Here is a 55,420-nt window from a genome sequence, read left to right on the forward strand (position 1 = left end):
GCTCGCCGACCGCCTGCACAATATGCGCACCATGGAATACATGCCGGCCGACAAGCGCAGCCGCATTTCCGAAGAGACCATGGAAATCTATGCGCCGCTCGCCGGCCGCATGGGCATGCAGGACATGCGCGACGAGCTGGAGGACCTGTCCTTCCGTTATCTCAACCCGGAAGCCTATGAGACGGTGACCAACCGCCTGCAGGAACTGGAAACGCGCAATGAAGGCCTGATCAAGAAGATCGAGGACGAATTGCGCGAGCTTCTCGTGGCGAACGGCCTGATCGGGGCCAACGTAAAAGGGCGGCAGAAAAAGCCCCATTCGGTTTTCCGCAAGATGCAGGCGAAGTCGCTTTCCTTCGAGCAGCTTTCGGATGTTTACGGTTTCCGCATTCTGGTTGACGATATTCCCGCCTGCTACCGGGCGCTGGGCATCGTGCACACCCGCTGGCGCGTGGTGCCGGGTCGCTTCAAGGATTACATCTCCACGCCGAAGCAGAACGACTATCGCTCCATTCACACCACCATCGTCGGACCCTCGCGCCAGCGTATCGAGCTGCAGATCCGCACCAAGCGCATGCACGAGATCGCCGAATTTGGCATTGCCGCGCATGCGCTCTATAAGGACGGGGAAAACGGGGAGGGCGACCTGCTCTCCCGGGAAAGCAACGCCTATTCCTGGCTGCGCCACACCATCGAATCGCTCGCCGAAGGCGACAGCCCGGAAGAATTCCTCGAACATACCAAGCTGGAACTGTTCCAGGATCAGGTGTTCTGCTTCACGCCCAAGGGCAAGCTGATTGCGCTGCCGCGCGGTGCGACCCCCATCGATTTCGCCTATGCGGTGCACACCAATATCGGCGACACAACGGTTGGCGCCAAGATCAACGGGCGGATCATGCCGCTCGTGACCCGGCTCAACAATGGCGACGAGGTGGAGATCATCCGCTCGGGCGTGCAGGTGCCGCCTGCCGCATGGGAAGAGGTGGTGGTGACGGGCAAGGCCCGTTCGGCCATTCGTCGCGCCACCCGCATGGCGATCCGCAAGCAATATTCCGGCCTCGGTTATCGCATTCTGGAGCGCACCTTCGAGCGCGCCGGCAAGGCCTTCTCCCGGGAAGCGCTGAAGCCCGTGCTGCATCGTCTGGCGCAGAAGGATGTGGAAGACGCGATCGCTGCCGTCGGGCGCGGCGAGGTTTCCTCGCTGGATGTGCTGCGCGCGGTCTATCCGGATTATCAGGATGAGCGCGTTACGGTGAAGATGACCGGTGACGACGGCTGGTTCAACATGCGCAGCGCCTCCGGCATGGTCTTCAAGATCCCCGGAAAGTCGCGCTCCGTTCTGGAAGATGACGGCGCGGCCGAAATGCTGGATGGACCCGACCCGCTGCCCATCCGTGGCCTTTCCGGCAATGTCGACGTGCATTTCGGAGCGGCGGGCGCCGTTCCGGGTGACCGCATCGTCGGCATCATGGAAAAAGGCAAGGGCATCACCATCTATCCCATTCAGGCGCCGGCGCTGCAGCGTTTCGACGATGAGCCGGAGCGCTGGATCGATGTCCGCTGGGATCTCGATGAGGCGAACAAGTCGCGCTTCATGGCGCGGGTGATGATCAATGCGCTAAACGAGCCGGGCACGCTCGCCTCCGTGGCGCAGTCCATCGCCACGCTCGATGTCAATATTCGCGGCTTGAACATGGTCCGCATCGGCACGGATTTCTCCGAGCTGGCGCTGGATGTCGAAGTCTGGGATCTCAGGCAGCTGAACCAGCTTCTGTCGCAGCTCAAGGATCTCGACTGCGTCTCGACGGTGACGCGTGCCTTCGATTGAGGCATTTTTGATCCTTTGAAGATACCGAAAGGCCGTTGTTATGCGTTCAACGCATGGCAGCGGCCTTTTCCTGTCTCTGGTCGTGGAAGTGGTTTACGACTATTTTCTCCTCAGAAATTGAAGAGAAGGAAACGCGGCGTGCCGGTGGATAAACACCGATGAGAAACGCCAGTTCCAAACCGAAAGGACCGAAAATCATGTTTACTCCGCTTCGCAAGATCGCCCGCGCCGTTCGTGGCAAGACCACCCAGGAACGCGAATTCGAATATCTCAGCGGCTCGGTATCGAATGTCGACCTGGAATTCCGCCAGCGCGAAATCGACCGCGGCCTGTTCCGCCGGTAATGCACTCAGCGCATGGCAGCCCATCGCCATGCGTATGAGACTCGGAGGGTGCATGGTCGTTGTTGGCACGCTCGCCCCTGTATCCTGCAAAACTATGTGAATGCGCGCTTCAAGCGGGCGTCCACCGGTGCCCGGTCTAAATGACAGGACACTTTGCTTTTGAAGCGAAGTTGAAGGCGAGAGGGTGCGTATTTCCCCGACGTCATCCTTGGGCTTGTCCCAAGGATCTAATCACGTCGAATTAAATCAATCGGTTGCAGATCCTCGGGACAAGCCCGAGGATGACGTCAGAGTGTCCGGCAAGGTTCGTACTCATCTGGTGAAGCCGCGCGGCATTGCCGCCAGCTCAAGGCCGAAATGACGGAAGAAATACGCCTGCAAAAGATCTCCGTGCCGTCTATGATGCTCTTGGCGCGGCCGGGGCGATGAAATAGACTGCCCCCATGCCGTTTCGCCGCCGTGAACCCGTTGGTTTTTCAGAGAAGATTCGCGACCTCTTCTGGCCGCGCACGGGTTTTTCCCGTTCGTTGCGCTATATGAAGCTGCGCCTTCTGCGGCTTTCCGCCTCTCCGCATTCGGTTGCCGCCGGTGTCGCTCTCGGTGTCGGCGTGGCGTGGACGCCGTTTCTCGGCGTTCATATCATCATCGCCATGGCGCTCGGTTTTCTCATGCGCGTCAATCTCGTGGCGGCGGCGCTCGGCACCACCTTTGCCAATCCACTGACATTTCCCTTCATCTGGGCATCCACCTGGGAGCTGGGGCACTTCATCCTCGGCCGGCAGAAGACGGAAAGCGCTGCGCATGTGGATTTCGTGGCGCTGTTCAGCCATCTAGAATTCCGGCAGATATGGACGCCGGTGCTGGAGCCCATGACCATCGGCGCGCTGCTTCCTGCCGTTATCAGCGCGGTCATCGCCTATATCGCCGTCTATGGTCTCATCAGCGGTTTCCAGCGCCGCAAGATGGAAAATCTCGCGCATCGCGCCGCCAACAAGAATGCTTCTCTGGAGATGTTGAAATGATCATTGGATTGGGTAGCGACCTGATCGACATCCGCCGCGTTGAAAAATCGATCGAACGTTTCGGCGAGCGCTTCACTCATCGCTGTTTCACCGATATCGAGCGCGCCAAATCCGATGGCCGCAAGAACCGCGCCGCTTCCTATGCCAAGCGTTTCGCCGCCAAGGAAGCCTGTTCCAAGGCGCTGGGGACCGGCCTTGCGAACGGCGTTTTCTGGAAGGATATGGGCGTCGTCAATCTGCCGGGCGGCAAGCCGACCATGGTGTTGACCAATGGGGCAGGGGAAAGGCTGGCGGCGCTGCTGCCTGCCGGCCACCGCGCCAATATTCACCTGACGATCACGGACGATTTTCCTTACGCTCAGGCATTTGTGATTATCGAGGCGCTTCCCGTGAACGGGTAAGACCCGGTGAAGCCGCATTGGCGTCCTATTTGCGGACGTGTCACAGAAGCGCTTCCCTTCGGGCTGGAAAGGTTCTAGAGAAGTCGCAGAAATATGAAAGCGTTGCCGGCTGCGTGAAACCGCTTCACCCGCCGCAGGCGCGACAAACAACGGCCCGGAAGCCTTCGTGAAGCCGAAGAAGCTGGGAAACAATCAGGCAGGTCTTTAAGTGTCGGAAAAAGCTGAAAAGAAGCAGAACGCCCTCTGGGAGAACGTCAAGGTCATCATTCAGGCGCTGCTGCTGGCCATGGTCATCCGCACCGTGCTGTTTCAGCCCTTCACCATCCCCTCCGGCTCGATGATGCCGACGCTTCTGGTCGGCGACTATCTTTTCGTCAACAAGTTCTCCTACGGCTATTCGAAATATTCGCTGCCCTTTTCGCCGAACCTGTTTTCGGGCCGCATTCTCGAATTCAGCAAGCCGAAGCGCGGCGATGTCGTGGTCTTCCGCCTGCCGCCCAATCCTGAGGTCGATTATATCAAGCGTCTCGTCGGCTTGCCCGGTGACCGTATCCAGGTGACGAACGGCGTGCTGTTCATCAACGGCCAGCCGGTGCCGAAGCAGCCCGATGGCACCTTCACCTCCGATTACCGCGCCGATCCGGGCGCTAACGTGCCTGTCTTCCGCGAAACGCTGGATAATGGCGTCACCTACGACACGCTCGATCAATCGCCCGACTCGCGCGGCGACAACACCCGCGAATTCGTGGTGCCGGAAGGCCATTATTTCATGATGGGCGACAATCGCGACAATTCGCTCGATAGCCGTTTCGATGTCGGTTTCGTACCGGAAGAAAACCTGATCGGCCGCGCCAGCGTTATCTTCTTCTCGCTGGGCAATGACACGCCGTTCAGCCGCATTTGGGAATGGCCGGCCAACATGCGTTGGGACCGCCTCTTCAAGGTTGTGGAATGAGCAAGACCAAGCCGCTTTCGGCGGACGAGATTTCCCGTCTGGAAGCGTTGATCGGATATGAGTTCAAGGAAAAGGCCCGGCTCGACCGGGCCTTGACCCATGCCAGCGCCCGCTCGGCGGCGGCCGGCAATTACGAGCGGCTGGAATTTCTTGGCGACCGTGTTCTCGGTCTCTGCGTCGCCGAATTGCTGTTCTCCACCTTCCGCAACGCCACCGAAGGCGAGCTTTCGGTTCGTCTGAACCAGCTCGTCAGCGCCGAATCCTGCGCCGCGATCGGCGACGAGATGGGCCTGCATAATTTCATCCGCACCGGCTCGGATGTGAAGAAGCTGACCGGCAAGGCGATGCTGAACGTCCGCGCCGATGTGGTCGAAAGCCTGATCGCCACCATCTATCTGGATGGCGGGCTGGAAGCATCGCGCAAATTCATTCTGAAATACTGGCAGGGCCGCGCCACCAGCGTGGATGCCGGGCGGCGCGACGCCAAGACCGAGTTGCAGGAATGGGCGCATGCCAGATTTGCGACCACGCCCTCTTACCGGGTTGACGATCGCTCCGGACCGGATCACGATCCCCGCTTTACGGTGACTGTCGAAATTCCCGGCGTGAAGCCGGAAACCGGCGTCGAGCGCTCCAAGCGCGCGGCCGAGCAGGTGGCGGCAACAAGATTGCTGGAACGCGAAGGCGTCTGGCAGAAGACCTCCACCCGGAACTGAGCGCCCGGCGAACCGGGTGCTGAACATCGAGCGCATGGCGGACCCTTTGGCCGCATGTTGAATACCTCTGACCTTGAATGGATATCATGACCGATCACGAAAACCCCGCCATGACTGGCGAAGATGCAACCCTTCCGACCCGCTCCGGCTTTGTCGCCCTCATCGGCCCCACAAATGCCGGCAAGTCGACGCTGGTGAACCGTCTGGTGGGCGCCAAGGTTTCGATCGTCAGCCACAAGGTGCAGACGACGCGCGCTGTGATGCGCGGCATCGCCATTCACGACAATGCCCAGATCGTTTTCATGGACACGCCCGGCATCTTCAAGCCGCGCCGCCGGCTGGACCGCGCCATGGTCACCTCCGCCTGGGGCGGCGCGAAGGACGCAGACCTCATCCTGCTGCTGATCGACAGCGAACGCGGCCTGAAGGGCGATGCGGAAACCATCCTCGAAGGTCTGAAGGATGTTCCGCAGAAGAAAATCCTCTGCCTCAACAAGATCGATCAGGTAAAGCGCGAAGACCTGCTGAAGCTCGCCGCCGCCGCCAATGAGACGGTCGCCTTCGACCGCACCTTCATGATCTCGGCGACCAACGGTTCGGGCTGCGAGGACCTGATGAACTATCTGGCTGCCGAGCTGCCGGAAGGCCCGTGGTATTATCCGGAAGACCAGATTTCCGATCTGCCGATGCGCCAGCTCGCCGCCGAAATCACCCGCGAAAAACTGTTCCTGCGCTTGCATCAGGAGCTTCCCTACGCCTCACACGTCGAAACCGAAAAGTGGGAAGAACGCAAGGACGGCTCCGTGCGCATCGAGCAGGTGATCTATGTCGAGCGCGACAGCCAGAAGAAGATCGCGCTCGGCAAGAACGGCGATGCGATCAAGGCCATCTCCACCGCCTCGCGCAAGGAGCTGTCGGAAATCCTCGAGCAGCCGGTGCATCTCTTCCTGTTCGTCAAGGTGCGCGAGAACTGGGGCGACGACCCCGAGCGCTTCCGTGAAATGGGACTGGAGTTCCCGCGGGGCTAGTTACCAGGCATCCTACCTCATCCCTGTGCCTGTCACAGGGATCCAGCCAACCCAAGTCCTTGGGCTGGAAAGACTCTCTCGCCGCGCAGACGCGCGTCGGCTGGATTCCTGTGATGAGCACAGGAATGAGGGAGAGTGGGGGAAACGGAGCGACGCACAAAGCACGAACTGAATATCTTCACTCACCATCGGGAACCGAATACGTTCGGGCGGGTTGTTCCAAAACAATTGGGCGCAACCTTTTTCGATGACGGATATTCATGTCGCCAAAAAAACCGAACGGAATTTCCACCACCCCGTGCCAGCAATGTCCCCTGCGCGACCTGCCGCATTTCCGGGATTTTTCCTCTTCCGAACTGGATTTCGTCTCGCGTTTCAAGACGGGGGAACTTGCGGTGGAAAGCGGCTCCGTCATCCTGATGGAAGGCTCGCACAGCGCCCATCTTTACACCGTTTTGCAGGGCTGGGCTTTTCGTTACAAGACGCTGGAGGACGGCCGGCGGCAAATCCTCAACTATGTCATGCCCGGCGATCTCGTCGGTCTGCAGGGCACGGTGATGGGGGAAATGCAGCATTCGGTGGAGGCGCTGTCGCCGGTGACGCTCTGCGTCTTCGAGCGGTCGCGCCTCAACAACCTCTTCACCGATCATCCGACGCTTGCCTATGACCTGACCTGGATCGCGGCGAGCGAGGAACGCATGCTGGACAGCCACCTCCTCAGTATCGGCCGGCGCACCGCGCTGGAACGCGCCGCCTATCTGATCGCGTTTCTTTACCGCAAGGCGAAAGCGGTCAATCTCATCCCCGGCGAAACACCGATCCCGGTCACCCAGCAACACGTTGCCGATACGCTCGGCCTGTCCATCGTTCACACCAACAAGACCTTGAGAAAGCTCGTCGATCGCGGTCTCATCCGGTGGACGGACAAGGGCTGTCTGGTGCTGGACGATGCCGGCTTGACCAACGTGGCGGGTTGGGAAAGCGATGAAAAGCGGCAAAGACCCTTCATCTGATCTTCCTTTGACATGTCTTTTTTAAATGACGGTGGAGCCGTAATTTGCGACTCCTGTCGTGATATCTCACGGGAGAATCATGTCGGAGACCGCAGCTTCGAGCCGTGCGGTCGTCTTTTTTTGGGAAGAAGAAAACATATGGTGCCACAACGGGTTATCATCGTTGAGGATGAATATCTGGTGGCGCTCGATGTCGAAGCGGTTCTCCAGTCCATGGGGGTGGAATCCGTCGCCATCGCCACCACGCTTGCGCAAGCGAGGCAGGCCGTCGAAGAGGACGGCGCCGATTGTGTGCTTCTCGATGTCAGCCTCACCGACGGCAAGAGCTACGATTTCGCGCGGGGGCTGCGCGATGCGGGCATTCCCTTCGGTTTCGTCAGCGGTTATGGCGACACGACCGGTTTTCCGGAAGATCTCATGCACGCGCCGTTGCTCGGCAAACCCTTCGGGGAAAACGAAATTATCGATTTCGTTCTCAACCTCGTCGGCACGGCCGACGATGCCGTAAAAGAATAACGTTTTGCCGCCAGATCGGGTATGATCGGGCCTGAATCGAAATCCTGAATCGAAATTCGGACGCGTTTCATGCAGTGGCAGGAAGAGGCAATCATTCTCGGCGTCAAACGCCATGGCGAGACGAGTGTCATCGCAGAGGTGATGACGCCTTCGCGTGGCCGCCATCTGGGGCTGGTGCGTTCCGGCCGTTCTCGCAGCATGCAGCCCGTGCTACAGGCGGGCAACCGGGTGGATGTCATCTGGCGGGCGCGCCTTCACGATCATCTGGGTGAATTCCGCATCGAGCCGCTGCAATTGCGCGCTGCGCAGTTGATGGAAACGGCGACCGCCGTTTATGGCGTACAGGCCATGGGCGCTCTGCTCAGGCTTCTGCCGGAGCGCGATCCGCACCCGCATCTCTATCAGGCGCTCGATATCATTCTCGACAATCTGCATGACCCCGTCGATGCCGGGGAGTTATTCGTGCGCTTCGAACTGGCGGTGCTGAACGAACTCGGTTTCGGGCTCGATCTTACCGAATGTGCGGCGACGGGGCTGCGCACCGACCTCATCTATGTATCGCCGAAAACGGGCAGGGCGGTTTGCCGCACGGCAGGTGCGCCCTATGCGGAGCGGATGCTGTCGCTTCCGGCTTTCTTGAGCGAAGGCCAGTCGAAGGCCGCCGATCCTGACAGTCTTGCGGCTGCTTTCCGCCTCACCGCTCATTTCCTCAATCGGCATGTCTACGATCCGCGTGGCTTCAACGAAAACGCCGCCCGCGACGGTTTCGTGCAGGCGGCGCTGAAGGCGCTTGAGCGCAGGGCAACGGAGGGCAGGGCGATGCCGCCCGCCCTCGATAAGGCTGTCTGACTAGGCCATTGCAGGCCTCGGAGCCGGTCGCTCCTGAATGGGCCAATGCACGATGGCCGCGAAAATCCCCATGCCGACGCCCAGCCACCAGACGAGATCATAGGAACCCAGCCTGTCGTAAAGGAAGCCGCCGAGCCAGACGCCGAGGAACGAGCCGATCTGGTGCGACAGGAACACGACGCCGCCGAGCATGCCGAGATGGCGCGTGCCGAACATGATCGCCACCAGCGCATTGGTCGGCGGCACGGTGGAAAGCCAGAGAATGCCCATCACGGCTGCAAAGATGATGACCGAAAGCGGCGATTGCGGCAGAAGCAGAAAAGCGGTGACGGCAACCGAACGGGCGAGATAAATATAGGCCAGCAGATAGGGCTTCGAATAACGCTGGGCGATGACGCCGGCGGCAAGCGACCCGATGATGTTGAAGAAGCCGATCAGCGCCATGGCGATGACGGCGTAGCGCGGTTCGATGCCGATATCGCCGAGATAGGCCGGGAAATGCGCGGTGATGAAGGCCACCTGAAAACCGCAGACGAAAAAGCCCGTGGTCAAAAGCAGGTAGCTTTTATGGCCGAGCGCTTCTTTCAGCGCTTCGCCCGCCGTCTGCTGGAACTGCGCCTGCGACTGGCTGCCGGAAGAGGAATTGCCGCGCATCGGAAAGGCGAGCAGCGGCACGAGCATCATCATCGCGGCAAGCCAGACGAGGCTGTCCGACCAGCCATAGGTGGAAATCAGGCCCTGGCTGATCGGCGCGAACAGGAACATGCCGGCTGAGCCCGCCGCGGTGCCGATGCCGAAGGCGAGCGAACGCTGCTGCGGCGTGACATGGCGCGCAAAGGCCGAAAGGATGACGCTGAAGGAGCCGGCGGCAATGCCGAGCCCGACGAGAACGCCGCCGCCGAAATGCAGCCAGAAGGGCGAGGTGCCGAAGGACATGCAGATGAGGCCGGCAGCATAAAGCAGGCCGGAAAGCACGAGCACGCGGCCCGTGCCGTATTTATCGGCGATGGCGCCGAAGAAGGGCTGGCCGAGCCCCCAGAAGAGGTTCTGCAGGGCCATGGCGAGACCGAAGGTGGAGCGGTCCCAGCCGGTATCGGCGAGCATCGGCAGCTGGAAAAAGCCCATGGCCGAACGGGGGCCGAAGGTCATGACCGCGATCAGCGACCCGGCGGCGATAATCAGCCAGGGCATGGTCTGGCGTGTGGCTTGCGACATGAATATTCCCCCATCGCGGCGCCCCGCCCCCCAAAAGAGGGACATGGCTTGCCGCGGATTCCGCTACGGTGAGATGAATATTATCTTTTGTCAGCCGGTCCCACTAGCGACTTTTCTTGACGGCCACTATTCATGGGATTGATAAGACGCTGTCAGCGCATCTTGCCTATCAGAGCCTCGTTTTTGCCGAGAATATCCTCAACGCTCTGCTGCCGCTGCTGAATATCGCCCAGGAGCGAGTCTGATTTGTCTATCGACGAGCTCAGATTCTTCTGGATTTGAAGCCAATTTATCTTTGGCGTAAAGGAATTATCCGACCCGGCGGCAGGCGTGCTGGCAAATGTTTGCACCACGGTGTTGAGTGCTGCCAGCCCCTGTTTCACTTCCTCGATGGCTTGCGTTTGTTTGGCTACGGTCGTCGCCAGTTCAATATTGGCCTTCTGGCTATTGGTCAAAATCTCCAATCCGTCCCTATTGACCTTCATGCTGGTGATGAAGGGCAGAGCGGTAAAAACGGCGCCGACAAGAGCAAGCAGGAGCCCATGTGTTTTGCCACCGGAAAAGAAGCACAGAAGCAAACCCGACACGCACATCAATATGCCTATCGTTGCTACGACGGATATATGATTATTTGAAATGACATTGAAAAAATCGACCATGGAACATCTCCTGAAAATAAACCCATGATTGATTTTTGTTATTCGAAAATCAACTTAAAACTACAGTCTCCAACTAACGCCGCTTGATCGCCCAGCCTTCCGGCCTTTCCTCGATCACCTTCGCCACATCGCCAACCGACAGCCTGCCTTCACCACGCGGCGTCACGTTCCAGCCGAACAGCGGGCCGGGCACGCGCCGGTCGCCGGACATGCGGATGCGGCCCATGGCTTTCATGGGGGAGGGCACATCGCGGGAGCCGGTCGTCTGGTCCTGCGTGGTCATGATGCAACGGGCGCAGGGTTTGACGAGATCGAAGCGAATGCCGCCGATCTCGATGGCCGCCCAGCGGTCCTCGGCCCATGGCTCGTCCGTATCGAGCACGATATTGGGCCGGAAGCGCTCCATGCCGACCGCGTCCTCGCCATTGGCGCGCATATTGTCGTTCAGCGCGGCAAGCGAGGCGGTGGTGGTGACGAGGATCTGGTAACCGTCCGCAAAGGTGACGGGCGTTTCGTTGCCGGTCCATTCGAGGCTTGCAATGCGTTTGGAGGCGTCGTCGAAGAACACCAGCTTCACCTCGCGCCCCAGCCATGCCGAGAGCGTATCGTTGGTCTCACCATCGGCGATATTGGCGCTGACGATCGATTTCCACACCGCCACATCCATGCGCTCCCCGGAAGGCCTTGCGAGAACCTCGCCGCCCTTTTCCCGAGAAAGCGCCGTGCCGCCATCCTCGTGCCGGGCCAGAACCGTGGCGATGGCCGGCAATTCGCGCTGGGTGATGAAATGGCCGGTGGGGTCGATGAGCATGGCGCGACGGTCGCCCGGCAGACCTTCGGCCGAAACAGTGCTTTCGGAGAGGGGAATGCCGCGCGCGCTTTTCAGCGGATAGATGTTGAGTTCGGTCACACGCATCTCGGGTCTCCTCAAATCTCGTCGAGAAACAGGTCCAGCACCTGCTTCAGCCGCTCATGGCGGGCCTTGGCCATCTGCCGGCCCGTCTCGGTGCGAAAGCCGTCGGCCAGCTTGAACAGCTTGGTTTCGAAATGGTCGATGGCAAAGGCGCGGTCGTCAAGCGGCCGCTCCTTCGCCAGCGGGTCGGCCGGGTCGTAAAGAGCCGAGCCCATGCGCCCGGCAATATAAAAGCAGCGCGCCGCCCCCACCATACCGATGGCGTCCAGCCGGTCGGCGTCCTGAAGGATTTTTGCCTCCAGCGTCTGCGGCTCGATATTGGCGGAAAAGCTGTGGGTGGTGATGGCATGGGCGGCGGCGTCGATATCCTGCCGTCGCCAGCCGAGAGACTCGAGAATGCCCGAGGCTTTTTCTGCCGCCAGCCGTGAGGCCTGCGCGCGGAGCGGCGAGTTCTTCTCCACCGCCACGCAATCATGCAACAGCACGCTGGCGGCCAGCACGGTGCCATCGCCGCCTTCGCCCGCATGGATGCGCATGGCGTTGCGGAAGACGCGGTGAATATGGGCAAGATCATGCGAGCCGTCGCCCGCATCGGCGGCGTGCGGTATCAGGTCCTGCGCAAGCGCCGCATAGGGCGCGAAAGCCTCGGCCGCGATCATGCCTGCGGCTTCCGGGTGAGGATTTTCTGGTAGAACAGGCCGATGCCGATCAGCACCGCGCCGAGCCCGATGAAGGACAGCGCCCTGAGCACACCTTCGAGGTTGCTCATGTCGATCAGGAAGGCCTTGGCGACGGAGATCAGCACGAAGGCGGCCGATGCAAGACGCAGGCTGCGGGCATTGAAGCGCGAGCCGAGCACGAGCAGCAACACGCCGATCAGCAGCCAGACCACCGAATAGCTGTAGGTCTCTCCCTGCAGGAAACCCTTCCAGTCGGCGATGTTCTCGCCCTGCCAGAAACGGCGCACCGAAAGCGTGGCCCAGGCAAAGCCGAGTGCCGCACCGGCCACCGCCAGCATGCTGATATAGGGCGGCGGACGTTTTCCGCGCGCATAATAGGCAAGGCCGCCATAGGCGAGCGCCGGCAACAGGTAACCGATCAGCAGCAGGTTGAGGAACGGAATGCTGCCGGTATTTTCACCGGTGAAATAGGGGTTGAGCGTGAAGAAATGCATCGTCAGCACGTTGATGACGGCAATCACGCCAGCAATCATCGAGCCATAGCGGAAGACGGGGCTGGGGCTCTTGAGATCGAGCGTCATCAAGACACCCGAGAAGCCGATGGTCAGCAGCGTGTAGATCGACTGTTCGCCAAGCGTCGGCACGCTGTCATCCAGCGTGCCGCCATTCATCGCGTGGCGGATGAGGATGGCGACGGCGAGAAGTCCCATGACGCTGGCAATCGCCTGCAGGAAGTTCTTCGCCCTGACCCCCGGCCAGTCGCGCAGAAGCCACGCCGAGACGACGGCCAGCAGTGCGGGAATGCCGTAACCCGGCAGAAGCGCGTTGAAGACCGGCGTGAGCCCAAGATTTTGCGGCCCGACAATGGTGGGTTCCCAGGCGATGCGGCCGAGAACGGCAACGCTTGCCACGGCCATCACCCATGGCAGCACATCCCAGTTGCGGTAACGTGTCGCGAGCACATAAACGAAACCGATGACGGAGAGCAGAACGGTCGTCGCAAGCCCCTCCGTCAGCGTGTGCAGGCAAAGCGCAAAGGCGGCGAAGGAGCCGAGCACAAGGATGTTCAGCGGCTTGCGATAGGCCTCGTTGTTCTGCCGGTGCAGCCACTCGGCGCCTGCAAGCAACACCAGCCCGAGGCCAAGGCCATAGGCGGCGTGCAGCCAGTCGCGGCCGAGATTGCCGTATTCGACAAAGCTTGCGGTGGCGAGCCAGACCGGGAAAAGTGCTGCGATACCGGCCCAGAGCTGGCCGAAATCCGCATCGTCAGCGCCCTTGCGTTTCAGGAAGGAGAAGGCGCAGAGCACGAAGACGGCCCCAAGGCCGAGCGCCATGGCGATTTCCGCCGTGTAGCCGACCGACACGGGCGGAAGGGACACGGACGTATCGTTGATGAGGCCGATGAAGTCGATGCCCTGCCGCGACATCAGCGACACGGCAGCCTGCGCACCGAGCGCTGCGATGATGGCTGGCCAGACCGCATAGTGGCGGGCGGCGCCAAGGGCCGCAAGGGCGGCGATGAGCGCTGAAACGATGAGCGCCGGATGGGTGTCGATACCGCCATCGGCAAAGAGGAAGCCGATGGCCGGCAGGATCACGGCCATCGACACGGTGAGATTGATGGCGAGCGACGGGCGCAGCAGAAGCCGCATGGCGCGGATGGCGCGTCGCTCGGGAGCGGCGGTTTCGCCGGCCTCGGCAGGCGGCGTGTCGAATGTCTTGCCCGGCCAGAGGAATATGGTTCCCGCCAGCATGACGAGCAGGGCAAGCGTTGGCGGTTCGGCGCTGATCGTTTCGGAAAATCCGATATAGCCGAGCGTCCAGAGGCCGAGGCCGGCATTGGCGAGAGAGGGAACCACGGTCCAGCCCTGCCTGCGCGCCGCGGCCGCTGTTGCCAGCCAGGAGATGGTTAGGAACACAAAGAGCGCCCAGATATTCGGCGTTTCGGTGGAAATCAGCGCCGGCGTCAACATGGAGCCGAGAAGGCCGAGACCGGCCAGCGCTTGCCCGTGCAGCAGCGAAAGCCCGATGGTGGCGAAGGCGACGAGCCCAAGCAGGCCAAAAGCCATGCCGGGGCCGATATAGCCGTAAATGCCATAGGCGGCATAGACGACCCCGAACAGCGTCAAGGCGCCGGCCGCCGTCAGCACGCCCGGTATCATGGCGTTGGAATAGGTGGCGGCGATGCCCGGCACCGCCTTGCGGCGGACAGCCTCGCCTGCAAGTCCGAGGACGAGGCCGAAAATGGCGGCGAGCGACAGCCTGACCGCCGGGCTGAGCAGCCCCGATTCGATCGAATATTTGACGAGGAAAATACCGCCGAGCGCCAGCGCCAGCCCGCCGGCCCAGACGGCCCAACGCGCGCCGAGCAGGCTTTCGAAGCTTTCCTTCGTTGCCGGTGCGGATGCCGTATCGCTCGCAGGAGCGGAAGGTGCTTCCTCGCGGACGGCGTCTTCCGCCTGCGCCATGGCGGCGGCTTGCTGGGGTTCGGAGGCGTATTCAGCCTGGAAGGCTGCGTCTTCCGCAGGCGTCCTGCTTTGCTCTTCCGCCTCGAGATCCGATTTTGCCGTGGATTCCGCGCTCTCCGCCTGCGCCGCCACAGGCGACGTCACGCCCGCAGCCATCAGCCGCTTGAGACTGAGAACTTCCCGTTCCAGCGACTTGATTCGACTTGAATTGCGGATGCTCGCGACCAGCGTGTAGATGAAGGCCGCGACGAGGGCGAGGATAAACAGCGGGATTTCCAAACGGACTCTCCAATTACGAAGCTGTTTTTAAAGCCCTTTTGGTGAATTTATGCAAGGTCCGGTTGATGACGGATGCGGCTGGCGAGGGAGTAAGCCGCTTGTTTCTTCTCCCCACCGGGGAGAGGAAATTGGCGGCACCGGCTCGGCTCATGCGTATCGCTCGAAAATCAGGAAACATCCGCCAGCCAGCGCCGCGCCGCTTCGATATCGGCAAGCCCGAGCTCATGCCCGTCTTCGACCGTTTCCATTTCGGCTCTTGCTCCGCTCGCCGCCAGCCGGCCCTGCAATTCGTGCGCCTTGTCGAGATATTTGTCGCGCTCTCCCGCCACAAGCAGGACATTGCGGCCGGAAAGATCGGTCTGCGGCCATGTTTCCAGAACCGGCATCGGGCGATAGAGCAGGGCGTCTCCGGCAAGTTCGGGATAAAGCGCGGCAAAGGCCGCGTAGAAATTTGCGCCATTGGAATGACCGATAAACTTCAGTTTCGAACGGTCGAGACCATAGGACCGTATCGCCCCCTCCACGAAGGCGGCGAAGGCTTCCGTTTCCGAGGCGATATCCTTCTGGTCGAAGCTGAAATCGGGATTGCGGCGGAACCAGCGGGCGATGTCTTCTTCCGTGCTGCGGCCGCGCACGCCGAGAAGTGTGGCGCGGGGCGCTGCCCGGTGCGCCAGCGGCATCAGGCTGGTTTCGCTGCCGCCGGAACCGTGCAGCAGGATGATGGTGCTGCCATCCGGCTCCTCGGGCGTATAGAAACGGTGCACGAAGGGCAGGTCGCGATAGACGATGCGCTCTTCGCCCGGCATCGCGAATTGCGGCAGGGCGACACGCACATCCGCCTCGTCCTTCATGAAGAGCGGTGGGATGAACAGTTTTTCCCCGAGCGTTTCCAGCGGTTCGTCCACCGTCATGCCCGGCCCGTCGGTCGCCATTTCGATCAGCACGCCGCCCGGTTCGCGGACATAGAGCGAGTGGAAATATTTGCGGTCATGGGCATTGGTGGTGCTGGAATTCAGCGATTTCAGCCCGGTATGAACCGCGTTCAGCTCATCCATGTCCTTTGCTCGGAAGGCGATATGATCGACGGTGCCGGTGCCCGGCGCGCTGGACCAGAAGCCGGTGGCGTCGCGCACATCGATAATGTCGCCGCTGTCGGAAACGAGCCGGCGGATTGCGCCTGCCTGGCTTTCCTGCCGGTAACCGAAATGTTTCTCCAGAAACGCCACGGTTTCTTCCGGCACTTCGCTCAGCACCGTCGCGCCATAGATGCGGCGAATGGCGTCCTCGGCGGAAATATCGTCCGTCACATGCGGCGTCGCATCGGCAAAGGCGTGGGTGCCGACCAGCTTGACGATCAGGCCGTCAGGATCCTTCAGCCGGATGACCGGAGCGCCGAACTCATCGGAGGGGCCTTCGGCGCGGATGCCGAATTTCAGCGCCCGCGTCAGCCAGAAGCCGATGGCGGCGGGATCGATGGCCACGGAAATCTCCAGCGTCTGGCCGTAACCGACACGGCCCTGGCCGCCATCTTCCCAGACGAGAAAGGTGAGAAGGGAGCCGGGCGAGGCGATATCGTCGCCATAAAGCAGGTGCAGCTGCATGGCGTCTTCGAAACCGGCCGTGCGCTTGGCCAGCCTCAGGCCCAGAAAGCCGGCGTAAAAATCCACATTCGCCTGCACCTTCCGGGTAATCATGGTGATGTGGTGTATTCCCAGTGCAGAATTCATCTTGCCGTCCCGCTGTTTCGCCTGCTGTTCGTGGCCCTATTTGTCGCACGCTGCCCCTGATCCGCAACCCCGGCAAATGAGAACGCTGTGTTCTCTGCGTGAACGATCCCGCTTTCGCTTCGTTGCATGCGCGATGGGCAAAATGCCGGCTTTTTGCCTGCCTTGTGCGCGTTTGTGCATATAAAATAAGCATACAAAATAACGGCTATTTTGTATGCAATTTTATCTTGCCTTGAGGGCTGGAATTGGGTCTTATGCAACCAATCCAACAAAACCATCAGGGGGAATAGATGATTTTAACGCGCAGGTTGTTGACCAGGGCTCTGGCCATTGCTGCCATCGGTGTAACCGCTGGTTTTTCGCTGCCGGTCGTCGAGGCGCGGGCCGAAACGCCGGTGAAATTCACGCTCGACTGGAAGTTCGAAGGCCCCGCCGCCGGTTTCCTGCTGGCGCTCGACAAGGGTTACTTCAAGGCTGAAGGCCTCGATGTCACCATCGACAGCGGCAACGGCTCGGTGGAAGCCATTCCGCGCGTGGCGACCGGCGCCTATCAGATGGGTTTCGGCGACATCAACTCGGTGATGAAGTTCCTCGACGAAGATCCGAGCCAGAAGATCAAGGCCGTTTATATGGTCTATGAACGCCCGACTTTTGCCGTGGTCGGCCGCAAGTCGCTCGGTGTCACCGGCGATCCGAAGTCGCTGGAAGGCAAGAAGCTCGGCGCACCGCCGCCGGATGGCGCCTTTGCGCAATGGCCTGCCTTCAAGCAGGTCGCAGGTCTCGATGACAGCAAGATCAAGATCGAATCGATCGGTTTTCCGGTGCGTGAACCGATGCTCGCCAAGGGCGATGTCGACGCCGTTTTCGGCTTTGCCTTTTCGGTGATCCTCAACCTCAAGAAGCAGGGCATCGCCGATGACGATATCTCGACCATCCTGATGGCCGAGCACGGCTTGAATCTCTATGGCAATGCGGTGCTGGTAAACACTGATTTCGCAGAGAAAAACCCGGATGCCGTGAAGGGCTTCCTGAAAGCGCTGGCCAAGGGCTTCGCCGATTCCGTCAAGAACCCCGAAGAGGGCGTGGCGGCCGTGCTCAAGCGCAACGAGACGCTCGACAGCGCCATCGAGCTTGAACGCCTCAACATGGCCAACAGCATGAATATCAAGACGCCCTATGTTGTGGAAAACGGCATGGGCGGCGTCGATCCGGCCCGGCTTTCCGCCTCCATCGAGACGCTGAAAGTTTCCCTCGGCCTGAAGGGCAACGTCAAGGCGGAGCAGGTCTTCGACGCGACCTACCTGCCTGCCAAGGAAGAACGGATGCTTCCGTAATGGACGAAGTGAGCGGGTGCGGCATGCTTCTTCTCCCCGCCGGGGAGAAGTCCGCGGCAGCGGGATGAGGGGGCAAGCTCTCGGTCTATCGCTGGCGCTGCCCCCTCATCCGACCCTTCGGGCCACCTTCTCCCCGGCGGGGAGAAGAAACAAGCCGCAACGCTGCAGGGTTCAGCCGCCCGATCTGCAACTTAAAACAGGAACAGCAATGTCACATCTCGTGGAAATAGACAGTGTGGACATGCGCTATGGCGGCTCCGCCGGCACGCTGGCCGTATCCGGTTTGAACCTGACGGTCGACAAGGGCGAATTCGCGGCCGTGGTCGGACCCTCCGGCTGCGGCAAGTCGACCCTGATGAAGCTGGTGACGGGACTGCACATTCCGCAGAAGGGCAATGTCATCGTTGCCGGGCGGCAGGTCACGGAGCCGGTTTCCATCGTCGGCATGGCGTTTCAGAATCCGACGATGCTGCCCTGGCGCACCACGCTTGAGAACATCCTGCTGCCGCTGGAGATCGTCGAGAAACATCGCCGACGCCTGCGCGCCCATAAAGCGGAATATGTCGCGAAAGCCGAGCGCCTTCTGGAAATCGTCGGCCTGAAGGGTTTTGGCTCGAAGTATCCGTGGCAGCTTTCCGGCGGCATGCAGCAGCGCGCCAATCTTTGCCGGGCCTTGATCCATGAGCCGGAACTGCTGATGCTGGACGAGCCTTTCGGCGCGCTCGATGCCTTCACCCGCGAGGAATTATGGTGCGTCATCCGCGACCTGCACGCCGCGCAGCGCGTCACCATCATCCTCGTGACCCATGATCTGCGCGAGGCGACATTTCTGGCCGACAAGATTTTCGTGATGAGCGCAAGGCCGGGCCGGGTGCTGGCGGAACACCGCGTGCCGTTTGCCCGCCCGCGCCAGCTCGATATCATGTATGACAAGGGTTTCAACGACATGGTGCAGGAACTGCATGGCGAGATCGCGCAGGCGAGGGTGGCGGCATGAGCGCGATCATGGAAGGCACCGTTGCGGCCGAGCCGCGCAAGCCGCTGATTGCCCGCGTCAACTGGGTGAAAGCCGCCCCCTGGCTTTATACGCTGGCGCTTTTCGTGTTGTGGGAACTGTTGGTCTACGCGCTGAAAATGCCGCCGACCATTCTGCCGTCACCGGTAAGGGTCGGACAGGCCATCGTGCAATATTGGTCGCCGATCTGGAAGAATTCGCTGCAGACGCTTTATACCACGACGCTGGGTTTCGCCATTGCGGTGGCCGCCGGTCTCGCCATCGGCCTGTTCATCGGCTGGTCCAAAACCATCTATGCCGGGCTCTATCCGCTGATGATCGGCTTCAACGCCATCCCGAAAGTGGCGCTGGTGCCGATCCTCGTCATCTGGTTCGGCATCGGCACGGTGCCTGCCGTGTTGACCGCCTTCCTGATCTCTTTCTTCCCCATCGTCGTCAACGTCGCGACCGGGCTTGCCACCATAGAGCCGGAAACGGAAGATGTGCTGCGGGCGCTTGGCGCAAAGAAGATGGACATCATGCTGAAGGTCGGCATTCCGCGCTCCATGCCCTATTTTTTCGGCTCGCTGAAAATCGCCATCACGCTCGCCTTTGTCGGCTCGGTCGTGTCGGAAACCGTCGCCTCCAATTACGGCCTCGGCAACATGATGAGTTCGGCGCAGAGCCAGTTCAATGTGCCGCTCGTCTTTGCCGGCCTGCTGATGCTCGCGGTGGAAGGCATCGTCATGTATGCGATCATGGCCTGGCTTGAAAAACGCATGACCGGCTGGGCGCATCGCTCCACCATGGGGCAGTAATGGAGGCCGCCTGGATGCGGCCTCTCTTTGCCAGCGATTCGGTTAATACAGCCTCAGTGAGCGGTGATTCCGACGCTGCGCGAATGGCGTGGTCATTGTTATTTCATTGTATAATATAACTTTTTGCGGCTCGAAAATATTTTTGCCTGATAAAGCAAATCACGATATTGTGTAGTGGTTCGCCTTTATCGCGTGACGCGGACATGTCCCCCCCCCTGAACTAATCAGCTTTGAAAAATCCGTTGACGGGAGACCTGTATGACCAGCGTTTCATCGCTTGGCGCTTACCAATATAGCGCGAAGAATTATAGCAGCCTTGACAGGAATGGTGACGGCATCGTGAGTGCCGACGAAATCCAGGCGTCCGCCAAGTCGGGAAACGGCATTTCCTCGCTGGGGTCAGATCAGGAGGACAGCGGCGCTGCAGGCGGTGCGGTGACGAACCAGCTGCTCACGATGCTCGTGAACATGATCATGAATCTTTCGAGTGGCCAATCATCCGGATCGTCGGATTCATCCGGTGGAAATTCGCCGGGCAGCGCGGATCGGCTTGCTGAGCTGGATACGGATGGCGACGGCTCCCTGTCCGCGAGCGAGTTTCTTGCCGGACGCCCTGAGGATGTTAGCGAGGATATGGCGACGAACCTGTTCACGCAGCTCGATACCGATGGCGATGGTGTTGTCAGCAGCGAGGAGTTTTCCGCAATGGCGCCGCCCAAGGGTCCGCGGCCGGGTTCCGCCGGTGGGCCTGATGCTCGAGACAGTGCGGATATGCTTGCCGACCTGGATACGGACGGCGACGGCTCCCTCTCCGTAAGCGAGTTCCTTGCTGGACGCCCAGAGGATGTCAGCGAGGACATGGCGACGAACCTGTTCACGCAGCTCGATACTGATGGCGATGGTGTTGTTAGCAGTGACGAATTGTCTGCCATAACGCCGCCCAAAGGTCCGCCGCCGCCGGATATTTCGGCTGGTCGGACTGGCGAGGATGATCAATCGACAGAGAGTGCAACTGCTATCGAAGACCTTCTGTCGCGTCTGGAAGAGATCGCCAAGGCGTATATGGCTTTTAATGCGGATGAAGCGGCAACTCAGTCCATTACGGCCTGATGTTGCATTGGGAAAGGGTTGGCTGAGACCGCTCCAGAGCCTGCAAGAGCCTCGCATCCGGCTCTTGCAGTGGCGTTTCTTGCCGAGGTGGGCAGGCGTGGCCTCTGGCTGAATGCGATCGCCCTGCGCAATGGCAGGGCGTCTTTTTCGCATCCGGGCGCTCTCAATGCGCCGCCATTTCTTCCACGATATCGCCGCCGTCCATCAGGAACGGGTAATAGGTCGGCCAATTGGTCACTTCGTCCAGCAATGCCTTGCGGTCGTTGCCCCAGTAGAGATGGTAATGGCCCGCCTTGACCGGGGCGATGGAGTGGTCGCTGAACTGGATGAATTGCGGTGCGGCCTCATCGCCGCCGGTTTTCTTGAAGATGTAGCGGACACCGCGATTGCCCTTCTTGTAGGTCAGGATTTCATGGCCATCGCTGACATAGGTGCCTTCAGCGGGTTTGCCATCCTTATAAAACGCCACGCTGTCGCTCTTGATGACGATGCGGTTCACTTCGGTCTTGTAACCGATCTCGTAATAGGCGCGGTACTCCGCCGCCGTCTTGTCGCCATGCGCCGCCTTTTCGGCCATGACGGAATCGAGCGAGCCGTTCAGCAGGTAGGGATAGACCGACTGCCAGTCGCCCTCCCAGTCGGAAAGCGTGCGCGTCTTCACCTGCGCATCCTCGAAATAACCCTTGTAGATCTGCTTTTCAGCTTCGGTCATCTGGTGGCCGTGATCGTGCCCATGGTCGTGGCTGTGGGCAGCGGATTTGTCGCCACCGGCAGCCATTGCCGCGGTCGCCGCCAGCAGCAGGGAACCAAGTGCGACGGCGCCGGTGACGCGGGTGAGTATCTTCTGCATTGTTTCGGCCCTCTCATATCGATAAAGATAGTTACGTAATAACATTACGTATCATCCTATAGAGGCCGCATCCGCGGGATGCAAGTGCGCGCTCCAACGTGGCGCAACGAAAAAGCGCGATGGCTGTTGCAGCCACCGCGCTTGAAAAAAGGGGAGACGTGAGGTCTCAGGCCGGCTGGGCGCTCAATTCCGCCTTGCGCTCGTCGAAGGCGAGTTTCATGGCTTTCGTCACATCGCGGGTCGTCGCGAAATAAGTGTCGCTGCGCACCCAGTAGCGCAATTTGACGGTGGCGCTGTCGGCGCTGACCGAATCGACGAAGGTGACGGGGGCGGGGTCCAGCAAAACCCGGCTCTCCGAACGCACGACTTTCATCAGCATATCCTGTGCGGCCGCCAGATCCTCATCATTCTTGACCGTCAGGCTGAGTTCGTGACGGCGCGAGGGAAAGCGGCTGTAATTGGTGATCGGCACGTTCCAGAGCGTGGAGTTGGGCGCGAGACGGTAAAGTCCGTCGCTGGTCTTCAGCTCGGTCGCAAACAGTCCGATCTCGATTACCGTGCCGCTGACCGTGCTGGTCTCGATATATTCGCCGACGCGGAAGGGGCGCAGCACCAGAAGCATGATGCCGGCGGCAATATTTTGCAGCGTTCCCTGCAACGCAAGGCCGATGGCCAGACCGGCGGCGCCAAGGGCGGCGAGGATGGAGGCGGTCTGCACCCCGAACTGGCCAAGCACCATGACCAGCACCAGAATGAGAACCACATAGCGGATGGCGCCGGCGAAGAAGCCGGCGAGTGTGGCATCGAAACCGCGAATGCGCGACAGGCCCTGAAAAGCCCAGCGTTGCAGGAAGGTGGCGGCCAGCCAGCCGATGATCAGCAGCAGAAGCGCACCGACTACCGAGAAGGAATATTGCACCGCAAGCGCGCTTGCCTGCTGCAACGCCGCCTGCGATGCGACGATGATATCCGTTGCCTGTTGTTCCATGAATTATCCTGTGATTTTCATTGCTCTTCAGGGTTGGTAACGACTGGACGCCGTGAGGGTTCCGCCAAAACGACCTCAGTTGCCGAGCGGCAGCACGAAGGGCACGTTACCATCCGTATCCGCGCCCCTGCCGATTTTTTTGATCGCCGCCACCAGCCGGCCATCGCGCCCGAGCAGACGGTCGCCGATGGCGATGATGCGGGCATTGGGCGTGGCATAGGGCGAGACGGCGCGCAGGCGCAGCGCAAGTTCCATCTCATCCTGGTCCGGATAAAGGCTGAGCGCGGCGATGACGGCGGCGGCGGGTGAGCGGGAAACGCCCATCCAGCAATGGATGAGCAGCGGCGCGGACTGGTCCCATTCGCGGGCGAAATCGATCAGCTTCAGCACATGTGCATCGTCAGGCGCGATGAGATCGGCGGTGCCCTTGAATGCGATGTCGTTCATGGCAAGCGTCAGATGCCGGTCTGCGGCAATGACGGCGGGGCGGTGAAAGGACTGCTCTTTGGCGATCAGCGTCACCATTTCGCGGGCCTTGTGTTTGACGGCCATCTCCGCGATCCGCGACAGCGGCGATACGACAATGGCCGTCATGTCGCGCTCCCCGTCTTGACCGCACGCATCGCCTCGATGGCTTCGAAACGTTCGATGAACAGCTTTTGCGCTTCGGTTGAGGGCAGGGGCGTCATGTCGAACATGTCGCGGGTAATGCCGCGCGGCAGGCCGAAGAACTTCTGCGCTTCGGCGGTGGAAAAACCGGCAAGCTCCGTCGCCTCGAAAAAGGCGGCGACCGTATCGGCCTTTTTGATCCGGTCCTTCAATTCGCGCGATGCATGCGGCGGCAGGCCGAAACGCAGATGCACGGCGGCTTCCAGCCGTTTTTCCACGGTCTTGTAACCGCCGCCGACCACGGATTTGAACGGCGAGATCATGTCGCCGATGACATATTCCGGCGCATCGTGCAGAAGCGCCATCTGCATGTCATCAGGCGTCGCGCCTGTGCACATGCGGCAAAAGATGGTCTCGACGATGAGGCAATGCTGGGCGACGGAAAAGGCGTGGTCGCCGCGCGTCTGGCCGTTCCAGCGGGCCACACGGGCAAGACCATGGGCGATATCGGCGATTTCCACATCGAGCGGCGAAGGATCGAGCAGATCGAGCCGCCGGCCGGACAGCATGCGCTGCCAGGCGCGCGGGCTTTTTGCAGCAGCCACTCTCAGTCCTCCGCCCGCGCCGCCGGATCGGCCGCCGGAAAGGAAAGGCCGCTCCAGGAGGGCAGGGCCACGGTCACGGGAACAGTCCCCGTCAGAAGCGGCGTGCCGGATGCGAACGCATCGGCAATGCGGTCGATCCGAACGATGGCAAGCGCCCTGTTGCCGCAAACGGTTCCGAGCGTGCCGACCGGTTTTCCATCGGCGGTAATCTCCGTCCCACTGGCGGGAAGCGCGCCTTCGGCCGAAACGGTGACGACGCGGCGTCTTGCCGTGCCGCGATGTTTCATGCGCGAGACGACTTCCTGACCGACAAAGCAGCCCTTCTTAAAGGAAACGCCGTCATTCACATCCATCAGCACGTCATGGGGAAAAGCATCCTGCAGCGCATAATCCCGACCGGATTCGGCAATGCCATGCTCGATACGGAGCGCATCATAGCCCACGCTGTCGCCGGATGCGGATGCGCCCGGTATACGGTAAAGATCGATGCCAGCCTTGCCGAAACGACCATCCCGAATGCCTGCCGTCGGCGCAGTCTCGTTCCAGAAAACGCTCACGCCTTCGACCGTCTCGGCTTTGAGCTCGACCGGTGCGCGCAGCTTGTACATGGTCAGGCGGCGCAGCAGCGCGTCCTGTTCGGCGACGCCCGTTTCGATCAGATAATCCCCGCCATCGCGCCAGATCAGGAAATCGAACAGGATCTTGCCCTGCGGCGTCAGAAGGGCTGCGGCCCGTGCTTCGCCTTCCGGCAGGTTTTCAACATCTGCGGTGATGAGGTTGTTCAGAAATTCCTCGGCGCCGGTGCCGGAAACCCGGATCAGGCGGCGGTCGGCAAGAAGGGCGGAAGGCATGGCGTCACCGTTCGGTTCGTCGAGACTCTGTGATCTCCGGCAAAAAGCAGATGCGCTTTGCCGGAATGCTCATTCCGCACAGTTAGGATTTTTGCCAGAGAACGGCAAGCACCGCGATGCGATCAATCGCCGGCGGTGAAGAACTTCCACTTGCCATCGGGCGAAATGCCGACCCGGTAGAAGCTGTAATTGCCATATTCCTGCATGTCGGCCAGATCGCCCGCCGTGATGATGCGCAGAAGCTCCACCTTTTCCGGCGCAGTCAGCGTATTCAGCGGCTTTCCGGCGAAATAGGGGAAAACATAGGCTTCGTCGGGCGTGCCGGCATCGATATGGGCATAACCGGTCGAAAGCAGGTCGATGATGATCGCCAGCACTTCCAGCCCGTCAGGATCGCCGGAATAGCTTTTCAGCGCCGCAATCGGGTCTTCGCCGTCATTGCCGTCGATGCGGAATTCTTTCTGGCCGGCGGCGATGAAGGGCCGCAGCTTTTCGATATCGCCGGAGGCGGCGGCATCGATGATCTGCTGGCGCAGCTTGCGCACGGGTTCCGGCGCTTTGGAAATATCGTGCTCGATCACAACGGACATTTCCGGCGTGTTGTCGGGCTTGGAGGATTGCTGGTTCGCCTGATTGGCGGAACGGTCCACCAGCGGGTCGGGCAGGGGAATGCCTTCCGAATCGCCTTCGATTTCATCCGGCTCTGCAGGCTGGGCCTGCTGCGGCTCACCGCCATTCTCAGCCTTCGGCTCGCTTTCGGTGTTCTGCGCCGGCTTCAGCTCGGAAAGGGCAAAGGCGCGGCCTGGCATGCCAATCGGCCCGGCGGTCAGGGCAAGCAGGATGGACAGCAGGGCGGAAGAGCGCAAAAGCCCCTTGCTCAGGCAAGACATGATAGACCCCGGCTTTACTGTATTACCCGCTGCGGCGAAAATTCGCCCTGAAGCATGCGCTGGCGCAGCGATTCCAGCATTGCTTCAGCGCCGGCCTCGCCATGGATACGGATGGTTTCGCGCATGGCCAGAGCGATGGCGGCATCGGCGATGATCTCCGGCTCGATGCCGTCGGCCATGCCGTCAGCCCATGCCTCGTTCTGGTGTTCCAGAGCGACCTGCATCTTTTCATGCACGATCATATCGTCGATTTCGTTACGGCTTGTCTGCATCTTTCATCCTCGACAGGGCGGGCAAGTCCTTACCACCCTGTTAACAACACTAGCAGCCTTTTATCAAAACGGCACGGCCTGCGGCGAAAAGAGGTTAATAATCCTCTAATTTCCGAACCGGGACGCGATTTCCTGCGCAAGTGTTGCCCCTTCGTTACGGTAGTTCTCTTCTGCCATGATGGCGGCGCGTGTGCAACTGGTGTGGATGGCCGCAAAGGAGCGGTATCCACGGTTGAATGCAGCCGTCATGCGCTGACGTCGTTCAGGTTCGTTGGCCGTGTCCGCAGCCAGAAGATCGCTCATCGATCTGCGCCAGTCCTCCGGTCCGGAAGAAGGGCACAGGGTTCTGAGATATTGCACCGCGCCCAGTATCTCCGACAGCCGTGCCAGCTTGTCGTCATAAGGGGCCGGTTTGGGCGGCGCGGCTTCCGCCGGACGCACCTCGGAACCGGGTTTTGAAGGCTGCGCATAAGCGACGCCCTGCTGCCCGGCGATGGCAAGCATTGTCAGAAAAAGAGACAGGAAGATGGTTGGCCGTATCAAAATTCTATTCTGCCCCACACATACTCGTGAACTGTTGGCTCGTGACCATCCGGCGGGCGGATCAGCCCTAGATAATAGCGATTCTGGCTGGCTGGCAATCATGCAAGCAGGCGTTCGGCGCATTCGACGACGCTTTCCGGCGCCGGCAGAAGACGGATTTCCGCCAATGTGTACCAGCCCGCATCCGCCGCATCGTCACCGACAGTCACGAGCGGATCGGCATCGGTTTCCACGGTGAAGACCGACAGGAAATAATGGCTCGTCAGCACCCCTTCGGCGTCGCGGGATGGAAGATCGTATGTCGCGAAAAGCTGCGGTCTGCGCGCCACGATGCCGGTTTCCTCGTGCAATTCGCGCAGTGCCGTTTCGGCCGGCGTTTCGCCGTCTTCGCCGCGACCGCCCGGAAAAGCGAACATGTCCTTGGAAGGCGGGTTGATGCGGCGCACGAGAAGCAGCCGTTCGCCGTTCCTGACAATGGCGGAGGAGGCGGGGCGGGGCTTGATACGGAGTGTCATGAATGGTTTCGCTTGTTTCGGCCGTTGCCGGCCTGTCTATAGTGGTACGTGGCTCGGAAAAATCGATTCCGGTTTCCGTGCCGATGGTTATAGTCCGGAACTGGCGCGATTGTGCATGGTAAAGACGGTGGAATGAAGGTCTATCTTATCTATATCCTGGCGGCTCTTGCCGAAATTGCCGGCTGCTTTTCTTTCTGGGCCTGGCTGAAACTCGGCAAGACCGGGTGGATATTGCTGCCGGGCATGGTGGCGCTGGCGGCTTTCGCGTGGCTTCTGACGCTGGTTCCGACAGAGGCGGCGGGCAGGGCCTATGCCGCCTATGGCGGGATTTACATTGCCGCCTCGCTATTCTGGCTCTGGGGCGTGGAAGGCCATGCGCCGGACCGGTGGGATATTGCTGGCGGCGTCGTCTGCCTTGCCGGTACCGCCATCATCCTGTTCGGGCCAAGGGCCTAGAACATTTCCGGTGAACAATGCTCAAGGAGAAGGCCATGTGCGGACGTTTCGTGCTGAAGGCGACGCCGGAAGAGATCGCCGATTATCTCGATCTGATCGGCCTTGAGGATTTTCCCGCCCGTTTCAACATCGCGCCGACGCAGCCCATTCTGGTCGTGATGGAGGGGGAGCGGCAGGAGCGCGGCAGCAACCTGCCCAATCGCCGGGCCGTGCTGGTCCGCTGGGGTTTTTTGCCCAGCTGGGTGAAGGACCCGAAGGATTTTCCGCTGCTCATCAATGCGCGGTCGGAAACCGCCATCGGCAAGGCCTCCTTCCGCGCCGCCATGCGCCATCGCCGCGTTCTCGTTCCGGCAACCGGCTTTTACGAATGGCGACGCCCGCCGAAGGAGGAGGGCGGCAAACCGCAGCCCTATTTCATCCGCCCGAAAAGCGGCGGCATCGTCGCCTTCGCCGGTCTCATGGAAACCTGGTCTTCCGCCGATGGCTCGGAGGTCGATACCGGCGCGATCCTCACCACCGCCGCCAATGCCGCGATTGGCCGTATTCACGACCGCATGCCTGTTGTCATCGCGCCCGAGGATTTCAGCCGCTGGCTGGATTGCAAGACCCAGGAACCACGCGAGGTCGCCGATCTGATGCGGCCGGTTCAGGATGATTTTTTCGAGATGATCCCGGTATCGGACAAGGTCAACAAGGTCGCCAATGTCGGCGCGGATCTCATCGAGCCGGTGCCGGAAAGCGCGCCGCTGGCGAAGATCAAGCCGGCAAAGGACGAAGGGCAGATGTCGCTGTTCTGAAGAATGGTCTGCGCATTTGCGCATAATCGTTTGAGCTGGAAGTCGCCGCATATTTCTTCTCCCCGCCGGGGAGAAGATGGCCTGAAGGGTCAGATGAGGGGGCTACGGAACAGACATGCGGAGAGCTTGCCCCCTCATCCCGCTGCCGCGACCTTCTCCCCCGGCGGGGAGAAGAAACAAGCGGCACGCGCTCGATCCCACACAAGACTATCTTGTTCAGAAAACTCAGCCGTTCCGCCCGATCTTCTGCAGGCCTTCCTGGATCATGATGTCGGAATAAACGCGGTTGCGGCCATTCGCCTTGGCGAGATAGAGCAGCTGGTCTGCGGCATTCAGCTGGTTGTCGAAGGGTTCGCCCTTTTCGATCTCCACGACGCCGAGCGAGATCGTCAGGGCGAGGCTGCTGCCGCTCAGCTGCCGGCCGTTCTTTTCCACCTGTCCGCGCAGCTCCTCGCAGAACTGATAGGCAGCGCGCGCATCCAGCCCGCGCAGGAACACGGCAAACTCCTCGCCGCCAAGGCGGGCGGGAATGTGGCGTTGCTCGCCGCACATGTCATGCAGCAGTTCGGCCAGTTTTTTCAGCGCCCTGTCGCCGGCATCGTGGCCCAGCGTGTCGTTGATCTTCTTGAAATGGTCGATGTCGAGAATGGCGACTGCGCCGCTCTCGTCATTGCCGTTGATGACATCCATCAGCGCCCGCGTGCGCTCGAAGAAGGAGCGGCGGTTCGGCAGGCCGGTGAGATGGTCGCGTTCGGCCAGTTCGCGCAGGCGTTTGAGCTGCTTCAACGTCTCGATATTGTTATCGATGCGGCACTGCAATTCTTCCGGCACGAAGGGGCGGTAGACGAAATCCGAAGCGCCAGCCTTCAGGAAGCTTGCCGAAAGCAACCGGTCTGTGGAGGACGATATGCCGATCACCCGCAAATCTTCGGATGAGCGGCTGTCGCGGATGCGGCGCGTCAGCTCATAACCGTCCATGTCGGGCATATGGTAGTCGGTGATGACAAGCTGGATCGTCGGGTCTTGCGACAGTATTTCCAGCGCCTGCTTGCCCGAATGGGCCTCGCTGACCCTGAAATTTTGCCGCTCCAGAATTTCCACGAGACCTGAACGGGCCGTGCGCACATCATCGACGACCAGAACGGAGAAGAGCTTGTTGCTCAAAATCCGCTGGACCGTTCTGACCACCGCATCGACGGTGCGATGGCCGTCCTTGACGATGTAATCGATGATCTTCTTTTCGGCGTAGCGCTTGCGCGCCTCCTCATCCACCGTGGCGGTGAAAACGATGGCCGGCACCTTGCGCTCGGATAAAAGTGCGAGAATTTCGCCCTTCGGCGCATCGGGCAGGTTAAGGCCCGTCAGCGCCAGCGTGAAATTATGGGCCTGCATGAGAGTATCGGCCGCGGCCATGCTGTCGCAATGGACGACCTCGGCTTCCGTTTCTTCCGAAAGCCGCGTCTTCAGCAGCATGGAAAGAGCAACGGAATCTTCAATCAGAAGGATTTTATCCTGCATGGCCGTCCCAAGCCCCCCTGGCCTGTCTTCACAATCTTCCCTCAACGCCGAATATTCGTCATCCGCGTGTCTGCGGATTCGAAAGCCGGCTTATGCATTGTTGTGGAAAAAAATGCGGAATAGAAAAGTTCTTTTGTATTCACTAATCTATACGTCGGTGTTCGTATAGCCTTCTTGTGGAAGGCGAGCTTTTTACTACACTTTCGTTGCAGCTTCGTTACAGAAGGCTGCCGATTTTATGAAAGACTGACGCTCTGCAGTTTAGCGGCAGTGCTTGAAACAAAAACGGCGCCCGGAAAAGGCGCCGCGTGATTGTCGATTTTCCGTTGGGAACGTTCCATTTTCCGGGCAGTCCGCAAAATTCGAAAAATCAAAAAATCGAATATTTTCAGGCGGTTTTGGCGGCAGGCTTGCGCTTCAGCATCAGGGCTGCGGCCGCAACGGCCTTCAGTCCGAGCGGGCGGTAGTGGCTGTTGAGGTCGGGCTTCGCCTGCGGCTGCGCCTTCGTCTCGTTCGTCATTTCTCTCTCTCCACAATTCACGCCAATCGCCGTTGCGATGCGTGTGAGCCACTTCTTTCGCGGCTAATCTTGACGGATTCGAGGCGAAGAAAAACGAAGCCGGCTTTTCAGGCTGCGACATTTTGCGTCACATCCTGCGCCGGCTTGTGCGAGAAAAAATAAACCTGCGGTTTTAAATGCCGCGATCGAGGCCGTTACCGCCATTGGCGTCGTCATGCACGTCTTCCTCGATGGTCAGCGTGCCGTAGCGGCGATGCCAGAGGCGGGCGCTGATGGGAATGAAGACGAGATAGGCGGCAACCGTCAGAACCAGAACTTCCCAGGTGAAGCTCATCAGCATCGCCACATAGAGCACGACGACGAGGATCATCGGCAGCACCAGATCGCGGCGAATGCGGCTGGTGCCCGATTTCCCCGACCAGACCGGCAGGCGGCTGATGAGGAGGTAACCGATCAGCACGGTATAGGCGGCGGCGACATAGGCGAAGGGCTTGTCCGGCTCGACGCCGAGGAAGCCGAGATAAACCGGCAGCAGCACCAGCATGGCGCCCATCGGGGCGGGAACGCCCACGAAGAACTCATTCTGCCAGGGCGCCTTCACCGGCCGCTCGATCATGACGTTGAAACGCGCCAGGCGCAGGCCGGCGGCAATGACGTAAATGAGGGCGGCGATCCAGCCGATGGAGCGTGCCTGATCGAGAAGGTAGGCATAGACCACTAGCGCAGGGGCGACGCCGAAATTGACGATATCGGCCAGCGAATCCATCTGCTCGCCGAATTTGGACGTCGCTTTCATCATGCGGGCGATGCGCCCGTCTATGCCGTCGAGGAAGGCGGCGAGCAGCACCATGCCGACGGCCAGCTCGAAGCGACCCTCAATGGCAAGACGCACGCCGCTCAGGCCCGCACAGATGGCCAGAACGGTGATGAGATTGGGAACGACGAGGCGAAAGGGAATTTCCCTCAGCCGGGGTCCACGGCCGCTGTCGCTGCGGCCCTCGGGTTTGCCGTTCTGTTGCGGCTCGGCGATCGGCGTTTCCATGCGCATGCCCTTCCTGTTTCCGTCAGCCGCGACGGCTGACGACCGGACCCTTGGCGGAGCCGAATTCGGCAAGCACGGTTTCACCGGCAATCGCCGTCTGGCCGACCGATACACGCGGCTCGAAACCTGCGGGAAGGAAGATATCGAGGCGCGAACCGAAACGGATAAGACCGAAACGCTCACCGGCATCGACTGGTTCATTCGGCTTTACCCAGCAGACGATGCGGCGTGCAACCATGCCGGCGATCTGCACCACGCCGACCTTGCCGTGCGATGTCTCGATGACGAGGCCGTTGCGCTCATTGTCTTCGGAAGCCTTGTCGACTTCGGCATTGAGGAAGAGGCCGGGACGGTAGGCGACATTGACGATACGGCCGCGTACCGGCGAACGGTTCACATGGCAGTTGAACACGTTCATGAACACCGAGATGCGCACCAGCGGCTCCTTGCCGAGTTCCAGCTCCAGCGGCGGAACGACGCTCTGCACGGCGGAAACCTTCCCATCGGCCGGGCTGATGATGAGGTCGTCATCCTGCGGCGTGACGCGCTCGGGATCGCGGAAGAAATAGGCGCACCAGGCCGTCAGCACCAGGCCGACCCAGAACAGCGGTTCGGCGATCCAGCCGAGCACCAGCGATGCGACGAAGAAGGCCGCCACAAAGACATAACCTTCCTTGTGGATCGGTACGATGGTGTTGCGAATGGTGTCGAACAGATTCATGAGATTCCTTGCTCCGGTTTCCGTCTGTCGCGTCTATATGGTCGCGATACGACACGATCCAAACGGCAATGCGACAAATTTTGCCTAGCTGGTTACAGCCAAAAAGGCCGCCCGGCAATGGTGGGGTGCGCCCGTTGGCCCTGTTACCCCGGGGTACAGCCATCAATGGGCGGGTTCCCCGCGGTCGATGACACCCAGATCGTCGGTTTCACGCACATGGCGCAGCATTTCCTCGGCGCGGATCGCCTCGCGCTGGCGGCTCCACATCGAGGCGTAGAGGCCGTTCTGCCCCATCAGCGAGCTGTGCGTGCCGCGTTCGGCGATCTGCCCGTCCTTCAATACGATGATCTCATCCGCGCCGATGACGGTGGAAAGGCGGTGGGCGATAACCAGCGTGGTGCGGTTCTTCGAAACGATGTCGAGCGCGCTCTGGATTTCCTGTTCCGTATGCGTATCGAGCGCCGAGGTGGCCTCGTCGAGAATGAGGATCGGCGGCGCCTTGAGGATGGTGCGGGCAATCGCCACGCGCTGTTTTTCCCCGCCGGAAAGCTTCAGGCCGCGTTCGCCGACCATGGTGGCATAACCCTCCGGCAGCTTGCCGATGAAGGCGCTGATCTGCGCCGCATCCGCGGCCGCCCTCAGTTCCTCGTCGGTGGCTGAGGGACGGCCATAACGGATGTTGTAGGCGAGCGTGTCGTTAAAAAGCACCGTGTCCTGCGGCACCATGCCGATCACCGAGCGCAGGCTCTTCTGCGTCACATCGCGAATATCCTGCCCGTCGACGGTGACGGAGCCTTCCTGAATATCGTAGAAACGATAAAGCAGCCGCGAGATCGTCGATTTTCCCGCACCCGAAGGGCCGACGATGGCCACCGTCTTGCCCGCCGGCACGTCGAAGGAAACGCCCTTTAGGATCGGTCTTTCGGGGTCATAGGCGAAATGCACGTCGCGGAAGGAAATCGCGCCGGGTCCGGCTGCGAGCGGTTTTGCATCCGGCCTGTCGGTGACTTCCGCCTCCACTTCCAGAAGATCGAACATCTGCTCGATGTCGGTCAGGCCCTGGCGGATTTCGCGATAGACGAAACCGATGAAATTGAGCGGCACCGAAAGCTGCAGCAGCAGCGCATTGACGAAGACGAAATCGCCGATGGTCTGTTCGCCGCGCTGCACGGCAAGCGCCGACATCACCATCATGACGGTGGAGCCGATGCCGAAGATCACGCCCTGGCCGAAGTTCAGCCAGCCGAGCGAGGTCCAGATCGAGATCGCCGATTTTTCGTAACGCTCCATGGCGACGTCGAAACGCCGCGCCTCCATCTCCTCATTGCCGAAATATTTGACGGTTTCGAAATTCAGAAGCGAGTCGATCGCCTTGGTATTGGCGTCTGTGTCGCTGTCGTTCATGGCGCGGCGAATGCCGATACGCCAGTTGCTGGCCCGCACGGTGAACCAGATATAGGCCCAGACCGTGATGACCGTGACGAGCACATAGGAAAAACCGTAGGAGGCCCAGAAAATGATCGCCGTCAGCAGGAATTCGATAAAGGTCGGCGCGGTGTTGAGAATGGTGAAGCGGACAATGGTTTCGATGCCCTTGGTGCCGCGCTCGATGACCCGCGACAGCCCGCCGGTCTTGCGCTCCAGATGGAAACGCAAAGAAAGCCGGTGCATGTGCACGAAGGTCCTGTAGGCGAGCTGGCGTACCGCATGCTGGCCGACGCTGGCGAAAAGCGAATCGCGCAGCTGGTTGAGCCCCACCTGTATCAGCCGCGTCAGATTATAGGCGATCACCAGCGCGACGGCGCCGAGCAGGAAGGCGGGAACAAGCCCGGCCATGTCCAGCCGGCCGTTCAGCGCATCGGTCGCCCATTTGAAGAAATAGGGAACGGAGATCAGCACCAGCTTGGCGACGATCAGGTACACGGTGGCCCAGATCACCCGCATCTTCAGGTCCCAACGTCCCTCCGGCCACATATAGGGCCAGAGATTGATCAGCGTCTGGGTGGGATTGCTGGAATCCGCCGAAATGGTTTTTTTCTTCGTGGCCATCATTCGCTCCGGTCACTGCCGGAAGCCGACAGCAGGGCGGCGGCTTTGGTCAAGCCGCCGCGCGTGTCACAGATAGGGTCGTTGCGGGTTCACCGCAACGTTTCAAATGCTCAGGAGCCGCTCTTCAGCCGCTTGCGGTGAAGTTCTTCCGCATTCGGCAGCGCCTCTTTCGGCACGCCGAAAATCTGGCCGGGCTCGATCAGATCGGGGTTTTTGATCTGATCTTCGTTGGCAAGGTAGATCGTGGTGTAACGCACGCCCTGACCATAAACGCGACGGGAAATCTGCCAGAGCGTATCGCCACGGCGGATGATGACGCTGTTCTGGCTCTCGGCCAGCGGCGCCTGCTCGAAGGTCTGCGGGCCGGCGGGCGCCTGTGGCGCGGGAGCAGCAGGTGCCGTGATGTGGAGTTCGGCAAGGCGGCTTGCCAGCGAGGCGATACCCTTGCCGATTGCCGCCACATCGTTCGGCCATGCTTCAACCGATGTCAGCAACTGACGCGCTTTGGCGGTGATATCGCCCGCAAAAGCGGTGAAGGCGGGTTCGGTCGCGGCTGCGGTGCGGAATTCCGAAAGCGACTTGAGGCCGATGACGACGGCGGAGCGGCCGGCAATGGCCTGATCGAGCGCAGGCGTGGCCTGATCCTTGTAGAGATTGGAAAGAATGCCGAAGGCCTTGGCGACATCGGCGCGCAGCTTTTCGAAAGCGGCGCGGTCGCTTGCCGTGCTCTGGTTTTCGGCAGGCGCCGTAGTCGTGGTTGCTGACGACGAAGCGGACGGCGACTGCATGGCGACCGTTGCCTGGTCGGTCTGCGGCCGCTCGAAGGGAACGCGCACACGCACCTTCGCGGTGCCGTCGGCATTCAGTTCCTCGACGGTGATGATGTGGCTGCCGACGCTAAGATCGACATCGCCTTCGACGACGAAATGGCCGGAGGCTTCCGTGATGCTCTTGCCGATTTCCCTGTCATCGACCAGCGCACGCACCGTCGAACCGGCGGGCGCGGAACCCGCGACGAAAATCTTCGATCCCTCGAACTCGACGGCGGTGACCTGAACGCTCGACGTCAGCGGGGCCGTAGCGGACGGAGCCGCAGTACCGGCGAGCGGTGCGGAAGCGGTGTTGCTGCTGGTTTCGGACGTTGCCGCAGGCTGCTGCGACGGCGCGGCTTGCGGCTGAAGCGCCGGAGGAGCCGCCTCCGGCATGGCCAGCACGCGGCTTGCCTTGCCGGGCTTGGAAACCATGGCCAGAAGTTCGCCCGTCTTGCCGTCAGGCACGGAAACCGTGGCCACTTCCTCGGATTGCGTCGCCTTGCCGCTGGCATCGGTCGAACGCAGCACCAGCTCGTGATCGCCCGGGGGAAGCGGATTGTCGAAAACGGCGGCGAAATCGCCGGTGCCGTCGATGGTCGTCTGGGCGACCACCTTGCCGTTGCTCAAGATTTCGAGCTTTGCGCCGGGCTGTGCCTTGCCGGCAATCACGGCCGAACCGTCCGGCTCGACGCGCAGCACGTCGAAGGTCGGCGTGGCGGCAGACGATTGTGCCGCATCGGCGGGTGCTGCGGCCGGTTTTGCCGGTTCTGGCGCACCATCGTCTGTGCCGGCGAAAACGCCTGCCAGACGGCGCACCTGTGCTGCCGCCGCCGCCGCATTGTCGGGCAGGCCGCGCAGGAACGCCGTGGTGCGTTCGGCGGCCGTGCGGGCGGTGGTGATGAGCCGCGACGTCGTTTCGTCCAGCGACTCTGGAATTTCGATATTCGTCAGTTCCTTGAGCGAGGTCTCGACCTTCTTGCGCGCCGCCGCGAAATCGGCGTCGGAGGGAACCTTGCTATCGGCGAAAAGCGTCGTCAAATCCTTGATCGACTGGGTGGCGGAAGCCGCCCGCCGCCCGACCTTGTCGGCGATGTTGGCGGTTTCCTCGGCGGCGTCGGAGAGAATGTCGCCCGCCTTGTCAGCGCCCATTTCAACGCTGTTCTTCACGGCGTTGCCGGCTTCGTTGATGGCGTCGCCGATCGGTTTGCCGTCGTTTGAAATCCGCGGCAGGACGAAAAAGATCATGAGCAGGGACGCAACGCCCAGCACGATCAGCGCCAGCAAACCGGCCTTATTGTTTTTCATCCTGGAATCTCCGGGTATTTCAAGCTTTTCACACGAGTTGAGATTGCTAGCGTCTTACCTTGCGCCAGACAAGCGGCGAGTGGCCAAAAGGCCATATTTGCAAGGGATTTCCCAAATTTTCTTGACGTGCCGCATCGCACATAGTTCCTTCCCTTCATGACGGACAAAAATACAGCGATTCGATCCATCTGCGTTTATTGCGGCTCCCAGCCCGGACGTGATCCGGCCCATATGGAAGCGGGCCGCGCGCTTGGGAAATCCATTGCCGAAAACGGCATTCGCCTCGTCTATGGCGGCGGCACCAAGGGCATCATGGGCGCAGTTGCCAGCGGCGTTCTTTCCAATGGCGGCGAAGTGACCGGCATCATACCGGAATTTCTGGTCGATATGGAGGCGACGCGCCATTCTCTCGGACAATTGAACGAGCTTGTCATCACCAAGGACATGCATGAGCGCAAACATATGATGTTCGAGCGCTCCGATGCCTTCGTGACATTGCCGGGCGGTGTCGGCACGCTGGAGGAGATCGTCGAGATCATGACCTGGGCGCAGCTCGGCCGCCATGCCAAGCCGATGGTCTTCGCCAATATCAACGGTTTCTGGAACCCGATGCTGGAACTGGTGCAGCACATGCGCGATCAGGGTTTCATCCACCGCGCGCATCTTCTCAACCCGCTCGTCATCGACGAGGTGAAGGATATCGTGCCCGCCATCATCGACCGGGCGCTGGCGCAGCAGAACCCGGAAGGCGACCCTTCGGTGATTTCCCGCCTCTAGGCCGGGATGGCGAAAAGCGTAAGCGGTTTTCGCCTTAAATCCCGGTCCGTTCATCCTGATCGGCGTGACGATCGTTAACGGCCGCCCGGGCGGCTCGTTACAATTTTAAATGTATATTAATACAGATTTAACGGCGGCATCGTTCCGACCGCTCTTTTCATGGCCCCGCGACTGATCCTGTGCCAGCCTCAATAAGGCGTTGGTTGTCGCGGAATTCGTTTCGCCGCCATGAGAGTGGGTGTCATCGGGAAATGATTGCTTTTGTGGTGCGGCTCAAAAGCCGGGCGCATTTTATTATTCAGAGAAATTCCGCGCAGGGCAGGGAGGCGCTCCTCGGTTCCGCCGCCCGCCGCAGGGTCGATGCGCGCATGAGGCTCGGCATCGTGATCGCCGTCTTCGCTGTCATCTATGGCGTCGTCGCCGCGCGTCTCGTCCAATACGGTCTTGCCGAACCGGTGGCGACCGCATGGATCAATACCGGCGTCAACGCCGTCGCCTCCCGGCCGGATATTGTCGATCGCAACGGCACGCTTCTGGCGACCGATCTCAACATGGTCTCGCTTTATGCGGATCCGCGCAGGATCGTCGATCCGGACGAGGTGGTGGAGAAACTCGCGACCGTCATTCCCAATCTCGACTGGCGTGAAACGCACCGCCGGTTGCGCTCGGATACCGGCTTTCAATGGCTGCGACGCCAGCTGACGCCCCGGCAGCAGGCGGATATTCTCAATCTCGGCATACCGGGCATCGGCTTCCGGCCGGAAAAGCGGAGGTTTTATCCGGGCGGCCCAACCGCTTCGCATATTATCGGCCACGTCAATGTCGACAATCAGGGGCTTGCCGGCATGGAGCGTTATCTCGACCAGCAGGGGCTGGCCGATCTGCGTGCCGTGGGTCTTGCCAGCGGCGCGCCGCTGGAGCCGGTGCGGCTCTCCATCGATCTGAGGGTACAGAACATCGTCCGCGAAGTGGTCGTGAAGGCGAAAAGCGCCTATCAGGCCGAAGCGGCAGGCTCTGTGATCCTCGATGTGGAGACGGGCGAAGTGCTGGCCATGGCCTCCGTGCCGGATTACGATCCGAACGAGCCTTCCCGCACCCTTGCCGATGGCAGCATAGACAGGGAGTATGAAAAGGGCTGGTTCAACCGGATGAGCAACGCCACCTTCGAAATGGGCTCCACCTTCAAGAGCTTTACGCTCGCCATGGGGCTGGATGCCGGGGCGATCACACTGGGTTCGGTGGTGGATGCGTCGCGGCCGATCCGCATGGGCGGCTTCACCATCAAGGATTTCAAGGGCCGGAACCGGCCGCTCTCCATTCCGGAAGTGTTTCAATATTCATCGAATATCGGCACGGCGGCGGTGGCCGACAAGGTCGGCGTCGAAGGCCATCAGCAGTTCCTGACGAAGCTCGGGCTGCTTACCAGAATGGACACGGAAATGCCGGGCGTTGCCACGCCCACCCAGCCGAGAAACTGGAAGAAGATCAATTCCGTCACCATCTCCTTCGGCCACGGCGTCGCCACCACCCCGTTGCAGACGGCGGTGGCCGCTGCCGCGCTGATCAATGGCGGCAACCTGATTTCGCCGACCTTCCTGCCGCGTTCGAAAGAAGCTGCCGCATCGGTTGCGCGCACCGTCATCAACGACAGGACGAGCGCCGATATGCGCTACCTGTTCAACTGGAACGGCATCAAGGGTTCCGGCCGTGGCGCGCAGGTGGAGGGATTTCATGTGGGCGGCAAGACCGGAACCGCCGACAAGGTGATCAATGGCCGTTACGCCAAGGATATCAATTTCAACGCCTTCGTGGCCGGTTTTCCCATGCACAAGCCGAAATATGTCGTGCTGACGATGATCGACGCCCCGAGAACCGGCGTGAACGGCGGGCGCACCGCGGCCTCCACCGCAGCCCCCATGACCCGCGAAATCATCGCCCAGACGGCAGGTCTTCTCGGCGTCAAACCGCGTTTCGGTTACGATGCCAACCCGCAATTGCTGGTGGATTATTGACGCCACTTCTCCCCATTCCCGTGATGAGCAAAGGAATGAGGGAAGCAGCCCGGATTACCGCTTGAGCCGCAGCAGGCTGGAGCCGGTATAGATCGCCAGCGCCACCCAGATCATCGCAAAGGCGGCCATGCGCACCATGTCGAACGGCTCCTTGAAGACGAAGATGGCGATGAGGAAGATCATCGTCGGCGCGATATATTGCATGATGCCGATGGTCGACAGCCGCAGCAGTTTCGCGCCATTGCCATAGAGGATGAGCGGCACGGCCGTGATGAGCCCGCTTGTTGCCAGAAGCCAGGTATCGGCGGAATTGCCGCCCATGAAATGCGCCTGTCCGCTGAAGGCAAGCCAGATCATCACCAGCACGGCGGGGATGGATAAAAGCATGACTTCCAGCAGAAAGCCCTGCGTCGCGCCAATCGGCAAAGTCTTGCGGAAAAAGGCGTAAAAACCCCAGGACACGGTGAGGGCGATGGACACCCAGGGCAGGCTGCCCGCATGCCAGGTGAGGATGGCCACCGCCAGCGCCACGAGGCCGATGGCGGCGATCTGCGCCGGATAAAGCTTTTCCTTGAGCAGAACCGCACCGAGGAAAATGCTGAACAGCGGATTGATGAAGTAGCCAAGTGCGGCATCGAGCGCGCGGCCTGCGCCGATCGCCCAGATATAGACGCCCCAGTTGATGCTGATGAGGATGGCCGTCAGGCTGGCCATTGCCAGCATCTTGGGGGTTCTGAGCGCGGTTCTGATTTCCGCCGTGCGCCCCAGCGCAATCAGCACGACCGCCGCAATCGGCACCGACCAGACGACGCGATGGACGATGACCTCGATCGGCGAAATATGCGCAACCGCCTTCATGTAAAAGGGAAGGAACCCCCAGAGCAGATAAGCGGAAAGCGCGAAAGCAAAACCGCGCGCGCTGTCGCCGCCCTCCTGGGCCGGGAGCGATTTGTCGAGTGCCATGGGGAGTACCGCCAATTGTTCGGATGGCGTTTTATAACGGATCGCGAAAGTGGCGGCCAATTCATTTCCGTGAAGGGTTCATGAGAAAAACTGCATGAATAAAAGGCGCGCTGCCCTTGAAATGGGCTGCCCCGCGACGGGAGGAAATGATTCACGCAGGGAGCCCTGCGTGAATCATTATCTCATCCGGCCGTTGCAAGCTGATGAAAGGACTGGTTATTTCCCGGCAAAACGGTCGTTGGCGCGGATCAGTTGGTCAAGAATGCCCGGCTCGCTCATCGCGTGCCCGGCCGCCTCGATGATGTGGAAATCCGCCTTCGGCCAGGCCTTGGCCAGCTGCCAGGCATATTTCAGCGGGCAGGGCATATCATAACGCCCATGCACGATGACGCCGGGGATATCTTTCAGTTTGCCGGCGTCGCGCAGCAATTGCCCTTCCTCCAGCCAGCTGCCATTGACGAAGAAGTGGTTCTCGATGCGGGCGAAAGCGATGGCGTATTTATCCTCGCCGAAATCCTCGACCCGGTCGGGATCGCTGACGAGCGAGATGGTCGCCCCTTCCCACTGGCTCCATGCCTTGGCGCATTCGAGCTTCTTCGCCTCGTCGGCGCCGGTGAGATAGCGGTTATAGGCCTGCATCATCTCGCCGCGTTCGGCTTGCGGGATGGGCGCGATGAATTTTTCCCACTGATCCGGATACATTTCGGAAACGCCGAACTGGTAGTACCAGTCCAGTTCCGGTCTGGTGACGGTATAAATGCCGCGCAGGACAAGTTCGCTGACGCGGTCGGGATGGGTCTCGGCATAGGCGAGCGCCAGCGTCGAGCCCCAGGAGCCGCCGAAAACCAGCCATTTTTCGAAGCCGCAGAGTTCGCGCAGCCTTTCGATATCGGCAACGAGATGCCATGTGGTGTTCGCTTCAAGCTCCGCATGCGGCGTGGAGCGGCCGCAGCCGCGCTGATCGAACAGGATGACGTCGTAAAGGGCGGGATCGAAAACGCGGCGATGCGTGGGGTTCACCCCGCCGCCGGGACCGCCATGCAGGAATACCGCCGGTTTTCCACCGCGCTTGCCCACCCTTTCCCAATAGATCGTGTGGCCGTCGCCGACATCGAGCATGCCGGTCTCGAAGGGTTCGATCTCGGGGTAAAGGCCGCGCAATTCTTCGGTCATGGGTCATCATCCTTCGCTGGCCATTCGGCCGTATCATGGTCCGGGTGCTGGCAATTGTTCACCCGAGGGGGAGGGCTATCCGTTGCAGGTTCCGGCTCGACCGGCAAGCCATCGAGCGCGCCGAACCAGTGCATTTTGCCGGCGAGATTGGATTGCGCCTCGGGCCTTACCCGCTGCGGCTCGTCCAGCGAACCGAGGGTGATATTGATGAAATCGGCTCCCGGCATGTCGTAGAAAAGCGGCGTGCCGCATCGGCCGCAGAAGCCGCGACGCACGTGATCGGAGGACTGGAACCACGCTGCTTCGCCGCGGGTCATTTCAAACTGCGTAAGCGCACTTGCGGCAAGCGGCATGAAATAATTGCCCGATGCCTTCTGGCACATGCGGCAATGGCACAGATGCGGATAACGAAGACCGCCCCCTATCCGATAACGCACCGCGCCGCACTGGCATCCGCCGCTGAAACCCTCGGCTCCGCTCATGCGCGCTTGTCTTCCGGCGGCCAGACCTGCGTGTCGTGATCCGGGTGCTGATAGGAGGTGATCTCCGCCTCGTCCACGCCCTGTTCCACGGCCGGTTTGCCGAAGAGCTGCTCGATCCACGGCATGCGCTTATGAAAATTGACCTGCACCTGCGGCTCGATCCGCTCGGGCTCATCGAAGGCACCGATGGCGATCTCCACGCCGCCGGGATAATGATAGGTCAGCGGCGTGCCGCATTTGTTGCAGAAACCGCGATGGATTTTTCCCGAGGAGCGGAAGAGGGACGGCTGGCCGCGCGTCCAGGTCAGATGCGCCTGATCGGCGCTGACCAGCGCGCCGAAGAAATTGCCGAAATGTTTCTGGCACATGCGGCAATGGCAGATGGAGGCCCGGCCGAGCTTGCCCGCATGGAAACGCACGGCGCCGCACTGGCATCCGCCGGAAAATCCCGTTTCGCTCATCATCTGTTCTCCGGTGGCCAGTTTTCGGTGTCGTGGTCGGGGTGCTGGTAGGAAACGAGATCGGCGAGGTAATCCACCTGCGTCAGGTCGTCCTCGGTGGCGACGGCAGGCAGCGTGTGAAGCGTGTCGACGAAATCGATCTTGCGTTCCACGCCCCACTGAATGGTCGGCGGCAGCGCGGCGGGATCGTCAAAAGCTCCGGCCGCCACCGCCACACCATCCGGTGCCTCATAGGTCAGCGGCGTTCCGCATTCAGGGCAGAAACCGCGCTTGACGACGCTGGAGGACTGGAAACGTTTCGGCTCTCCCCGCGTCCATTCGAATTCCACGCCGCGCACCGAAACCAGCGGCGCGTAATAGGCCCCGAAAGCCTTCTGGCACATGCGGCAATGGCATATGGAACTGTCTTTCAGTTCACCGGAGGCGCGAAAACGGATCGCGCCGCACTGGCATCCGCCGGTATATGTCGTCATGGTCGGTCCTCCTTCACCGTTCGGATAATGTGGAGAGAGACATTGTCGATGTCTCCGAGGATATCCTCGTTCCAGAAACGGAGGACTGTCCAGCCGAGTTCCTCAAACGTCCGTGTTCTCTCTCGGTCATAGGCTGCCGCAGCGTCGTCCGCGTGCTGAAACCCGTCCAGTTCGAAAATGATCTTATGCAAGGGGCAAGCGAAATCAACGATATATCCGGCGACCGGCAGCTGGCGTCTGAAAGACAGGCCCTCAAGGCGGTGAGCGCGGACGGCGTTCCAGAACTTCAGTTCTGCGCCGGTCATGGCCTTTCGCATCTACCGGGCATGTGACCGATGTTGAGGATTGACCTTGGCGTGGGGCACGGGATGCTCGCGGCTTGAAGGGGTGCGGCGAGATTGGAGTATGGCGTGGTCGAAAGCAAGGGCGTGCCGTGGGGTTTACCCCCCCTCTGCCCTGCCGGGCATCTCCCCCTCAAGGGGGGAGATCGATCTGTGGCGAGCTCTCGACTCTCTCGCAGTTTGCGAGTGAAGTTGAGGTAGTGCTTCTAGCTGATCTCCCCCCTTGAGGGGGAGATGCCCGGCAGGGCAGAGGGGGGTGAACCCCGAATGCGGAGCCTACCGCTTCAACTCCCACGTCGTCGTCCGCTCCCCGGTCTCCTTGTCCTTGCCATCCTTCAGCTGAATGCCCTTTTCGGAAAGCTCATCACGCAAACGATCCGCTTCCGCAAAGTTCCTCGCCTTCAACATTTCCAGGCGCAGCTGCACCAGCGCATCGACGGCCGAAACGATGGCCTCGTCCATTTCCGCTTTCTTCGGCAAGACACCCAGCAGGGCAGCACTGGCCGCAAAGGCGGGCAGCCTGGATGGATCGGTGTTGGCGGCGTGCGCCAGCGCATGCAGCGCCTGAACGGCGGCAACCGTGTTGAGATCGTCGGCAAGCGCTTCGAGCACGGTTTCGTCCGGTGCGGCATCGGAGGCTTCCGCCGCCGGCCACTTTGCGAGCAGGCGTTCGGCCTCTTCCAGACGCTTCACCGAAAAATCGATCGGCTCGCGATAATGCGTCATCAGCATGGCAAGGCGCAGAACCTCGCCCGGCCATTTCCGGCCGCCGAATTTCTCCGTGTGCAGCAATTCGTAGATCGTCACGAAGTTGCCCTCGGACTTCGACATCTTGCGGCCTTCCACCTGCACGAAGCCGTTATGCATCCACACATTGGCCATGACATGCGTGCCGTTGGCGCAGCGCGATTGCGCGATTTCGTTCTCATGATGCGGGAAGATGAGGTCGAGCCCGCCGCCATGAATATCGAAGACCTCGCCGAGGTAGCGACCGGCCATGGCCGAGCATTCGATGTGCCAGCCCGGACGGCCGCGACCCCAGGGGCTTTCCCAGCCCGGTTCATTATCCGAGGACAGTTTCCACAGCACGAAATCGCCGGGGGTCTTCTTGTGGGCTTCCACCGCCACGCGCGCGCCGGCCTGCTGCTCGTCCAGCGGGCGCTTGGAAAGCTGGCCATAATCGGCCATCGAGCGGGTATCGAACAGCACCTCTCCGCCAGCCGTATAGGCATGGCCGCGGGCGATCAGCTTCTCGATGAGGTCGATCATTTCCGCGATGTAGTCGGTGGCGCGCGGTTCGACGGTCGGCGGAAGGCAGCCGAGCGTGGCCACATCCTCATGGAACTGGTCCGCGGTCTTTTTCGTCACCGCATGGATGGCGTCGTTCAGCGGCAGATGCGGATAGTCGCGCAGCGCCCGCGCGTTGATCTTGTCGTCGAGGTCGGTGATGTTGCGGGCATAGGTCACATGGTCTTCGCCAAAGACGTGGCGCAGCAGCCGGTAGAGAACATCGAACACGATGACCGGGCGCGCATTGCCGATATGGGCAAAATCATAAACCGTCGGGCCGCAGACATACATGCGCACATTGTCAGCGTCGATCGGTGCAAATTCCGCTTTTTCGCGTGTGAGTGTATTGTGAAATTTCAGGCGCAAGGACATGCGGCAGTTCCCTAAAGGCAGAATATTATCCTGGCCGGACCGTTTGTCTGTTGGACCTTGCGGGGAGACGAAAACGATCTGGCCGGCGGTAAACCAGCAAAAATTATTTCAGCAGCAGGTGCAGATCGTCGTTTTCATGACTTGCGTTATGGCGCGGGGCAGGCCGTTGGTCAAGAGCCTGCCCGGCTGTGTCAGGCAGGCTTGGGGCCGATGCCGTTTCGCGTCACGGTGACAAGGAAGATCAGCATGGACGTGACGGTCAGGAGCGAACCTGCCACCGCCAGAAGCGGTGTGCCGCCGGTCAGGACGAGGGCGATGCCGGGTACGAGACTGACAACGCCGGCAACGGCGATGGCGAGATGTATCCTGGAAAGCACGGTGCCATCGGCGTCCGGCGTCACGGTGTAATAAAGGCTGAACAGGCCAAGCGTCGTCCAGCCGACGAGGCTGAGATGGGCGTGGGCCATGGACAGTGAGTGGTCCCTGGAGATCGACATCTGGACACCCCAGATCATCCCGGCCGCCGCACAGAGCACGGCTGCGGTGAAGAAATAGAAAGCAACATTTTTCATCCGGATATTCCCATTGAAAAGAGACCCGCATGCGATGACAGATCTGCGGCGCCGTGGAGATGAAGCTTTGGAAATGCGGCGGTAAAATCAGGAAATTTGAATGTATTGTTTGATATATGCGTCTGAAATAATTGTGCCCTGTCTGGGCAAGGGTGCGGATTTATTTGCCGTTGGTAAAAACGATCCGGAGTCTTCGTAGCAGATCTGTACGACGTTTTTTGCAGCATGCCGCCGCGCAACCGAAGAAGCGCTTTCCTTCTTTCACAGACAGGCAGGATCGCCGGCTTTGCTGCCGGCAATTCTACATCGGACCGGTCGCGCTCATTCTGGCTGGCGGTAATCCACGAAGCGCTTTTCCCGCACCACGAAGAGCTTGCCGGTTTCTTTGAGATCGGGTGAGGCGAGCGGAAGAATAGCCGCGGCCACCTCCGATGGATGCGGCACGGTGGCCGGGTCTTCGCCGGGCATGGCCTGGGCGCGCATCGCCGTGCGCGTGGCGCCGGGATTGATGCTGTTGACGCGAAGCGCGCTCTTTTGCGTTTCCGCCGCCCAGGTGCGGGCCAGCGCTTCGACTGCCGCCTTGGAGGTGGAATAGACACCCCAGAAGGGGCGACAGCTATGGGCGGCGCCCGAAGACAGGATCAGCGCGCGGCCGGCGTCCGATTTCAGAAGCAACGGTTCGACCGAGCGGATCAGCCGCCAGGTGGCGGTGACGTTGATGTTCATGACCCTTTCGAAGACTTTCGCCTCGATATGTCCGACCGGCGAGATGACGCCGAGAACGCCGGCATTGGCAACCAGAATATCGAGCTTGCCCCAGCGCTCGAAGATATTCGCGCCCAGCGCATCGATGGCCTTCATGTCGGAGAGATCGAAGGGAACCAGCGTCGCCGTGCCGCCGACGGCCTTGATGGCGTCGTCCAGCTCCTCAAGGCCGCCCACCGTGCGGGCGCAGGCGATGACATGCGCGCCGGCCTTGGCGAGTTCCAGCGCCGTGAAATAGCCGATGCCGCGCGACGCGCCGGTAACGAGAGCGATGCGGCCCTTGAGATCGATAGTCATGGTCTCCCCCGAATTGATTGCGCTTCCTTCTACGAAGCGCCGCTGGCCTTTCGCAAGCGATCATATCGTCGCATGCGAGGGCCTGAACAAAAGGCAAGAAAAAAGCGGCCACCGGAAGCCGGATGGCCGCTTTGTGTGACGCATATCAGCCGTTGCTGGCCAGCATAGAAATCTTGCTGCCCATCGCCTCGCCATTCTGGTCGAGAAGACGGGTCGGATAATCGCCGGTGAAATAATGGTCCGTGAATTGCGGACGGGCCGGATTGCGGTTTTCCCCGCCTACCGCGCGGTAAAGCCCGTCGATGGACAGGAAAGCCAGCGAATCGGCGCCGATATATTTCGCCATCGCCTCGACATCGGCATATTGGTTGGCGAGCAGCTTGTCGGCATCAGGCGTGTCGATGCCGTAGAAATCCGGATGGAAGATCATCGGGCTCGCGACTCGGATATGAACTTCCTTGGCGCCCGCCTCGCGGATCATCTGCACGATCTTTACCGAGGTCGTGCCACGCACGATGGAATCATCCACCAGCACCACACGCTTGCCTTCGATCATCGCCCGGTTGGCGGAATGCTTGAGCTTGACGCCGAAAGCGCGGATCTGCTGCGTCGGCTCGATGAAGGTGCGCCCGACATAGTGGTTGCGGATGATGCCGTATTCGAAGGGAATACCGCTTTCCTGCGCAAAACCAAGTGCTGCCGGCGTGCCGCCATCGGGAACCGGAACCACCACATCGGCTTCCAGCGGCGCTTCCTTGGCCAGGTTCATGCCCATGTTCTTGCGCGTCGTATAGACGTTTCGGCCGCCGACAACAGAATCGGGACGGGCGAAATAGACATATTCGAACAGGCAGAGACGCTCCGGCTGCGGCTTCGAGGGCTTGCGCGCATCGATGGTGATCGAACCATCAGGCTGGATTTCGCAGATGATGACTTCGCCGTTCTCGACGTCGCGAACGAACTTTGCGCCGATGATATCGAGAGCGCAGGTTTCCGAGCAGAAGATCGGCTTGCCATCAAGCTCGCCCATGACCAGCGGGCGGATGCCGATCGGGTCGCGGGCGGCAATCAGCTTGGTGCGCGTCATTGCCAGCATCGAATAACCGCCTTCCATCTGCCTGATGGCGTCGATGAAGCGATCGGCGGTGGAGGAGTGGCGCGAGCGGGCGATGAGGTGAAGGACGACTTCGGTATCGGAGGTAGACTGACAGATGGCGCCGGTGGCGATGATCTGGCGGCGAAGCGTCAGGCCGTTGGTGAAATTGCCGTTATGGGCAATGGAAATACCGCCTTCTTCCAGTTCGGCAAACAGCGGCTGCACGTTGCGCATCGCCACTTCGCCGGTTGTGGAATAACGGGTGTGGCCAATGGCGATGGAGCCGGGCAGGCGGGCAAGGGTTGCCGGATCGGTATAATGATCGCCGACGAGGCCCATATGGCGTTCCTGATGGAAGCGCTTGCCATCGAAGGAGACGATGCCCGCCGCTTCCTGGCCGCGATGCTGAAGCGCATGCAGGCCGAGAGCGGTCAGCGCCGAGGCGTCGGCATGGCCGAGAATGCCGAACACGCCGCATTCTTCATGCAGCGTGTCGCCGTCGATCTCTTCCTTGAAAGTGGCCCGAGGGAACGGGGAATGCGAAAGCGGCTCAATCATCCGGCTTGCCCTTGCTCTCTACCGAGAAAAAAGAAAGACCTCTCCGGTGAGTATTTCCCCCGGTCGGTCCGTCTGTGTCGTGCTTGATATTTAGCACAAATAGCGCGCCTTGCATGCATTGCAAGGCGCGACACTGTGTCAATTATTTGTTGCCGGCGGATTTGTTGCCGGCACATCTTCCGCAGGCGCCTGTGTGGCCGCCGGCTCCTGTGGTTTTCCGAGAATACGGGCGCGGATCTGCGGTTCGATATCGTCAGGCAGAACCGCCTCCAGCTTGCCCACCAGCCCGTCAAGGAAGGGCTTGGACTTCGCCTGCGTCACCCATTCCGGCTGCGTCTTCACATCCACCAGCCAGTTCCAGAAGGCGACCGCGACGACAAGCAGCAGAATGCCGCGCGCCGCGCCGAACAGGAAACCAAGCGTGCGGTCCAGCGCGCCGATGCGGCTGTCGATGATGAAATCGGCAATGCGCGAGGTGATGAAGGAAATCACGATCAGCGAGACGAGGAAGACCACGCCTGCCGAACCGGCAATGGCGATCTTGTCGTCATCGGTATAGTTGCGCGCATAGGGCAGCAGGACCGGATAAAGATAATAGGCGGCGGCGACCGAGCCGCCCCAGCTCGCAATCGACAGAATCTCGCGTGAAAAACCGCGCACCATTGCAAGAAGGGCGGAGAAAAGAACAACGGCGATGACGATGCCGTCGAAAATTGTAATGGGCATATACTAACTCCGGAGGTGCGACGCCTCGTCAGACGCTGCCTTGCCAATTTTGCGATCCTCTTACACCACTGTTTCCCTTGGCGAAAGGATCAATATTCGTCGTCCTCAACCTGTTTGAACCGGTTGCCGGAGCCGGCGATGCGGGCCACGAGGTCCGGAAGGCTTTCGATTTCCGTCCAGCGTCCCTTGCCGCCTTTCGGCAATTCAGCCGAAGCAGAAGGCAGAAGTGCGGCGGAAAAGCCAAGTTTTTCAGCTTCTTTCAATCGCTGGCCCGTATGCGAAACCGGCCGCACCGCACCCGACAGGCTGATTTCGCCGAAATAAACACAATCGGCGGGCAGGGCAAGACCGGCAAGCGAGGAAACCAGCGCCGAGGCAATCGCCATATCGGCGGCCGGTTCGGAAATACGGTAGCCGCCGGCGACATTCAGATAGACATCATGCTGGCCGAGCTTCACGCCGCAATGGGCCTCCAGCACGGCCAGAATCATGGCGAGGCGGGAACTGTCCCAGCCGACCACGGCGCGGCGCGGCGTACCCAGCGAAGTGGCAGCGACCAGCGCCTGCACCTCGACAAGCACGGGCCGCGTGCCCTCGATGCCGGCAAAAACCGCAGCACCCGGCGACTTTTCGTTGCGTTCGCCGAGAAACAGTTCGGAGGGGTTGGAGACTTCCCGGAGGCCGCGATCCGACATTTCGAACACGCCGATTTCATCGGTCGGCCCGAAGCGATTCTTGACGGTGCGCAGGATGCGATGATGATGTCCGCGGTCGCCTTCGAAATAAAGCACGGCATCGACCATGTGCTCGACCACGCGCGGACCGGCGATCTGGCCTTCCTTGGTCACATGGCCGACCAGCACCATGGTTGCGCCGGTCTGCTTGGCGAAGCGGATCATCGCCTGCACGCCGGTGCGCACCTGCGTCACCGTGCCGGGGGCGGAATCGGCCGTATCGCTCCACAGCGTCTGAATGGAATCGATGATGACGAGATCGGGCCGCTTGCCTTCGGAAATTGTGGCGAGAATATCCTCGACATTGGTTTCCGCCGCCAGCAGCACATCGGTTTCCGCAGCCCCGAGACGCTGGGCGCGCAGGCGCACCTGCGCCACCGCCTCTTCGCCCGAGACATAGATGATGCGATGCCCGCGCCGCGAAAGAGCCGCTGCGGCCTGCATCAGCAACGTCGACTTGCCGATGCCCGGGTCGCCGCCGATCAAAACCGCCGAACCGCGCACGAAGCCGCCGCCGGTCGCACGGTCGAGTTCGCTGATACCGGTCGGGATACGCGGCGCCTCCTCGATCTCGCCGGAAAGCGAGGTGAGGGTGACAGGCCGGCCCTTCTTGGGTGTCTTGCCCGGTCCGGAGCCGATGCCGCCCATCGGGTCTTCCTCGACGATGGTATTCCACTCGCCGCAGCCTTCGCATTTTCCCGCCCAGCGGGTGTGAACCGTGCCGCAGTTCTGGCACACGAATTGGGTCTTGGCTTTGGCCATGTTATGTCAGTTTTCTTCTTGTTTGAAATGGTCGGCGGAGATGTCTTGGTGGCCGTGAAGCACGCGCAGCACATACATTGTATTATCATCGACAATGAAATAGATGCATCGCTCACGATAAGGGAAAGCCCGCAAATTCGGCGCGAAACTTCGAGGTACGCCCGTTATCCCATATCGCGCCAGCGAGATCATTTTGCCGTTGATGTCGTCTAGAAAGCGTCTGGCAGCAACGGGATTGAATTGGGCAATGTAATTATGATCGGCCAGAAGATCGTTCAGCGCCTGTGCGGTGACCACTAGACGCCTTCGCTTCATTCTGCTCCTCCGCCAGCTTCATAATGTGTGCGGTAAAATCATCTGCACTGGAGAACTCCATAACCCGGCCAGCCTCCACATCATCAAGCCCTTCCTGAATCAGTCGTTGAAGCTCTACAAGCTTGCCTTCCCTGCTGCCCAGCAAACGCAGACCAGCTGAGACGACCGAATCCGCGTCCTTAAAGACGCCCGCCGCCACCTGTTCTTCGATGAACTTCTCGTCCTGTTCGCTCAAATGGATTTCGGGCATTTCGATCTCCTTTTGTTCTCTTCTAGCACAGGTCACCGCAGCTTTCCAAGGGCTAAAGGCGTGGCTCAGTCGTCGGCCATCAGATATTGCCGCTCGTAACGCAGGCCAAGCCCCGTCAGCATCTCGTAACCGATGGTGCCGGCCGCCCGCGCGGTCTCGTCGACAGGCACATTGGGACCGAAAAGCTCGATATAGTCGCCGGCACGGATGGCATTGGCCGGAATATCCGTCACGTCGAAAATGGTGAGGTCCATGGTCACGCGGCCGGCCACCGGCACCCTGTGGCCGTTGACGACGCCATAGGCGCCGCCATGGCCCATTTCGCGCAGCGGAATGCCGGAACCGGAAAGCGAACGCTGATATCCATCCGCATAACCCACGGAAGCGATGGCAAGGCGGCTTGCACGTTTCAGCAGGAAGGTGCCGCCATAACTCACGGTCTGGCCTTCGCCCGCTTCGCGAATCTGGATGATCCGCGCTTCGGCTGTGGCGACGGGCCGCATCGGGTTCGCCATGCCGTTGACCGCTTCGCCGCCATAAAGGGCGATGCCGGGGCGGGTGAGGTCGAAATGATAGTCCGAGCCGAGGAAAATCCCGGCGGAAGCCGAAAGGCTTGATTCGATGCCTTCGAAAGCGGCGCTAACCTTTCGGAATGATTCGAGTTGAACCCTGTTCATTGGCGAGGAGGGCGTGTCGGCGCAGGCGAGATGCGACAGCACCAGAACCGGGTCGAAACTTGCCGGCCGCGTCACGTCGTCGGCCAGAAACAGCGCGTCCTCGAGCGGCAGTCCGAGGCGGTTGAAACCGGTATCGACATGCAGCGCGCAGGGGTGGTCGCCCCGCTCGGCAACCGTCGCCATCCAGAAGGAAAGCTGCTCCTCTGAGGCCAGAACCGGCACCAGATCATTGTCGAAGACCTGCCGTTCCTGGCCTTGCCATATGCCTGACAGCACGAAGATGCGCGCTTCCGGGGCATAGGAGCGCAGGGTTGCACCCTCGGCCACCGTGGCCACGAAGAAATCGCGCGCGCCGGCATGGTAAAGCGTCGCCCCGCAATCCTCGATCCCGAGACCATAGGCATCGGCCTTGACGACCGCCGCCGTCCGCGCCCCGCCGGAACGCTTCTTCATGTCCCGCCAATTATCGGCGAGCGCGCCGAGATCGACGGTCAGCCTCAGCGGCGCGTGCTCGAAAGTGTCGGTTTCGTTTTCGGGAAAGCTGTCTTCGAAGTCGTCTGTCATGCCATGCGTCCGGTTGATTGGAACCTCGCGGACCCTACAGCATCGGCGCAAGAATCGTTATCGATTTTTGCAAAGCACGATGCGTAGATTCAAAGCGTTAGAGCTTCATTCCCGCACATTTGTGGAAATGTGCGGGCATGAAGCGCGGGCACTTTTGTTCAAGACGGTAACGGTCGATTGGTTTAAACTCGTTCCATGCACAATGTTTCGCAGGAACAGGCCATAGATGTCATGCCGATTGCGACGACGGAAACCACGCGTTTCTGGCGTGACAGGCGTTTTGGCGGCATGGAGTGCCTGAGCGCGACTTTTCTGACCCATGAATATTCGCCGCACGCGCATGATACCTTCTCGATCGGCGCGATCGAAAGCGGTTCGCAGATTTCCACCATTCAGGGCACCACCGAGCAGACGGGGCCGGGGCATCTTTATCTCATCAATCCGGATGAGGTTCACGATGGCGCACCGGGCGGCGGCGGTTATCGCTATCGGATGATCTATCCCGATATCGTCTTGTTGCGCGATATTATCGAGGATGTGACGGGCAGGGCCTTTCACGGCACGCCGTCCTTTCCAAGATTCCTGCCGCGCGATCCGCAGATGGCGGCGGCTTTCCAGATGGCGCATCGGCGGCTGGAGGAGAAATCCGGCGCTCTGGAGGCGGATGAGGGCATGTTCTCGGTTCTCGCCGCTCTGTTCGGCAGGCACGGCAGCGCCATTATCCTGCCCGTCGAAACACGCGAGAAAACGGCGGTTTATACCGCCCGCGATTATCTTTCCGACAATTACGAGACCGATATCGGCCTTGAGGAGCTGGCTTCCATCGCCGGTCTCAGCCGCGCGCACCTCATTCGCGCTTTCAGGAAAGAGTTTCACATCACCCCGCATGCCTATCTGACGGATGTGCGCATCCGCAGGGCGCGCCGGCTTCTGCGCGCTGGCGAGATGCCGGCCGAGGTGGCGGCAATGTGCGGTTTTGCCGACCAGGCGCATTTCACCCGGCATTTCAAGGCCCGCACCGGTGTCACACCGGGGCAGTTCCGGTTGGCCTGAGTTCAAAGCCCGCATTTCCGTTCGGAAATGCGACAAAAGAAAAAGCGACGCTTCAGCAGAAAACCGCCTGACGTCACTTTCGTTCAAGACCGAAGAATGTCGCAAGCGTAATCCCTCTCTTTCGAAAGGGAGAATGCGATGTCGATATCGGGAAAAGGCGCGGAATTCAGCGCTGGATTGCGGGCCGCCGCGCCATTGCTGGTCGCCATGGTGCCGATTGGCGTGGTGTTCGGCGCGGTCGCCATCGGCAAGGGCCTGTCACCGCTCGAAGCCTCGCTGATGTCGCTGCTGGTCTTTGCCGGCGGTTCGCAATTCGTGGCGATGGATTTATGGGCGCATCCGGCAAGCTGGAACGCACTCGGCTTTGCGGCGCTGCTGGTCAATCTGCGCCATGTGTTGATGAGCGCCTCCATAGCCGGCAAGCTGGATGATTTCAGGGGCTGGCGCAAATATGCCGCCATGCTGGTGCTGACGGATGAATCCTGGGCATTGTCGGAATTTCGTGTCATCGCCAGCCGGTTGACGGCGGCCTTCTTCACCGGTGCTGCGCTCTCGATCTATCTCGTCTGGAACCTTGCAACCCTTGCCGGCGCGCTGCTCGGTTCGGTGGTGGGGGACATGTCGGTCATCGGTCTGGATTTCGCTTTTCCCGCCGTCTTCATCGTGCTGCTCATGGGGTTCTGGAAGGGCAGGGAAACCGGTTTCGTGCTTCTGGCAAGCGCTGCCGCTGCCTGTCTTACCCACGCGCTGGTTCCCGGTGCCTGGTATATCGCCGCCGGCGCGCTGGCGGGTCTGGCCGTCGCCGCCTTCGGCCACGAGGAACAGGCGGAGCAGCCGGCATGACGCTCGACCCGAATACGCTGCTGACAATCCTTGCCATGATGGCGGCAACCGTCGCCACGCGCCTTGGCGGCCTGTTGCTGGTCACTCATTTTACGCTGACACCGCGCCTGAAAAAGGCGCTCGGTGTGGTCCCGCCTGCTGTCCTGATGGCCGTGGTGACGCCGACGGCGCTCGCCAGCGGACCGGCGGAAACCATCGCCTGCGCGATAACCGCCATCGCCGCGCTACGCCTCAGCCTTCTGCCGGCCGCAACGCTCGGTGTTGCCGCCGTGGCGCTGCTGCGCGGAATCGGATTGTGAGACAATCCGGTCAAACCGTTGAAAAGATTCCGCCCTTGGGAACAGAACGGGCGGGATAGGGCTGAGACCCGTTGCATGCGGAATATTGAATGTGAACGCAGAACGATAGTCCGGACTTGAGCAAGCGCTTGCAAGCCGTTATCCAATGCCTGCCGTATCTTTCAAGCAGCGCCGGGGCGGGAGAGAGTGATGACAGGCAATCGCGAAGTCGCATTCGGACCGCTTTCCCGAATCTATGCCGAAGACCTGAAGACGTCATGGCCGTCCATCACCTTTTTGCTGCTGACGATCCTGCTCGGGTCTGTTCTCGCCACCGCCGGGCCTTATGTGTTTTCCCGCCTGATCGACGATCTGCCGGATGCGCCGCTGCAATGGATGCTCGGTTTTTCCCTCTATGCGGGCCTGACGGCACTGGCGACGGGTATTCAGCGCTCCACGCAATATATGTCGGTCATCCATTCGGAGCGGCTGGAATATGTCGCGACGACACGCTTCTTCGAGCGCATCGTCCATAAAAAACCGTCCTTCTTCAACGATCACAACCCGGCGGAAATTCAGGCTGCGCAAACAAGGGGCGCTTCGGCCGCCTCGGCGATCATGCAGATCGGCCTTATTTATTTCGTGCCGGGCATCGCGACGTTCCTGTTCAGCACCCTGTTGCTGGGAACGGTCCTCAGTGCGGATCTGGTCGCCATCGTCGTCGTTTACGGCGCGGCCTTCATCGCGCTCACGCTCGCTTCGAACCGCCTGACCACGCCTTTTCTGGAAAAGGCCATCGAAGCCGGGCAGGAGAATGCCGGTTTTGTCGGAAACGCCATCGGCATGATCGAGCCTTTGCGGCACACGGGCAGCACGGCGTGGATGAAGCGTCGTTTTGCGGACAATGCGGGCTCGATCTATCGCAACTGGCGGCTTTATTCCCTGCGCCGGATCGGCTTCGTCTTCACCATCTCGCTCGCACTCGCCATGCAGATGGTTATCGGCTTTTATCTCCTGTTGCCGCGTTACGAGGCGGGAGCCCTGTCGATAGGCGATATCGTTCTCTTCAACACGCTTCTGCTTCAGCTCAACATGCCTTTTGAACTGATCGGGCAGTCGATCAGCGAGGCGGTTCGTTCCTTCGCCCATTTCGCGCCCTATGCCCGCATGTGGAATGCGCCGGAAGAGGAGGAACCGCCCCATGCCAACCCGCTGCGGCTATCGGGCAAAGCGATAGAATTCAACGATGTGGGTTTTCGCTACGAAAACGGTCGCGGCGTCGAGGGTGTTTCTTTCACTGCAACGCCGGGGCGTCTGACCTTCATTACCGGTGAGACCGGTTCCGGCAAGTCGACACTCTTCCGGCTTCTGCAG

The 55,420-nt window shown here is 60.6% G+C and carries 59 protein-coding genes (2 of these 59 only partly in view); 22 read left to right on the plus strand and 37 right to left on the minus strand.

The features are described from left to right. Window positions 1-1,828: the 3' portion of a RelA/SpoT family protein gene (locus ACQZ60_RS05015; protein WP_026363476.1), read on the plus strand. It extends 407 nt beyond the left edge of the window; the window shows 1,828 of its 2,235 coding nt (coding positions 408-2,235); the start codon falls outside the window, past its left edge; its stop codon occupies window positions 1,826-1,828. Window positions 1,829-1,874: 46 nt separating this feature from the next. On the opposite strand, the gene ACQZ60_RS05020 is transcribed toward ACQZ60_RS05015, so the two are convergent. After that, the gene (locus tag ACQZ60_RS05020; protein WP_448734854.1) at window positions 1,875-2,027 is read right to left on the minus strand and encodes a hypothetical protein; all 153 of its coding nucleotides are present in this window, start codon (window positions 2,025-2,027) and stop codon (window positions 1,875-1,877) included. On the opposite strand from ACQZ60_RS05020, the gene ACQZ60_RS05025 reads away from it, so the two are divergent. From ACQZ60_RS05025 to recO, 9 genes are all read left to right on the plus strand, one after another. Beyond that, a complete protein-coding gene (locus ACQZ60_RS05025) occupies window positions 2,026-2,172 on the plus strand; it encodes a hypothetical protein (protein WP_003496944.1) in 147 nt (48 codons plus the stop codon). The genes ACQZ60_RS05020 and ACQZ60_RS05025 overlap by 2 nt on opposite strands. A gap of 443 nt (window positions 2,173-2,615) precedes the next feature. Then, the gene (locus tag ACQZ60_RS05030) at window positions 2,616-3,194 is read left to right on the plus strand and encodes a DUF2062 domain-containing protein (protein WP_035262677.1); all 579 of its coding nucleotides are present in this window, start codon (window positions 2,616-2,618) and stop codon (window positions 3,192-3,194) included. Beyond that, window positions 3,191-3,595, plus strand: a complete 405-nt coding sequence (gene acpS / locus ACQZ60_RS05035; protein ID WP_003521129.1) for a holo-ACP synthase — start codon at window positions 3,191-3,193, stop codon at window positions 3,593-3,595. The genes ACQZ60_RS05030 and acpS overlap by 4 nt, the downstream gene beginning before the upstream one ends. A 208-nt stretch (window positions 3,596-3,803) precedes the next feature. Continuing rightward, on the plus strand, window positions 3,804-4,550 hold the full coding sequence (gene lepB / locus ACQZ60_RS05040; protein ID WP_003496938.1) for a signal peptidase I: 747 nt from the start codon (window positions 3,804-3,806) through the stop codon (window positions 4,548-4,550). Then, window positions 4,547-5,266, plus strand: a complete 720-nt coding sequence (rnc, locus tag ACQZ60_RS05045; protein ID WP_035218055.1) for a ribonuclease III — start codon at window positions 4,547-4,549, stop codon at window positions 5,264-5,266. Before lepB ends, rnc begins: the two co-directional genes overlap by 4 nt. A gap of 77 nt (window positions 5,267-5,343) precedes the next feature. Further along, on the plus strand, window positions 5,344-6,294 hold the full coding sequence (era, locus tag ACQZ60_RS05050) for a GTPase Era (protein ID WP_035262674.1): 951 nt from the start codon (window positions 5,344-5,346) through the stop codon (window positions 6,292-6,294). 260 nt (window positions 6,295-6,554) lie between these two features. Then, window positions 6,555-7,307, plus strand: a complete 753-nt coding sequence (locus ACQZ60_RS05055; RefSeq protein ID WP_035262671.1) for a Crp/Fnr family transcriptional regulator — start codon at window positions 6,555-6,557, stop codon at window positions 7,305-7,307. A gap of 138 nt (window positions 7,308-7,445) precedes the next feature. Further along, window positions 7,446-7,823 (plus strand): response regulator, encoded by a 378-nt coding sequence (locus tag ACQZ60_RS05060; protein WP_174056565.1) that lies wholly within the window; start codon window positions 7,446-7,448, stop codon window positions 7,821-7,823. Between the two features lie 69 nt (window positions 7,824-7,892). Continuing rightward, entirely contained in the window at window positions 7,893-8,672 is a 780-nt protein-coding gene (gene recO, locus ACQZ60_RS05065) for a DNA repair protein RecO (protein ID WP_142778963.1), read from the plus strand. Here the strand turns inward: recO and ACQZ60_RS05070 are convergent, their stop codons facing one another. The 6 genes from ACQZ60_RS05070 to ACQZ60_RS05095 all read right to left on the minus strand — a co-directional run bounded on the left by ACQZ60_RS05070 (window position 8,673) and on the right by ACQZ60_RS05095 (window position 16,613). Next, window positions 8,673-9,887, minus strand: a complete 1,215-nt coding sequence (locus ACQZ60_RS05070) for an MFS transporter (RefSeq protein WP_162934057.1) — start codon at window positions 9,885-9,887, stop codon at window positions 8,673-8,675. 152 nt (window positions 9,888-10,039) lie between these two features. Further along, window positions 10,040-10,546: a hypothetical protein gene (locus tag ACQZ60_RS05075; protein WP_035260323.1), complete on the minus strand. Its 507-nt coding sequence runs from the start codon at window positions 10,544-10,546 to the stop codon at window positions 10,040-10,042. A 73-nt stretch (window positions 10,547-10,619) separates the two neighbouring features. After that, entirely contained in the window at window positions 10,620-11,462 is an 843-nt protein-coding gene (locus ACQZ60_RS05080; RefSeq protein WP_448734855.1) for an MOSC domain-containing protein, read from the minus strand. A gap of 11 nt (window positions 11,463-11,473) precedes the next feature. Then, a complete protein-coding gene (locus ACQZ60_RS05085; protein ID WP_448734856.1) occupies window positions 11,474-12,118 on the minus strand; it encodes an HD domain-containing protein in 645 nt (214 codons plus the stop codon). Next, window positions 12,115-14,886 (minus strand): DUF2339 domain-containing protein, encoded by a 2,772-nt coding sequence (locus ACQZ60_RS05090; protein WP_448734857.1) that lies wholly within the window; start codon window positions 14,884-14,886, stop codon window positions 12,115-12,117. The genes ACQZ60_RS05085 and ACQZ60_RS05090 overlap by 4 nt, the downstream gene beginning before the upstream one ends. A gap of 167 nt (window positions 14,887-15,053) precedes the next feature. Next, window positions 15,054-16,613, minus strand: a complete 1,560-nt coding sequence (locus ACQZ60_RS05095; protein ID WP_448734858.1) for a VOC family protein — start codon at window positions 16,611-16,613, stop codon at window positions 15,054-15,056. A gap of 290 nt (window positions 16,614-16,903) precedes the next feature. Between ACQZ60_RS05095 and ACQZ60_RS05100 the strand changes: the two genes are divergently transcribed. From ACQZ60_RS05100 to xopAW, 4 genes are all read left to right on the plus strand, one after another. Continuing rightward, window positions 16,904-17,947 (plus strand): ABC transporter substrate-binding protein, encoded by a 1,044-nt coding sequence (locus ACQZ60_RS05100; protein WP_035259422.1) that lies wholly within the window; start codon window positions 16,904-16,906, stop codon window positions 17,945-17,947. A gap of 208 nt (window positions 17,948-18,155) precedes the next feature. Beyond that, window positions 18,156-18,944: an ABC transporter ATP-binding protein gene (locus tag ACQZ60_RS05105; protein WP_003520663.1), complete on the plus strand. Its 789-nt coding sequence runs from the start codon at window positions 18,156-18,158 to the stop codon at window positions 18,942-18,944. Next, window positions 18,941-19,759 carry an ABC transporter permease gene (locus ACQZ60_RS05110; RefSeq protein ID WP_003520664.1) on the plus strand — a complete coding sequence of 273 codons (819 nt, stop codon included), beginning with the start codon at window positions 18,941-18,943 and terminating at the stop codon, window positions 19,757-19,759. Before ACQZ60_RS05105 ends, ACQZ60_RS05110 begins: the two co-directional genes overlap by 4 nt. A gap of 258 nt (window positions 19,760-20,017) precedes the next feature. Then, window positions 20,018-20,869, plus strand: coding sequence for a XopAW family type III secretion system calcium-binding effector (gene xopAW / locus ACQZ60_RS05115; RefSeq protein WP_448734859.1), 852 nt, complete (start codon window positions 20,018-20,020; stop codon window positions 20,867-20,869). Between the two features lie 163 nt (window positions 20,870-21,032). Here xopAW and ACQZ60_RS05120 read toward each other — a convergent pair whose 3' ends face one another. The 9 genes from ACQZ60_RS05120 to ACQZ60_RS05160 form a co-directional block, all read right to left on the minus strand. After that, on the minus strand, window positions 21,033-21,719 hold the full coding sequence (locus ACQZ60_RS05120) for a metal-binding protein ZinT (protein ID WP_448734860.1): 687 nt from the start codon (window positions 21,717-21,719) through the stop codon (window positions 21,033-21,035). Between the two features lie 166 nt (window positions 21,720-21,885). Beyond that, window positions 21,886-22,707, minus strand: coding sequence for a mechanosensitive ion channel family protein (locus ACQZ60_RS05125; RefSeq protein WP_059752348.1), 822 nt, complete (start codon window positions 22,705-22,707; stop codon window positions 21,886-21,888). Window positions 22,708-22,782: 75 nt separating this feature from the next. Next, complete coding sequence (locus tag ACQZ60_RS05130) at window positions 22,783-23,301, minus strand: tyrosine phosphatase family protein (RefSeq protein WP_174056576.1); 519 nt, start codon at window positions 23,299-23,301, stop codon at window positions 22,783-22,785. Next, complete coding sequence (locus ACQZ60_RS05135) at window positions 23,298-23,921, minus strand: YfbR-like 5'-deoxynucleotidase (protein WP_003520668.1); 624 nt, start codon at window positions 23,919-23,921, stop codon at window positions 23,298-23,300. Before ACQZ60_RS05135 ends, ACQZ60_RS05130 begins: the two co-directional genes overlap by 4 nt. Window positions 23,922-23,923: 2 nt before the next feature. Next, window positions 23,924-24,772 carry a CAF17-like 4Fe-4S cluster assembly/insertion protein YgfZ gene (gene ygfZ / locus ACQZ60_RS05140; protein WP_448734861.1) on the minus strand — a complete coding sequence of 283 codons (849 nt, stop codon included), beginning with the start codon at window positions 24,770-24,772 and terminating at the stop codon, window positions 23,924-23,926. A gap of 122 nt (window positions 24,773-24,894) precedes the next feature. After that, window positions 24,895-25,662 (minus strand): hypothetical protein, encoded by a 768-nt coding sequence (locus tag ACQZ60_RS05145; protein ID WP_142778972.1) that lies wholly within the window; start codon window positions 25,660-25,662, stop codon window positions 24,895-24,897. Between the two features lie 14 nt (window positions 25,663-25,676). Continuing rightward, complete coding sequence (locus ACQZ60_RS05150) at window positions 25,677-25,934, minus strand: hypothetical protein (protein WP_003501987.1); 258 nt, start codon at window positions 25,932-25,934, stop codon at window positions 25,677-25,679. A gap of 105 nt (window positions 25,935-26,039) precedes the next feature. Beyond that, window positions 26,040-26,477 (minus strand): TIGR02301 family protein, encoded by a 438-nt coding sequence (locus ACQZ60_RS05155; protein WP_448734862.1) that lies wholly within the window; start codon window positions 26,475-26,477, stop codon window positions 26,040-26,042. Between the two features lie 98 nt (window positions 26,478-26,575). After that, window positions 26,576-26,992, minus strand: a complete 417-nt coding sequence (locus ACQZ60_RS05160; protein WP_448734863.1) for an NUDIX hydrolase — start codon at window positions 26,990-26,992, stop codon at window positions 26,576-26,578. A gap of 132 nt (window positions 26,993-27,124) precedes the next feature. Here ACQZ60_RS05160 and ACQZ60_RS05165 point away from each other — a divergent pair, with 132 nt between their 5' ends. Together ACQZ60_RS05165 and ACQZ60_RS05170 are read left to right on the plus strand one after the other, a co-directional pair. Then, on the plus strand, window positions 27,125-27,448 hold the full coding sequence (locus ACQZ60_RS05165; protein WP_448734864.1) for a YnfA family protein: 324 nt from the start codon (window positions 27,125-27,127) through the stop codon (window positions 27,446-27,448). Between the two features lie 35 nt (window positions 27,449-27,483). Next, complete coding sequence (locus ACQZ60_RS05170; RefSeq protein ID WP_448734865.1) at window positions 27,484-28,245, plus strand: SOS response-associated peptidase; 762 nt, start codon at window positions 27,484-27,486, stop codon at window positions 28,243-28,245. A gap of 225 nt (window positions 28,246-28,470) precedes the next feature. Here the strand turns inward: ACQZ60_RS05170 and ACQZ60_RS05175 are convergent, their stop codons facing one another. The 6 genes from ACQZ60_RS05175 to ACQZ60_RS05200 form a co-directional block, all read right to left on the minus strand. Continuing rightward, window positions 28,471-29,763 (minus strand): GGDEF domain-containing response regulator, encoded by a 1,293-nt coding sequence (locus ACQZ60_RS05175; RefSeq protein ID WP_020811513.1) that lies wholly within the window; start codon window positions 29,761-29,763, stop codon window positions 28,471-28,473. A 388-nt stretch (window positions 29,764-30,151) separates the two neighbouring features. Beyond that, window positions 30,152-30,283: a hypothetical protein gene (locus ACQZ60_RS05180; protein WP_003496883.1), complete on the minus strand. Its 132-nt coding sequence runs from the start codon at window positions 30,281-30,283 to the stop codon at window positions 30,152-30,154. A gap of 172 nt (window positions 30,284-30,455) precedes the next feature. Continuing rightward, window positions 30,456-31,325: a CDP-diacylglycerol--serine O-phosphatidyltransferase gene (gene pssA / locus ACQZ60_RS05185; RefSeq protein WP_035237101.1), complete on the minus strand. Its 870-nt coding sequence runs from the start codon at window positions 31,323-31,325 to the stop codon at window positions 30,456-30,458. A gap of 22 nt (window positions 31,326-31,347) precedes the next feature. Next, window positions 31,348-32,046 (minus strand): phosphatidylserine decarboxylase, encoded by a 699-nt coding sequence (locus ACQZ60_RS05190; RefSeq protein WP_003520681.1) that lies wholly within the window; start codon window positions 32,044-32,046, stop codon window positions 31,348-31,350. 162 nt (window positions 32,047-32,208) lie between these two features. Then, window positions 32,209-34,095: an ABCB family ABC transporter ATP-binding protein/permease gene (locus ACQZ60_RS05195; RefSeq protein WP_080856183.1), complete on the minus strand. Its 1,887-nt coding sequence runs from the start codon at window positions 34,093-34,095 to the stop codon at window positions 32,209-32,211. Between the two features lie 110 nt (window positions 34,096-34,205). Then, window positions 34,206-36,212, minus strand: a complete 2,007-nt coding sequence (locus tag ACQZ60_RS05200) for a LysM peptidoglycan-binding domain-containing protein (protein ID WP_448734866.1) — start codon at window positions 36,210-36,212, stop codon at window positions 34,206-34,208. A gap of 156 nt (window positions 36,213-36,368) precedes the next feature. Here ACQZ60_RS05200 and ACQZ60_RS05205 point away from each other — a divergent pair, with 156 nt between their 5' ends. Further along, window positions 36,369-36,989 (plus strand): LOG family protein, encoded by a 621-nt coding sequence (locus ACQZ60_RS05205; RefSeq protein ID WP_003520687.1) that lies wholly within the window; start codon window positions 36,369-36,371, stop codon window positions 36,987-36,989. Window positions 36,990-37,240: 251 nt separating this feature from the next. Beyond that, the gene (locus ACQZ60_RS05210; protein WP_448734867.1) at window positions 37,241-39,001 is read left to right on the plus strand and encodes a peptidoglycan D,D-transpeptidase FtsI family protein; all 1,761 of its coding nucleotides are present in this window, start codon (window positions 37,241-37,243) and stop codon (window positions 38,999-39,001) included. Window positions 39,002-39,055: 54 nt separating this feature from the next. On the opposite strand, the gene rarD is transcribed toward ACQZ60_RS05210, so the two are convergent. From rarD to alr, 15 genes are all read right to left on the minus strand, one after another. Then, window positions 39,056-39,964: an EamA family transporter RarD gene (rarD, locus tag ACQZ60_RS05215; protein WP_031233488.1), complete on the minus strand. Its 909-nt coding sequence runs from the start codon at window positions 39,962-39,964 to the stop codon at window positions 39,056-39,058. 216 nt (window positions 39,965-40,180) lie between these two features. Then, window positions 40,181-41,137: a prolyl aminopeptidase gene (pip, locus tag ACQZ60_RS05220; protein ID WP_448734868.1), complete on the minus strand. Its 957-nt coding sequence runs from the start codon at window positions 41,135-41,137 to the stop codon at window positions 40,181-40,183. Beyond that, the gene (locus ACQZ60_RS05225) at window positions 41,134-41,619 is read right to left on the minus strand and encodes a GFA family protein (protein ID WP_020809115.1); all 486 of its coding nucleotides are present in this window, start codon (window positions 41,617-41,619) and stop codon (window positions 41,134-41,136) included. Before ACQZ60_RS05225 ends, pip begins: the two co-directional genes overlap by 4 nt. Then, entirely contained in the window at window positions 41,616-42,080 is a 465-nt protein-coding gene (locus ACQZ60_RS05230; protein WP_020809114.1) for a GFA family protein, read from the minus strand. Before ACQZ60_RS05230 ends, ACQZ60_RS05225 begins: the two co-directional genes overlap by 4 nt. Continuing rightward, window positions 42,080-42,553, minus strand: a complete 474-nt coding sequence (locus tag ACQZ60_RS05235; RefSeq protein WP_003520697.1) for a GFA family protein — start codon at window positions 42,551-42,553, stop codon at window positions 42,080-42,082. The genes ACQZ60_RS05230 and ACQZ60_RS05235 overlap by 1 nt, the downstream gene beginning before the upstream one ends. Continuing rightward, window positions 42,550-42,858 carry an endonuclease domain-containing protein gene (locus tag ACQZ60_RS05240; RefSeq protein WP_020809113.1) on the minus strand — a complete coding sequence of 103 codons (309 nt, stop codon included), beginning with the start codon at window positions 42,856-42,858 and terminating at the stop codon, window positions 42,550-42,552. The genes ACQZ60_RS05235 and ACQZ60_RS05240 overlap by 4 nt, the downstream gene beginning before the upstream one ends. A 312-nt stretch (window positions 42,859-43,170) precedes the next feature. Continuing rightward, window positions 43,171-44,556, minus strand: a complete 1,386-nt coding sequence (gene cysS, locus ACQZ60_RS05245; RefSeq protein WP_020809112.1) for a cysteine--tRNA ligase — start codon at window positions 44,554-44,556, stop codon at window positions 43,171-43,173. Between the two features lie 191 nt (window positions 44,557-44,747). Further along, window positions 44,748-45,128, minus strand: coding sequence for a hypothetical protein (locus ACQZ60_RS05250; protein ID WP_020809111.1), 381 nt, complete (start codon window positions 45,126-45,128; stop codon window positions 44,748-44,750). A gap of 321 nt (window positions 45,129-45,449) precedes the next feature. After that, window positions 45,450-46,190, minus strand: coding sequence for an SDR family NAD(P)-dependent oxidoreductase (locus tag ACQZ60_RS05255; protein WP_020809110.1), 741 nt, complete (start codon window positions 46,188-46,190; stop codon window positions 45,450-45,452). A 145-nt stretch (window positions 46,191-46,335) separates the two neighbouring features. Further along, window positions 46,336-47,844, minus strand: a complete 1,509-nt coding sequence (gene purF, locus ACQZ60_RS05260) for an amidophosphoribosyltransferase (RefSeq protein ID WP_020809108.1) — start codon at window positions 47,842-47,844, stop codon at window positions 46,336-46,338. A 138-nt stretch (window positions 47,845-47,982) separates the two neighbouring features. Then, the gene (locus tag ACQZ60_RS05265; protein WP_035261832.1) at window positions 47,983-48,570 is read right to left on the minus strand and encodes a CvpA family protein; all 588 of its coding nucleotides are present in this window, start codon (window positions 48,568-48,570) and stop codon (window positions 47,983-47,985) included. Between the two features lie 89 nt (window positions 48,571-48,659). Continuing rightward, window positions 48,660-50,066, minus strand: a complete 1,407-nt coding sequence (radA, locus tag ACQZ60_RS05270; RefSeq protein ID WP_003520708.1) for a DNA repair protein RadA — start codon at window positions 50,064-50,066, stop codon at window positions 48,660-48,662. 6 nt (window positions 50,067-50,072) lie between these two features. After that, window positions 50,073-50,363, minus strand: a complete 291-nt coding sequence (locus ACQZ60_RS05275; protein ID WP_020810636.1) for a type II toxin-antitoxin system RelE/ParE family toxin — start codon at window positions 50,361-50,363, stop codon at window positions 50,073-50,075. Next, window positions 50,320-50,631, minus strand: coding sequence for a type II toxin-antitoxin system ParD family antitoxin (locus ACQZ60_RS05280; RefSeq protein ID WP_020810635.1), 312 nt, complete (start codon window positions 50,629-50,631; stop codon window positions 50,320-50,322). The genes ACQZ60_RS05275 and ACQZ60_RS05280 overlap by 44 nt, the downstream gene beginning before the upstream one ends. Window positions 50,632-50,696: 65 nt before the next feature. Then, the gene (gene alr / locus ACQZ60_RS05285) at window positions 50,697-51,872 is read right to left on the minus strand and encodes an alanine racemase (RefSeq protein WP_020810634.1); all 1,176 of its coding nucleotides are present in this window, start codon (window positions 51,870-51,872) and stop codon (window positions 50,697-50,699) included. A gap of 195 nt (window positions 51,873-52,067) precedes the next feature. Here alr and ACQZ60_RS05290 point away from each other — a divergent pair, with 195 nt between their 5' ends. From ACQZ60_RS05290 to ACQZ60_RS05305, 4 genes are all read left to right on the plus strand, one after another. Next, window positions 52,068-52,925: an AraC family transcriptional regulator gene (locus ACQZ60_RS05290; protein WP_020810633.1), complete on the plus strand. Its 858-nt coding sequence runs from the start codon at window positions 52,068-52,070 to the stop codon at window positions 52,923-52,925. A gap of 138 nt (window positions 52,926-53,063) precedes the next feature. After that, window positions 53,064-53,768, plus strand: coding sequence for an AzlC family ABC transporter permease (locus tag ACQZ60_RS05295; protein WP_020810632.1), 705 nt, complete (start codon window positions 53,064-53,066; stop codon window positions 53,766-53,768). Then, a complete protein-coding gene (locus ACQZ60_RS05300; RefSeq protein WP_003520714.1) occupies window positions 53,765-54,067 on the plus strand; it encodes an AzlD family protein in 303 nt (100 codons plus the stop codon). The genes ACQZ60_RS05295 and ACQZ60_RS05300 overlap by 4 nt, the downstream gene beginning before the upstream one ends. A 189-nt stretch (window positions 54,068-54,256) precedes the next feature. Beyond that, window positions 54,257-55,420, plus strand: the 5' portion of a protein-coding gene (locus ACQZ60_RS05305) for an ABC transporter ATP-binding protein (protein WP_448734869.1). Its footprint extends 531 nt past the window's final position; the window shows 1,164 of its 1,695 coding nt (coding positions 1-1,164); its start codon is at window positions 54,257-54,259; its stop codon lies off the right edge, out of view.

Source organism: Agrobacterium sp. 22-223-1 (assembly GCF_053522385.1).

Excerpts from the sequence above, each read along its gene's own strand:
- ACQZ60_RS05025 (WP_003496944.1), top strand. The coding sequence starts at position 2,026 with ATGTTTACTCCGCTTCGCAAGATCGCCCGCGCCGTTCGTGGCAAGACC.
- ACQZ60_RS05020 (WP_448734854.1), bottom strand. The coding sequence starts at position 2,027 with ATGATTTTCGGTCCTTTCGGTTTGGAACTGGCGTTTCTCATCGGTGTT.
- ACQZ60_RS05030 (WP_035262677.1), top strand. The coding sequence starts at position 2,616 with ATGCCGTTTCGCCGCCGTGAACCCGTTGGTTTTTCAGAGAAGATTCGC.
- acpS (WP_003521129.1), top strand. The coding sequence starts at position 3,191 with ATGATCATTGGATTGGGTAGCGACCTGATCGACATCCGCCGCGTTGAA.
- rnc (WP_035218055.1), top strand. The coding sequence starts at position 4,547 with ATGAGCAAGACCAAGCCGCTTTCGGCGGACGAGATTTCCCGTCTGGAA.
- era (WP_035262674.1), top strand. The coding sequence starts at position 5,344 with ATGGATATCATGACCGATCACGAAAACCCCGCCATGACTGGCGAAGAT.
- ACQZ60_RS05055 (WP_035262671.1), top strand. The coding sequence starts at position 6,555 with ATGTCGCCAAAAAAACCGAACGGAATTTCCACCACCCCGTGCCAGCAA.
- ACQZ60_RS05060 (WP_174056565.1), top strand. The coding sequence starts at position 7,446 with ATGGTGCCACAACGGGTTATCATCGTTGAGGATGAATATCTGGTGGCG.
- recO (WP_142778963.1), top strand. The coding sequence starts at position 7,893 with ATGCAGTGGCAGGAAGAGGCAATCATTCTCGGCGTCAAACGCCATGGC.
- ACQZ60_RS05070 (WP_162934057.1), bottom strand. The coding sequence starts at position 9,887 with ATGTCGCAAGCCACACGCCAGACCATGCCCTGGCTGATTATCGCCGCC.
- ACQZ60_RS05075 (WP_035260323.1), bottom strand. The coding sequence starts at position 10,546 with ATGGTCGATTTTTTCAATGTCATTTCAAATAATCATATATCCGTCGTA.
- ACQZ60_RS05080 (WP_448734855.1), bottom strand. The coding sequence starts at position 11,462 with ATGCGTGTGACCGAACTCAACATCTATCCGCTGAAAAGCGCGCGCGGC.
- ACQZ60_RS05085 (WP_448734856.1), bottom strand. The coding sequence starts at position 12,118 with ATGATCGCGGCCGAGGCTTTCGCGCCCTATGCGGCGCTTGCGCAGGAC.
- ACQZ60_RS05095 (WP_448734858.1), bottom strand. The coding sequence starts at position 16,613 with ATGAATTCTGCACTGGGAATACACCACATCACCATGATTACCCGGAAG.
- ACQZ60_RS05100 (WP_035259422.1), top strand. The coding sequence starts at position 16,904 with ATGATTTTAACGCGCAGGTTGTTGACCAGGGCTCTGGCCATTGCTGCC.
- ACQZ60_RS05105 (WP_003520663.1), top strand. The coding sequence starts at position 18,156 with ATGTCACATCTCGTGGAAATAGACAGTGTGGACATGCGCTATGGCGGC.
- ACQZ60_RS05110 (WP_003520664.1), top strand. The coding sequence starts at position 18,941 with ATGAGCGCGATCATGGAAGGCACCGTTGCGGCCGAGCCGCGCAAGCCG.
- xopAW (WP_448734859.1), top strand. The coding sequence starts at position 20,018 with ATGACCAGCGTTTCATCGCTTGGCGCTTACCAATATAGCGCGAAGAAT.
- ACQZ60_RS05120 (WP_448734860.1), bottom strand. The coding sequence starts at position 21,719 with ATGCAGAAGATACTCACCCGCGTCACCGGCGCCGTCGCACTTGGTTCC.
- ACQZ60_RS05125 (WP_059752348.1), bottom strand. The coding sequence starts at position 22,707 with ATGGAACAACAGGCAACGGATATCATCGTCGCATCGCAGGCGGCGTTG.
- ACQZ60_RS05130 (WP_174056576.1), bottom strand. The coding sequence starts at position 23,301 with ATGACGGCCATTGTCGTATCGCCGCTGTCGCGGATCGCGGAGATGGCC.
- ygfZ (WP_448734861.1), bottom strand. The coding sequence starts at position 24,772 with ATGCCTTCCGCCCTTCTTGCCGACCGCCGCCTGATCCGGGTTTCCGGC.
- ACQZ60_RS05145 (WP_142778972.1), bottom strand. The coding sequence starts at position 25,662 with ATGTCTTGCCTGAGCAAGGGGCTTTTGCGCTCTTCCGCCCTGCTGTCC.
- ACQZ60_RS05150 (WP_003501987.1), bottom strand. The coding sequence starts at position 25,934 with ATGCAGACAAGCCGTAACGAAATCGACGATATGATCGTGCATGAAAAG.
- ACQZ60_RS05160 (WP_448734863.1), bottom strand. The coding sequence starts at position 26,992 with ATGACACTCCGTATCAAGCCCCGCCCCGCCTCCTCCGCCATTGTCAGG.
- ACQZ60_RS05165 (WP_448734864.1), top strand. The coding sequence starts at position 27,125 with ATGAAGGTCTATCTTATCTATATCCTGGCGGCTCTTGCCGAAATTGCC.
- ACQZ60_RS05170 (WP_448734865.1), top strand. The coding sequence starts at position 27,484 with ATGTGCGGACGTTTCGTGCTGAAGGCGACGCCGGAAGAGATCGCCGAT.
- ACQZ60_RS05175 (WP_020811513.1), bottom strand. The coding sequence starts at position 29,763 with ATGCAGGATAAAATCCTTCTGATTGAAGATTCCGTTGCTCTTTCCATG.
- ACQZ60_RS05180 (WP_003496883.1), bottom strand. The coding sequence starts at position 30,283 with ATGACGAACGAGACGAAGGCGCAGCCGCAGGCGAAGCCCGACCTCAAC.
- pssA (WP_035237101.1), bottom strand. The coding sequence starts at position 31,325 with ATGGAAACGCCGATCGCCGAGCCGCAACAGAACGGCAAACCCGAGGGC.
- ACQZ60_RS05190 (WP_003520681.1), bottom strand. The coding sequence starts at position 32,046 with ATGAATCTGTTCGACACCATTCGCAACACCATCGTACCGATCCACAAG.
- ACQZ60_RS05195 (WP_080856183.1), bottom strand. The coding sequence starts at position 34,095 with ATGGCCACGAAGAAAAAAACCATTTCGGCGGATTCCAGCAATCCCACC.
- ACQZ60_RS05200 (WP_448734866.1), bottom strand. The coding sequence starts at position 36,212 with ATGAAAAACAATAAGGCCGGTTTGCTGGCGCTGATCGTGCTGGGCGTT.
- ACQZ60_RS05205 (WP_003520687.1), top strand. The coding sequence starts at position 36,369 with ATGACGGACAAAAATACAGCGATTCGATCCATCTGCGTTTATTGCGGC.
- ACQZ60_RS05210 (WP_448734867.1), top strand. The coding sequence starts at position 37,241 with ATGATTGCTTTTGTGGTGCGGCTCAAAAGCCGGGCGCATTTTATTATT.
- rarD (WP_031233488.1), bottom strand. The coding sequence starts at position 39,964 with ATGGCACTCGACAAATCGCTCCCGGCCCAGGAGGGCGGCGACAGCGCG.
- pip (WP_448734868.1), bottom strand. The coding sequence starts at position 41,137 with ATGACCGAAGAATTGCGCGGCCTTTACCCCGAGATCGAACCCTTCGAG.
- ACQZ60_RS05225 (WP_020809115.1), bottom strand. The coding sequence starts at position 41,619 with ATGAGCGGAGCCGAGGGTTTCAGCGGCGGATGCCAGTGCGGCGCGGTG.
- ACQZ60_RS05230 (WP_020809114.1), bottom strand. The coding sequence starts at position 42,080 with ATGAGCGAAACGGGATTTTCCGGCGGATGCCAGTGCGGCGCCGTGCGT.
- ACQZ60_RS05235 (WP_003520697.1), bottom strand. The coding sequence starts at position 42,553 with ATGACGACATATACCGGCGGATGCCAGTGCGGCGCGATCCGTTTTCGC.
- ACQZ60_RS05240 (WP_020809113.1), bottom strand. The coding sequence starts at position 42,858 with ATGACCGGCGCAGAACTGAAGTTCTGGAACGCCGTCCGCGCTCACCGC.
- cysS (WP_020809112.1), bottom strand. The coding sequence starts at position 44,556 with ATGTCCTTGCGCCTGAAATTTCACAATACACTCACACGCGAAAAAGCG.
- ACQZ60_RS05250 (WP_020809111.1), bottom strand. The coding sequence starts at position 45,128 with ATGAAAAATGTTGCTTTCTATTTCTTCACCGCAGCCGTGCTCTGTGCG.
- ACQZ60_RS05255 (WP_020809110.1), bottom strand. The coding sequence starts at position 46,190 with ATGACTATCGATCTCAAGGGCCGCATCGCTCTCGTTACCGGCGCGTCG.
- purF (WP_020809108.1), bottom strand. The coding sequence starts at position 47,844 with ATGATTGAGCCGCTTTCGCATTCCCCGTTCCCTCGGGCCACTTTCAAG.
- ACQZ60_RS05265 (WP_035261832.1), bottom strand. The coding sequence starts at position 48,570 with ATGCCCATTACAATTTTCGACGGCATCGTCATCGCCGTTGTTCTTTTC.
- radA (WP_003520708.1), bottom strand. The coding sequence starts at position 50,066 with ATGGCCAAAGCCAAGACCCAATTCGTGTGCCAGAACTGCGGCACGGTT.
- ACQZ60_RS05280 (WP_020810635.1), bottom strand. The coding sequence starts at position 50,631 with ATGCCCGAAATCCATTTGAGCGAACAGGACGAGAAGTTCATCGAAGAA.
- alr (WP_020810634.1), bottom strand. The coding sequence starts at position 51,872 with ATGACAGACGACTTCGAAGACAGCTTTCCCGAAAACGAAACCGACACT.
- ACQZ60_RS05290 (WP_020810633.1), top strand. The coding sequence starts at position 52,068 with ATGCACAATGTTTCGCAGGAACAGGCCATAGATGTCATGCCGATTGCG.
- ACQZ60_RS05295 (WP_020810632.1), top strand. The coding sequence starts at position 53,064 with ATGTCGATATCGGGAAAAGGCGCGGAATTCAGCGCTGGATTGCGGGCC.
- ACQZ60_RS05300 (WP_003520714.1), top strand. The coding sequence starts at position 53,765 with ATGACGCTCGACCCGAATACGCTGCTGACAATCCTTGCCATGATGGCG.